At 42.0% G+C, this 57,671-nt stretch carries 42 protein-coding genes and 2 pseudogenes (1 of these 44 running past the window's edge); 15 read left to right on the plus strand and 29 right to left on the minus strand.

Annotated features, from left to right (window positions below; genetic code table 11):
- Positions 1 to 255 precede the first annotated feature (255 nt).
- Positions 256 to 1,452 (minus strand): NAD-dependent formate dehydrogenase, encoded by a 1,197-nt coding sequence (locus tag GM612_RS03085; protein WP_155430933.1) that lies wholly within the window; start codon positions 1,450 to 1,452, stop codon positions 256 to 258.
- Between the two features lie 601 nt (positions 1,453 to 2,053).
- Here GM612_RS03085 and serC point away from each other — a divergent pair.
- The 4 genes from serC (at position 2,054) to GM612_RS03105 (ending at position 8,724) form a co-directional block, all read left to right on the plus strand.
- Entirely contained in the window at positions 2,054 to 3,130 is a 1,077-nt protein-coding gene (gene serC, locus GM612_RS03090) for a 3-phosphoserine/phosphohydroxythreonine transaminase (RefSeq protein ID WP_155430934.1), read from the plus strand.
- Positions 3,131 to 3,157: 27 nt separating this feature from the next.
- Positions 3,158 to 4,321: a phosphoglycerate dehydrogenase gene (locus GM612_RS03095; RefSeq protein ID WP_155430935.1), complete on the plus strand. Its 1,164-nt coding sequence runs from the start codon at positions 3,158 to 3,160 to the stop codon at positions 4,319 to 4,321.
- An 856-nt stretch (positions 4,322 to 5,177) separates the two neighbouring features.
- Complete coding sequence (locus GM612_RS03100) at positions 5,178 to 6,698, plus strand: BglG family transcription antiterminator (RefSeq protein WP_155430936.1); 1,521 nt, start codon at positions 5,178 to 5,180, stop codon at positions 6,696 to 6,698.
- A complete protein-coding gene (locus tag GM612_RS03105) occupies positions 6,670 to 8,724 on the plus strand; it encodes a mucin-binding protein (protein WP_155430937.1) in 2,055 nt (684 codons plus the stop codon). Before GM612_RS03100 ends, GM612_RS03105 begins: the two co-directional genes overlap by 29 nt.
- A 175-nt stretch (positions 8,725 to 8,899) precedes the next feature.
- On the opposite strand, the gene GM612_RS03110 is transcribed toward GM612_RS03105, so the two are convergent.
- From GM612_RS03110 to GM612_RS03140, 7 genes are all read right to left on the minus strand, one after another.
- Positions 8,900 to 9,400 (minus strand): alcohol dehydrogenase, encoded by a 501-nt coding sequence (locus GM612_RS03110; RefSeq protein ID WP_246147523.1) that lies wholly within the window; start codon positions 9,398 to 9,400, stop codon positions 8,900 to 8,902.
- An 18-nt stretch (positions 9,401 to 9,418) separates the two neighbouring features.
- The gene (locus GM612_RS03115; RefSeq protein ID WP_155430938.1) at positions 9,419 to 9,709 is read right to left on the minus strand and encodes a hypothetical protein; all 291 of its coding nucleotides are present in this window, start codon (positions 9,707 to 9,709) and stop codon (positions 9,419 to 9,421) included.
- A gap of 233 nt (positions 9,710 to 9,942) precedes the next feature.
- Positions 9,943 to 10,698, minus strand: coding sequence for a matrixin family metalloprotease (locus GM612_RS03120; RefSeq protein WP_155430939.1), 756 nt, complete (start codon positions 10,696 to 10,698; stop codon positions 9,943 to 9,945).
- Between the two features lie 25 nt (positions 10,699 to 10,723).
- Positions 10,724 to 11,479 carry an alpha/beta hydrolase gene (locus GM612_RS03125; RefSeq protein WP_173021205.1) on the minus strand — a complete coding sequence of 252 codons (756 nt, stop codon included), beginning with the start codon at positions 11,477 to 11,479 and terminating at the stop codon, positions 10,724 to 10,726.
- 113 nt (positions 11,480 to 11,592) lie between these two features.
- Entirely contained in the window at positions 11,593 to 12,594 is a 1,002-nt protein-coding gene (locus GM612_RS03130; RefSeq protein ID WP_425500327.1) for a D-2-hydroxyacid dehydrogenase, read from the minus strand.
- A 13-nt stretch (positions 12,595 to 12,607) separates the two neighbouring features.
- A complete protein-coding gene (locus GM612_RS03135; RefSeq protein ID WP_155430942.1) occupies positions 12,608 to 13,777 on the minus strand; it encodes an aminotransferase class I/II-fold pyridoxal phosphate-dependent enzyme in 1,170 nt (389 codons plus the stop codon).
- 982 nt (positions 13,778 to 14,759) lie between these two features.
- Positions 14,760 to 15,665, minus strand: coding sequence for a GH25 family lysozyme (locus GM612_RS03140; RefSeq protein ID WP_155430943.1), 906 nt, complete (start codon positions 15,663 to 15,665; stop codon positions 14,760 to 14,762).
- Between the two features lie 314 nt (positions 15,666 to 15,979).
- On the opposite strand from GM612_RS03140, the gene GM612_RS03145 reads away from it, so the two are divergent.
- Both GM612_RS03145 and GM612_RS03150 read left to right on the plus strand, forming a co-directional pair.
- The gene (locus GM612_RS03145) at positions 15,980 to 16,954 is read left to right on the plus strand and encodes a ring-cleaving dioxygenase (RefSeq protein WP_155430944.1); all 975 of its coding nucleotides are present in this window, start codon (positions 15,980 to 15,982) and stop codon (positions 16,952 to 16,954) included.
- Entirely contained in the window at positions 16,947 to 17,555 is a 609-nt protein-coding gene (locus tag GM612_RS03150) for an alpha/beta hydrolase (RefSeq protein WP_155430945.1), read from the plus strand. Before GM612_RS03145 ends, GM612_RS03150 begins: the two co-directional genes overlap by 8 nt.
- A gap of 159 nt (positions 17,556 to 17,714) precedes the next feature.
- Here the strand turns inward: GM612_RS03150 and GM612_RS03155 are convergent, their stop codons facing one another.
- The 5 genes from GM612_RS03155 to GM612_RS03175 form a co-directional block, all read right to left on the minus strand.
- Positions 17,715 to 18,911, minus strand: a complete 1,197-nt coding sequence (locus tag GM612_RS03155; protein ID WP_155430946.1) for an acetate/propionate family kinase — start codon at positions 18,909 to 18,911, stop codon at positions 17,715 to 17,717.
- A gap of 562 nt (positions 18,912 to 19,473) precedes the next feature.
- On the minus strand, positions 19,474 to 20,487 hold the full coding sequence (locus GM612_RS03160; RefSeq protein ID WP_155430947.1) for an acyltransferase family protein: 1,014 nt from the start codon (positions 20,485 to 20,487) through the stop codon (positions 19,474 to 19,476).
- 364 nt (positions 20,488 to 20,851) lie between these two features.
- Positions 20,852 to 22,684: a glycoside hydrolase family protein gene (locus GM612_RS03165; RefSeq protein ID WP_155430948.1), complete on the minus strand. Its 1,833-nt coding sequence runs from the start codon at positions 22,682 to 22,684 to the stop codon at positions 20,852 to 20,854.
- A gap of 232 nt (positions 22,685 to 22,916) precedes the next feature.
- Positions 22,917 to 23,390 carry a nucleoside 2-deoxyribosyltransferase gene (locus tag GM612_RS03170; RefSeq protein WP_155430949.1) on the minus strand — a complete coding sequence of 158 codons (474 nt, stop codon included), beginning with the start codon at positions 23,388 to 23,390 and terminating at the stop codon, positions 22,917 to 22,919.
- Positions 23,391 to 23,453: 63 nt separating this feature from the next.
- On the minus strand, positions 23,454 to 24,242 hold the full coding sequence (locus tag GM612_RS03175; RefSeq protein WP_155430950.1) for a hypothetical protein: 789 nt from the start codon (positions 24,240 to 24,242) through the stop codon (positions 23,454 to 23,456).
- 452 nt (positions 24,243 to 24,694) lie between these two features.
- Between GM612_RS03175 and GM612_RS03180 the strand changes: the two genes are divergently transcribed.
- A complete protein-coding gene (locus GM612_RS03180) occupies positions 24,695 to 25,789 on the plus strand; it encodes a PTS sugar transporter subunit IIC (RefSeq protein ID WP_155430951.1) in 1,095 nt (364 codons plus the stop codon).
- A 231-nt stretch (positions 25,790 to 26,020) separates the two neighbouring features.
- Here GM612_RS03180 and GM612_RS03185 read toward each other — a convergent pair whose 3' ends face one another.
- From GM612_RS03185 to GM612_RS03195, 3 genes are all read right to left on the minus strand, one after another.
- Positions 26,021 to 26,806 (minus strand): (S)-acetoin forming diacetyl reductase, encoded by a 786-nt coding sequence (locus GM612_RS03185; protein WP_155430952.1) that lies wholly within the window; start codon positions 26,804 to 26,806, stop codon positions 26,021 to 26,023.
- 220 nt (positions 26,807 to 27,026) lie between these two features.
- Entirely contained in the window at positions 27,027 to 28,328 is a 1,302-nt protein-coding gene (locus tag GM612_RS03190) for a nucleobase:cation symporter-2 family protein (protein ID WP_281349186.1), read from the minus strand.
- Between the two features lie 130 nt (positions 28,329 to 28,458).
- Entirely contained in the window at positions 28,459 to 28,797 is a 339-nt protein-coding gene (locus GM612_RS03195; RefSeq protein ID WP_155430953.1) for a PTS sugar transporter subunit IIA, read from the minus strand.
- 381 nt (positions 28,798 to 29,178) lie between these two features.
- On the opposite strand from GM612_RS03195, the gene GM612_RS03200 reads away from it, so the two are divergent.
- Positions 29,179 to 29,796 (plus strand): DedA family protein, encoded by a 618-nt coding sequence (locus GM612_RS03200; RefSeq protein WP_155430954.1) that lies wholly within the window; start codon positions 29,179 to 29,181, stop codon positions 29,794 to 29,796.
- A gap of 89 nt (positions 29,797 to 29,885) precedes the next feature.
- Here the strand turns inward: GM612_RS03200 and GM612_RS03205 are convergent, their stop codons facing one another.
- The 5 genes from GM612_RS03205 to GM612_RS03225 all read right to left on the minus strand — a co-directional run bounded on the left by GM612_RS03205 (position 29,886) and on the right by GM612_RS03225 (position 36,294).
- Positions 29,886 to 30,977, minus strand: coding sequence for an Ldh family oxidoreductase (locus GM612_RS03205; RefSeq protein ID WP_155430955.1), 1,092 nt, complete (start codon positions 30,975 to 30,977; stop codon positions 29,886 to 29,888).
- 169 nt (positions 30,978 to 31,146) lie between these two features.
- The gene (gene araA, locus GM612_RS03210; RefSeq protein ID WP_155430956.1) at positions 31,147 to 32,571 is read right to left on the minus strand and encodes an L-arabinose isomerase; all 1,425 of its coding nucleotides are present in this window, start codon (positions 32,569 to 32,571) and stop codon (positions 31,147 to 31,149) included.
- A gap of 60 nt (positions 32,572 to 32,631) precedes the next feature.
- Positions 32,632 to 33,360, minus strand: a complete 729-nt coding sequence (locus GM612_RS03215; RefSeq protein ID WP_155430957.1) for an L-ribulose-5-phosphate 4-epimerase — start codon at positions 33,358 to 33,360, stop codon at positions 32,632 to 32,634.
- A 16-nt stretch (positions 33,361 to 33,376) separates the two neighbouring features.
- Entirely contained in the window at positions 33,377 to 34,978 is a 1,602-nt protein-coding gene (locus tag GM612_RS03220) for a xylulokinase (protein ID WP_155430958.1), read from the minus strand.
- A 236-nt stretch (positions 34,979 to 35,214) separates the two neighbouring features.
- The gene (locus tag GM612_RS03225; protein WP_155430959.1) at positions 35,215 to 36,294 is read right to left on the minus strand and encodes a GntR family transcriptional regulator; all 1,080 of its coding nucleotides are present in this window, start codon (positions 36,292 to 36,294) and stop codon (positions 35,215 to 35,217) included.
- 174 nt (positions 36,295 to 36,468) lie between these two features.
- Here GM612_RS03225 and GM612_RS03230 point away from each other — a divergent pair, with 174 nt between their 5' ends.
- On the plus strand, positions 36,469 to 37,500 hold the full coding sequence (locus tag GM612_RS03230; protein ID WP_155430960.1) for an aldose epimerase family protein: 1,032 nt from the start codon (positions 36,469 to 36,471) through the stop codon (positions 37,498 to 37,500).
- A gap of 246 nt (positions 37,501 to 37,746) precedes the next feature.
- Here GM612_RS03230 and GM612_RS03235 read toward each other — a convergent pair.
- Together GM612_RS03235 and GM612_RS03240 are read right to left on the minus strand one after the other, a co-directional pair.
- Positions 37,747 to 38,776 (minus strand): annotated as a pseudogene (locus tag GM612_RS03235) (IS30 family transposase).
- A 405-nt stretch (positions 38,777 to 39,181) separates the two neighbouring features.
- Positions 39,182 to 40,072 carry an ArsR/SmtB family transcription factor gene (locus tag GM612_RS03240; protein WP_155430961.1) on the minus strand — a complete coding sequence of 297 codons (891 nt, stop codon included), beginning with the start codon at positions 40,070 to 40,072 and terminating at the stop codon, positions 39,182 to 39,184.
- Positions 40,073 to 40,317: 245 nt separating this feature from the next.
- On the opposite strand from GM612_RS03240, the gene GM612_RS03245 reads away from it, so the two are divergent.
- The 3 genes and pseudogenes from GM612_RS03245 to GM612_RS12650 all read left to right on the plus strand — a co-directional run bounded on the left by GM612_RS03245 (position 40,318) and on the right by GM612_RS12650 (position 44,495).
- Positions 40,318 to 41,871, plus strand: coding sequence for an alpha-N-arabinofuranosidase (locus tag GM612_RS03245; protein WP_155430962.1), 1,554 nt, complete (start codon positions 40,318 to 40,320; stop codon positions 41,869 to 41,871).
- A 13-nt stretch (positions 41,872 to 41,884) separates the two neighbouring features.
- Positions 41,885 to 43,243 (plus strand): MFS transporter, encoded by a 1,359-nt coding sequence (locus GM612_RS03250; RefSeq protein ID WP_155430963.1) that lies wholly within the window; start codon positions 41,885 to 41,887, stop codon positions 43,241 to 43,243.
- Between the two features lie 249 nt (positions 43,244 to 43,492).
- Positions 43,493 to 44,495, plus strand: a pseudogene (locus tag GM612_RS12650) (IS30 family transposase).
- Between the two features lie 55 nt (positions 44,496 to 44,550).
- On the opposite strand, the gene GM612_RS03260 reads toward GM612_RS12650, so the two are convergent.
- Together GM612_RS03260 and GM612_RS03265 are read right to left on the minus strand one after the other, a co-directional pair.
- On the minus strand, positions 44,551 to 46,926 hold the full coding sequence (locus tag GM612_RS03260) for a hypothetical protein (RefSeq protein ID WP_216644505.1): 2,376 nt from the start codon (positions 46,924 to 46,926) through the stop codon (positions 44,551 to 44,553).
- Positions 46,927 to 47,025: 99 nt separating this feature from the next.
- Positions 47,026 to 47,892 carry a helix-turn-helix domain-containing protein gene (locus GM612_RS03265; protein ID WP_155430964.1) on the minus strand — a complete coding sequence of 289 codons (867 nt, stop codon included), beginning with the start codon at positions 47,890 to 47,892 and terminating at the stop codon, positions 47,026 to 47,028.
- A 278-nt stretch (positions 47,893 to 48,170) separates the two neighbouring features.
- On the opposite strand from GM612_RS03265, the gene GM612_RS03270 reads away from it, so the two are divergent.
- Together GM612_RS03270 and arfA are read left to right on the plus strand one after the other, a co-directional pair.
- Positions 48,171 to 49,535, plus strand: a complete 1,365-nt coding sequence (locus tag GM612_RS03270) for a glycoside-pentoside-hexuronide (GPH):cation symporter (protein WP_155431095.1) — start codon at positions 48,171 to 48,173, stop codon at positions 49,533 to 49,535.
- A gap of 81 nt (positions 49,536 to 49,616) precedes the next feature.
- On the plus strand, positions 49,617 to 51,125 hold the full coding sequence (arfA, locus tag GM612_RS03275) for an arabinosylfuranosidase ArfA (RefSeq protein ID WP_343031781.1): 1,509 nt from the start codon (positions 49,617 to 49,619) through the stop codon (positions 51,123 to 51,125).
- Positions 51,126 to 51,279: 154 nt separating this feature from the next.
- Here arfA and GM612_RS03280 read toward each other — a convergent pair whose 3' ends face one another.
- Together GM612_RS03280 and GM612_RS03285 are read right to left on the minus strand one after the other, a co-directional pair.
- Positions 51,280 to 52,536 (minus strand): oligosaccharide MFS transporter, encoded by a 1,257-nt coding sequence (locus GM612_RS03280; RefSeq protein ID WP_155430965.1) that lies wholly within the window; start codon positions 52,534 to 52,536, stop codon positions 51,280 to 51,282.
- A 55-nt stretch (positions 52,537 to 52,591) separates the two neighbouring features.
- On the minus strand, positions 52,592 to 53,566 hold the full coding sequence (locus GM612_RS03285; protein WP_155430966.1) for a glycoside hydrolase family 43 protein: 975 nt from the start codon (positions 53,564 to 53,566) through the stop codon (positions 52,592 to 52,594).
- 549 nt (positions 53,567 to 54,115) lie between these two features.
- Between GM612_RS03285 and GM612_RS03290 the strand changes: the two genes are divergently transcribed.
- A complete protein-coding gene (locus GM612_RS03290) occupies positions 54,116 to 55,006 on the plus strand; it encodes an ArsR/SmtB family transcription factor (protein WP_155430967.1) in 891 nt (296 codons plus the stop codon).
- A gap of 166 nt (positions 55,007 to 55,172) precedes the next feature.
- On the opposite strand, the gene GM612_RS03295 is transcribed toward GM612_RS03290, so the two are convergent.
- Both GM612_RS03295 and GM612_RS03300 read right to left on the minus strand, forming a co-directional pair.
- The gene (locus GM612_RS03295; protein WP_155430968.1) at positions 55,173 to 55,382 is read right to left on the minus strand and encodes a hypothetical protein; all 210 of its coding nucleotides are present in this window, start codon (positions 55,380 to 55,382) and stop codon (positions 55,173 to 55,175) included.
- 633 nt (positions 55,383 to 56,015) lie between these two features.
- Positions 56,016 to 57,671: the 3' portion of a mucin-binding protein gene (locus tag GM612_RS03300; RefSeq protein WP_155430969.1), read on the minus strand. Its footprint extends 552 nt past the window's final position; 1,656 of the gene's 2,208 nt are visible here — the last part of the coding sequence; the start codon falls outside the window, past its right edge; the stop codon is at positions 56,016 to 56,018.

Raw genomic sequence — 57,671 nt, forward strand, 5'->3', positions numbered from 1 at the left:
AAAAAATTTGTGTATCCACTCAGCAGTACTTTTAAACAGCTACTTTTACGTTGAGTTAAAGCTAAGTTAACGTATTCCACAGGCTGTCAAAATTCGAAACCTACCTCCACCAAATCCCACTCGTATTAAAAAACCGGCTGATAAAAAGCACAAAGGCCTCTACCAACCGGTTGTTCACTTTTAGAAATTAACATCAGAAATGCTTTGACAGCATAATATCAACAATTAAAAAATACCAGTCATTTAACTTCGAAACTAGTTATCCTCGTTCCCACTACCAGGTGATTTCTGACCCTTTTTAACTTCGTAGGATTTAGCGCCGGTTCCGGCTAAGCTACCACCTTCGGCAATCAGATATTCTGGACGGATCGGCTTATTCTCCAAGAAGTCTTCCAGAATTTCTCGAGCACCGGCAGCATAACGTGCTTGAGCAGATAACGTAGTCCCTGACATATGTGGAGTCATCGCTTCGTGTGGCATCGTTCGCCATGGGTGATCCTCTGGTGCCGGCTGTGGATACCAAACATCACCTGAGTACCCACCTAACTGGCCAGAGTTAAGTGCCCGGACAATTGCATCCCGATCGACTTCTTCACCACGACCGTTATTAACGATATAAGCACCACGCTTCATCGTTGCAATCAGGTCATCGTCAAACATGTGGTAAGTGTTGGCGTACAGTGGCGCATTAAGTACCACTGCGTCAACAACTTTAACCATTTCGTGGACATCTGGATAGTAGGTCAAACCAAATTTCTTCTCAACGTCCGCAGGCAATTGATGGCGTTGGTTATAAACCAACTTAACGTCAAATGGCTTTAAGCGTTCGATAACGGCCCGACCAATTCGACCAGCACCGATGATTCCCACTGTCATGCCCTCGATGTCATAGGCTTGAGCAACGGCGTCAGCAATGTTCCAACCGCCGTTTCTGATGATATCATGCGCCGGAATGAAATTCCGAACCAGAGCTAATAATTGCATAACTTCAGCTTCGGCCACACTAACACTATTTGAATACGTCACTTCAGCAACGGTAATATTATGTTCATTAGCAGCATTTAAATCGACGTGATCAGAACCAATTCCAGCGGTAATAGCTAACTTAAGATTCTTAGCTTTTTCGATTCGCTCAGCAGTCAAATAAGCTGGCCAGAATGGCTGGGAAATCACTACGTCAGCAGTGGGAAGCTCCTTTTCAAAAACCGAATCGGGACCTTCCTTGTCAGAAGTTACGACATACTCCACACCTTTAGATTCCAAATACTTCTTCAGCCCAAGGGCACCAGAAACACTTCCAAGGAGCTCTCCGGGCTTGAAATCAATACTCTCAGGGGTTGGGACGGTTGAACCATCAGGGTATTTGGTGATCTTCGGGACATCATCACGAACGTACTTTGGCGGGAACCCATCAACAGGGTCCGGATACAAGACAGCTAAAACTTTTGTCATTATAAACACGCCTTTCTTAAACTTGACTCCACAACCCCCGACGTTATAAGTGTAGCACAATATTGCAATCGCTTTCATTAAATTCCCGTGGCAATCACCTTGACTAAGTTTGAAAGGTTAGCCTGTAAAGCTAAAAAAATTATATATTTTAAATGAGATAACTTTGGCTGAATTGCCTATTTTTTCAGGAAGAATAGCTCTGGTTTTAGCAGCGGAAATGCTTAAAAAAATATCGATCTATTTTTAATGATATCCTAATGAATTAATAGAGGATAATGCTTGGTAATCTCAACTTTTTAGTTCAATAACCGTTTTTATTCCAGCAACAATAGAAAAATAACGTTGACAAGTTTATCCGCTTCTGTTAGATTTTAATTAAAGAAAGGGAGGAATGCTAACGTGATTAAAATCAACAACATGCAAACAGTATCATCCTCCTGGTCTACAGCCATATCTGTGTAGACCCGTTTTTGCTTACATAAAAGGTCTTGCAGACTTGAATTAATTTCAACTGTGAGGCCGTCAATATTTCGGACTAAGCGCCCTCACAGTGTCTGCTGTGAGGGCTTTTAATTTCTATTTATTTTTGGAGGCTAGTGCCATGACTGTTTATAATTTTGCTGCTGGACCGGCAACGTTACCCAATGAAGTAATCACCCAGATTCAAGACGAACTTCCTTCACTGCAGGGAAGTGGCATGAGTATTTTGGAAATTTCCCACCGTTCATCGATGTTTGATGACATCATCAACGCTGTACAAGCAGATCTGCGTGATCTGATGAAGATCCCAGACGATTATGAGGTACTGTTCTTTCAGGGTGGCGGCACTGGTCAATTTGCCGCTGTCCCTATGAATCTGGCGACTGATCACCACCGAATCGCACTATTAGACAGCGGGCACTGGGCGGCAAAAGCTGGTGAAGAGGCAAAACAGTTGGGCTACAAAGTTGATACGCTAGCCACCACAAAGGCAACGCACTATGACCGGCTACCCGCACTGACCATGACTATGCCAGACGACACCTACGATTATCTGCACATCTGCACCAACAACACGATTGAGGGTACCGCCTATCATGAGCTACCAAAAACTAACCACGTGCCGCTGGTAGCAGACATGTCATCAAACATTATGGCACAAAAATACGACGTGGCGGATTTCGATTTAATCTTTGCTGGCGTCCAAAAGAACCTTGGCCCCGCCGGTGTGACAATCGTGATCGTTAAGAAATCACTGATCAAAGAAGTGGACGGAATCCCCAGTGTATTTAACTATCAATTATTTGCCAAGAAGAATTCGATGCCAAACACGCCGCCCGTCTTCAACATTTACGCCACTGGCTTGACCCTTAAATGGTTGAAGAAAGTCGGTGGAATCGATGAGATGCAGGCCCGCAATCAAAAAAAGGCCAGCCTGCTTTATGACTTTTTAGACCAGTCCACACTGTTCAATAATCCGGTCAAGCACCAAGACCGTTCCTTGACGAACATCCCATTCATGACTGGGGACGCCAAGTTAGACTTAGCAGTGGTTGATGATTTGGCCGCTCACGGTTTAATGAATTTAAAGGGTCACAGAAGCGTTGGTGGCTTACGAGCTAGCCTATATAACGCCATGCCGTTTGAAGGTGTTCAGGCACTCGTCAATGAACTTTACCGCTTTGAAAAAGAAATGTAATTTTAATTCATTTAGGGGGCAAAAATAATGTATCAAGTGAAAACTTATAATGCAATTGTACAAGCCGGCTTTGACCGCTTTACAGACCAGTATCAAATCAACCAAACCGATGATGCCGATGCTTATTTGATCCGGTCCGTTGATCTCCACCAGCAGGTCTTTCCCAAGAACTTAAAGGTCATTGTGCGGGCTGGTGCGGGCTTTAACAACGTCCCGTTGGATAAAGCAACCGCCAATGGAACTGCGGTGTTCACGACACCCGGCAGTAACGCCAACGCGGTCAAGGAACTGATGATGGCAATGCTGGTCGCGGCATCACGAAATTTATTTGCTGCAGCAGACTATGCCGCCCATAATAGCGGTGCCGATATTTCCAAGCGGACTGAGCGGGACAAGACAAAGTTCAATGGCACTGAACTACTGGGCAAACAGTTGGCAGTGATCGGTGTCGGCCACGTCGGATCGTTAGTCGCCAATGCTGCTAGCCAATTAGGTATGCAAGTGATCGGTTACGACCCCTATTTGTCATCAGATGCTGCATGGCGCATTTCAACCAAAATCAAGCGGGCCAAAACGTTAAACGCAGCCCTGAAAAATGCCGATTACGTCACGGTTCACGTACCCAAGAATGAAGAAACCACTGGTATGATTGGTGCCAAAGCCTTGAGTGCCATGAAGGATGGCGTCACCGTCTTTAACTTTGCCCGTGGCGGAATCGTCAATAACACTGAGATGTTAAAAGCTTTGGACAGCGGACACGCAAAGGGCTATTTCACTGATTTTGGCAGTGACGAAATTTTAAACCGTCAAGACGTCGTGATCACTCCCCATATCGGCGGTTCAACTGGTGAAGCCGAAACTAATGGTGCGGTTCAAGGGGCTGAAACAATCATGGACTTTCTGGAAACCGGCAACGTCCTCAACAGTGTCAACCTGCCGAATCTTTCTGCACCGTTTAATACCCCTTACCGAATCACTGTCATGCACCAAAACATTCCCAACATGGTTGGCCAAATTGCCACCGCACTGGCTGACGCCAACATCAACATTGAAAACATGAGCAACGCTGCCAAAGACAAAGTAGCCTATACGATCATCGACGTTCAACACCTTCAAAAACACGATGGTGAGATTATCGATTGTCTTAGCCATATCGACGCGGTGTATCGGGCAAGGTTGTTACGAAAGTAGGCAGTTCAGCCGTATCGGCATTAATTCAAGTTTGTTTTTTTGCAGATCTAAATGAAATTACGCGATAGTCCGTCAAGACTCGGTTAAGTTCCAGAATGAAAACCAATAGCGTCGCGGATATCCAGCTTGGAATCCGCAACGCTATTGGCTTTTATGGTCAAGAAAGGTATTTTGACACACTTCTTGCATAACAGATCAAGAAAAAAACCGGTTTGCGCTGTCCCTACCCAGTGCAAACCGATTTGCCTAATATGACAACTTTGCAAATTGTTGGGGAACGCAGTGCAAAGTTTATGTTGGTGTGAAGGCGATTTTGGAAAGGTGCAAAGGTTGGAGACCCATTGCAATAAAATAGCAGTAACGTTCGCCTTCACGACGCTGCAATGATTCGTCATCACCGGAGCGTTGTATATATGTGTTGCAGCTTGCCACATTGCCCCCGCAATATGGCAAGTACAGCTAAGTAAAATTTGAAATGCGACTAACCCCTACCGTTCAGGTGTGACCAACAGTGTCTCGATGCTCTCTCCAGCATCCTGTGTCCGCCAATTAATTGTTACTTAAACAAATCAAAGCTTAGACGCATTTCAGATTTTAAAGTGGGACCCCCGTATTAAAACTCTAGCCAGAAAGTTGCTGCATAGAATATTTAAGCAAGAGCACCTTTAATACGATTTAATTATCGCCCGTGGTTGCAGTAAATACAATGGGTTTCATATTCCACTTTTTTTGAATTTTTTTAAAAAAATGGAGTAACACATCTTCGTGAACTTGTGTACTTCGCTAGAAAAAAATCTATAATAAGGTATAATTTATTGTGGAAGGGTAAAAAGGAAAATGATTGGAATGGGAGCCCATGGACTACACGTTTTTACTGTCGAAAAATGACAACATTTGTTACAACATTTTGACCCGTTTTACCCAGCAGCCTGACCAAACGTTGAATAAAGAAGAGCTTACGCAATCATTGTCTCTAACGACGTATCAAATCAATAAATATTTTGAGAGCATGAACGCAGACCTTGCACTTATTTCAAAGGGGGAGCCATGTTATTTAGACGAACCAAACAGGGGTCAATGGCAAGCATTCGGGTTAAATTCTTTTAAATTACAAAAAGTTGCACTCCTATATTTAAATCGTTCACCATTATTTACCGCACTTGAATACCAATTTTTCTACGCCAACCTATATACCAAAAAAGAGTATGTGGCTGCTAATTTCATGAGCAGTTCGGTGTTCTACCGTTCACTGGATGCGCTGGAAGATATCTTGAAAGACCATCATTTCTATCAAGCTAGTAGCCTTTATGCAAGCCGCGAATTTACTATCCGCTTGCACTTGTTTCAACTGTACTACACCATGTATAACAGCGTGTCAGATCCCTTTGAACCACTAAACCCCTTGGTTGCTGATATGATCAGTGCTATTCAATCCCAGTTGCCTGATCATTTAAACCCTACTCAAGAAACCAAGCTGTCAACGTTCCTACGTGTCTGGCTGTTACGAATGCTTAACAAACATCCAGTGGAAAAGGGCCAACTGCAGATCAAACCAACGGCGGCCAGTCAATCAATGATGGCTCAGCTTCAAGACCTTTTAGCAGACCAGCTCAAACTGGATCAAACGGAATTCGATTATTTGTACAGTTTTTTAGTTGCGCAAGGCTTTTTGGGATTTGACAAGATGCGCGAGATGGCGAGAAATATCCCAGCCGTTAATGAACTGACTGAACAGTTTATGGCTGAGATCAAGAATAGTAATGTGCTACTGACAACTCACTTCATTAATGACAGTTCACTTAAAGAAAGTTTACTTAGCATTCATTTTCAGTTCACGACGTTTTATATTGAACCGACGACCTTTATCGATCCAGGTCAAGTTGACTTTTTTGCCGACTTGTACCCTGCTTTCGACGTTGCTGTATCGCATAATATCACTAAGATTCAGCAGCGAAAAGATGTGCGTCTAACTCAGAAAATGGCGATTAACCTCTATTTTAGCTACATGTTTGCACTGATCAATTCTATTCCGCCTGCACTGATGCGTGACCAAGTACACATTTGCGTGGACTTTTCTCAGGGCGTGTTATATACCAACTACGTGATTGGTTCGCTTGACGCATTCAATCACGCCCACCTCATCATTGACAGGCATTTAACCCCTGATACAGATATTTACATTTCAGATTTTCATTCACCAAAAGTTAAACAGACTCAAGTGATCTGGCAAGACCCGCCAACTCCGGTAGATTGGTCAAACCTAGCTGATTTAATTCTTGACACCAAGCGCAGCAAACTGCCGCAATTATTTCCAGATCAAGACGTTAGTACGAAAGGAAGTGACACGAATGAGCCTCAGCAAAACCGCCAAAAGTAAATGGTTAGCAGCTTGCCTATTCTCGGCCACTGTGCTAGCTGGTTTTCAACTGCAACAACAGCAGGTTCACGCCCAAGATGGTACTCCTACCACAGTTGTTGTTACACCAAACAATCAGCAGGGTACAACTTCGGTAACAACGGCCACTAGTCCCAATAATGGCTCACTGTCTGGTGTTGTGAATGGTTCCTTTGGTAACGATCCTCACACGACCACTTCGAATAACTCGTCATCGTCTACAAGTTCAACAAACTCTGGCAATGGTTCGAACCCGCTTGGTAGAGGTTCATCGAGCGCCACAAGTGATTCAACCTCAGCTGGCAATCCTAAATCAACGGATCCAGCTAGTTCGAGTGATGCTTCTCATTCATCATCTAGTACTTCAAGTTCAACTAATACCAGTAGTTCAACAGCTAACGCCAGCTCGAACAGTTCCTCAACTTCAACAAACTCTGGTTCAAACACATCAAGTTCAGCAACGCAACCAAACGCCACTCAAAATAATGGTCAGAACAGTTCATCAACAACTCAAACGAACGGTAATACCCAAACTGCCTCAACTTTTGGCAAGCTCACGATCAATACCTTCGATGGTCTCACTCATTCACTGCTAAACACCAGCGAATATCCATATGCAATTGGGACATCGATTACTGACAAGAACCTCTACATTCCAGAGGTGCCTGGTTACGGATATGTCGGCAACGTTAATACTGATGTACCGGCTAGTTTCACGACTAACGATGCCACACTGAATTTGAATTACATGCCACTGTCTCCGATTGACGTGAACTACATTGATATGTCAAACAACAAAAGGCTTTGGGGGTATTCAATGGACACCTCAAAGGCAAACGTTGGCCAATCATATCAGACTAATTCGTTTGTCATCCCGTTTGCCGGGTATAAATTTAACCATGTCAGCGATAACTCGATTGGTACGATTGAGCAAACGGTTAAATCAGGTACGGACTTGAACCCCATCGTGGTTAACTATTACTATCAGCCAGAAGCTGGCACAACTGCGGTAGATATTGATACGTCAAACTGGACGACCACAGCGCAAACCACGCCGATTCAAAATACCAACGATGTGGTTTATAGCTACTACCTCACTAGGGATGAATTGCCTGCTCAGCTAATTGCTCAATATGCTGGTTCAACAAGTCAGAATCATTTGATTACTACGACAGTTGATCAGCACAATAGTGCAACAACTACCGACACCAGCACGGATACAGTTAACGGGCACGCACCAAGTACTTCCAGTACGCCTAATCGCAATAATACCAATCAAACTGGTGGAGCATCGACTACTGTGCCAACAGAAGGTAACTCTACTCTCGGACCGACTGAAAGCTCAACGATAGTGACACCTAACTTCAGAGAACAGCCAAGTAACCCAACCGCTACCCCAACTGCAACGGTGACAGTCATCAATAACAGCGGTCAACCTGTCAGCCAAACCACTTATACTGGTCAAACTGGCGAGTTGGTTCGGTCTGAAATGCAGTCTGACTTGAACCATTTACGTGATTCTGGCTATGTTATTTTGAGTAATGGTGTCAAAGGGAATACCCGTTTTGATGGGACTAATATGGCCTTCACCGTTAAAGTTACGCAAATAAGTCAGGCAACTAATCCTTTTAAGCACAATACAATGCCAATCGTGGCTCAACTAGGTGCCGCTTCTCAAACGGCTAATCAAGACAATGGTTCAAACACTAACGCTGCCAACTCTTCAAGTGCTCGGCAAAATGAAAACCAAAATAACGCCAATCGTGCTAACAGTCAAAACCGAAACGCTCAACACCAGACGATCGCGTCAAACAGTGCCATTATGACAACCAACGTGAACGATGCTCAACGAAGTTCTCAGACTCATCGACAAAACGTTGTCAATAATGGTCAAACCTTTGGCAGCCATGCCGCTGCAAATGGTGGTGGCGGAGGTTCAAACAACTCTGGTTTAGCGGCTTATTTCATTAGCATTTCTGGTAAGATCAACCTTGGCGCTCGAGCATAGCACAATTACAAAAGGTCAAAATAAGCTGATAAAATAAGATTATTAAAAACACTTGATATTCGTCAAGTGTTTTTGTGGTGAATTAAAATTTAGAAGTATGTATAAGAGGCGACGCTAAATTCAAAATTAGCGTCGCCTTTTTTAAAGCTCATTATTCATTTTTAACTCTTAATTATTATCCTTCATAGGCTGCCAAATCATCTCGTTCAGCTAAAATGTCACCTAAGTTGACCTTGACTGCTGTTTCGCGAGCCTTGACCGCATCCGCAAAAGTCAGATAACTATGATTCAAAACGTACTGCCCACGAATCATTAAACGGGCCACCCAACGTTTTGAACGGGTATCATAGGAAACACCTGTGACTCCCGATTTATTTGTCCGTCGCCGTTTCATAATTGACACGACACTTGTCCCATCCACCTGCAGTAAGTTCGCCACTTTAGCCCGGTTTTTAATTAGCCGGTCGTTAGTCTGCATCACCTCACGACCACGTTCGCGTCGCAGACAGCCACACGACTTCGTATAACCCTTCCTCAGCAGGTAACTATCAACCACCACTTCTTTTCCGCAGTCACAGCGGCATTTCCATTGTGCATTACCGTTTTTACCACTCCCGGCAAATGCAGTCACGGTTAACCGGCCAAAGCGATGGTTCGTCAAATCGATTCGTTTCATAGTCATCAATCCCCCAATTTAATGCTGTGTAGACGCTGACGGTGTCAGGTCAGAATCAGAAACTTCGGTGTGCTTAATTTGACGAGGGTGCCGAGCACGATAGAGATCCATTTCAAATAAGCCAAATAGGCATAACAGCAAACCGATGCCAACAAAAACGGCTTCGGTCACTGCATCTCGATGTTGCTGAGTCATATGTGCCGTGGCGGCATTGGCCACTACTGGCAAATAGCTTAGACCAAAGGAAAACGCTATTAGAAAAGCACTCCCGAGATAACCAAACTTGGATGTATGCTGTAAACGATTCATAGTGCTCGACCCCCTCTAAATAAAGTTGTATTTCACTTCTCATACTACGCTGAAAGCCCTTAATTTCAACGGGTTTGGGGATACCTTGTCTCCCACTTTTTTAGAAAAAATTGAAAAAAATGGTGACGACCCGCTAGCATCATTAATATCAGTGGAATCCAGAGAGAATGTTACTTAAAGATAAAAAACAGGCCAATTATTCCAAATGGAAAAATTGGTCTGTTGATTCATTTTTAAGTAATCAGTTTTAGCGCTAATTTACCACGATTGATATCCATCTTGCTCAGCGGATTCTGCCAGATTTGAGGCTGAACAACTTTTGCATACTGATAAATATCTGTGAAACTTAAGCCGGCATACATCAGGTCCGTCGCTTTTTTAGAATGCAGTAATCCAAGAACGTGGCCAAATTCATGAGTGATGATCCTCGCGTACTCAACCTGACGGGCCGTATTCGCCACCGATGCATCAATCAAGCTGTCGACTGCTGTTGTATCATCTGCGCCGGAACGTGCAACATTAGCCTTCATGTATTTACTAATCGTTTGTTTCTCACCCAGATAAGCATTTTGATCGATCAAAACCGTCTGACTCAGAGGTTGCCACCACGCGACTTCTGCAGACTGTTGATTTTGATGATTGGTTGTTAGCTTGACAACCAAAGTGTGATGCCGTTTGGAACCCTTGACGAAAACTTTCTTCCCCAAAGCGTGGTTCCAGTTGTTTTCAGCCACCCGAATTGACTTAGCAAGTGGCGGTTGCCGCGTCTGATCATACACCCAAACCTTGTTGTGGCTGTCAAATGCCGTTTGAAAGCCCTGATCGATGTCGTACAGGTTTAGAAGCGCATCTTCATGGGCAAGATAGTAATGTCTGGAACGCGATAATACGCTTGCTGAGGGCTGAACGGTTGTTTGCGCCGCATCAATCGTACTAAAACCAATGACACCGATAATCGTTGTCAGCATTAAAATCATCCAGTGACGCATGACGATTCCTCCGTTTCCAAAAAAATCATGCCTTAATAGGCATAATTTGCGTTAAAAAAGCGCCAATATCTTTTGCCAGTTGCCGTCCCTGTTCACTGTACGTCATCACATGAGGTGCCCCAGGATAACGTTTCAGGGTTACCGGAGCGGTGGGCGCCAAGTAATCCGCCAATTGCTGTCCAATACTTCGGTCAAGTAATTCATCGGCTTCAGCCTGAGCAATAAACACCGGCTTGGTCAATCCTGCTAAGGAATCGTGGACGGGTACCGTATATTCTGAAATGGCCGCTAGCATCTCATTTATGTGGTGCGATAAGAACCGCATCTTATCATTAATCTCAGCTTCCGGCAACTGCAACTTAGTATACCAATTTTGACATTCTTTGAGGAACCGCTGAGAAACCCGGGATTTATCCACCTCAAACAGTGGCGTGTCAATCGTGCCGCCAGTGATAACCTCATCAAATTCCGCGAGTGCTTTCATGGCAAACAAGCCGCCAAGTGATTCACCGAAAATTGCAATTTGCTGGTGCCCATCGACTTCTAATTGATGAAGCGCTTTGATAGTGTCCTGCCACCAAATCTCTGGTTTCCCCTGCATGAAAATCTGTTTAGGATCCGCTGTACCGTGACCCGTAAACATGGGTCCAAGTACTGTGTAACCTAGTTTCTGCAGGCTACGTCCTAAAACACGAACGTCATTTGGCGTGCCAGAAAAAGTGTGCAGCAAGATAACCGCCTGGGGGCCACCCTGAAAGTAAAATGCCTTTGGAAGATCCATTTTTTCACCGCCTAAAAATACTTGTGAATTGCTCGTTAGACTCATTTTACACTATTCCACGCAAAAAATCGCACTTCCACTTTAGAAGTAGGAGTACGATTTTTTGTCAATCTTTATTCAGTGACCTGATGGCGACTAACGCCACCATTAACGATCGTCAGCACATCATTTAAGGCGATCGAAACCATGTTAGAAACCGCGTCATCCGTGTAAAAGCCAATGTGTGGGCTGACACTGACGTTTGGCATCTTCAGCAGTTCATCCAACTGGGGATTATTGAAGTCATCTCGGCTAGACCAATCTTGACTGACCAACTGGTTATCACCTTCAATAGTATCAATTCCAGCACCTGCAATTTCGTGATTCTTTAGGGCGTCCACAAGGTCCTGAGCCACGACCACCGGACCCCGGGAAGCATTGATCAGGAATGCCGTGGGCTTCATCATTTTAAACACTTTAGCATCGATCATGTGGTTCGTTTCATCCGTGAGCGGTGTGTGCATCGTGACAATATCGGCCGTCCGATAGACCGTTTCGTGATCGGTATAGGTGAGTGTGTCACCAAGTTCCGGACGGTGGATCGGATCAGCAGCAATGACCGTTGACCCCAGCGCTTTAAAAATCCGGGCCACGGCACTACCAATTTTACCAGCGCCGATAATGCCGACCGTTAGATTATGAATCTCGTTAGCTTCCAACCCATTCCAGGTAAAATCATGCCGATTTTCACGTTCGTGGGTAATTCCCAGATGACGGATCAGATACATCACGTCAGCTAATACCAATTCACTGACCGAACGTGGTGAATACGCAGGAACATTGGTCACCACCAACTGATTTTCAGCGGCTAGTTTGAAATCAATGATCTCGTAGCCGGTAATCCGCAATGTGATTTGCTTGATGCCAAATTCATGTAGTCGCTGATAAATTTTGGGTGACGAAATCGCCCCGTGCTGCTGAATCACGATCCCATCATAACCCTTAGCCAACTCAACCGTCTCTTCATTTAACGGCACCTCATTGGTATCGACTTGAACGTCTGAATGCTGGGTCATCCATTCTTTAACGGCAACTAATTCGTCCTGACGTGCGTGGTAAAATAAAAATTTCAAAATCGTTTCCTTCTTCCTACTTAACTTTGGCAAATTCTTGAATCCGTTCAATGGCCTTCTTCAGGTCTTCCGTGCTGGCAGCGTAACTGATACGAACATAGCCTTCACCGCCGGGGCCAAATGAAGCCCCTGGGATCACGGCAACCTTGGCTTCCTTAGCCAACTCGTAGCAAAATGCCACGCTATCCTGATTCAAATTAGCCGGAATCTTAGCAAATAAGTAGAAAGCACCCTTTGGACTTGCACACTCGAAACCAGCTTCTTGAAGGCCTTTCAATAATAAGTCACGGCGCTTCTGGTAAATCTGACGCATGGCAATCCCATCATCCGGACCATTCTTAAAGGCTTCTTCTGCCGCAGCCTGAGCGTTAGCAGTCGCTGAAGTAATCGCAAACTGGTGAACTTTGCCGATCTCGTTGATAACGTCAACTGGACCACAGACCAGTCCAATCCTCCAGCCGGTCATGGCGTGGGACTTAGAAACCCCATTTAGCAGTACAGTCTGTTCAGGTAAAATTTCACCCATGGAAACGTGTTTCTCACCATAAGTTAATTCCGAGTAAATTTCATCACTGAGCACAAAAATGTTGTACTGTTTCAAAACGTCAGCAATCTTTTGCAGATCTTCTCGACTGTAAGTCACGCCAGTTGGGTTAGATGGGAAGTTTAAGACAACTGCTTTAACGGTATCCTTGTTAGCCTCAATAGTGGCCTTCAATTTTTCGGGTGACAGAATAAAGCCATTATCAGAGGTGTCCAAAAAGATTGGTTTAGCACCATTTAGAATGGCGACGGGGATGTAGGCTGGAAAGATTGGCGTTGGAATGATGACCGAATCACCGGCGTTTAACATAGCTGTCAGCGATGAAAAAATTCCTTCAGTGGCTCCTGTAGTCACTAACATTTGAGTGTCGGGATCATAGTTCACATTGTATTTATCATGCAAAAATTTTGAGGCTGCTTGACGAAGACCTTCCGTCCCGCGGGAATTGGTGTAGTGGCTTTCATTGTTTTCGATGCTGCGAATAGCGGCTTGTTTAACGTGTTCAGGCGTATTAAAGTCGGGTTCACCAAGGGTGAGCTTAACCATGTCGGGAATCGCGGAGATCTCCTGGTTAAACTTCAAAATGGATGAGGGTTGAATCTGTTTCAGCTCGTGTTTCATGCTATCTGATAATCGACTCATTGTAATTCCTCCTAAAAGATAAAAGGCCCGTACAGTCTATGACTGCACGGGTCCAAGGGTTTTAACCCACGCAGTCAATGGCTGATCTGCGTGGTCTTTAGCATTTAATCACAAAATGCTTCTGGCTTCTCACAGATCAATTCTGGAAAAACCAAAAGTAATAAGAACTATTCGGTTGAGAGAGTGCGATTTTCAACATAATGGACTACCTCTTTGAATAGATTAGTTTTATCATAGCATTTTAATGTGGGGGAAGCAAGACCAGAGTGCGAAGCAAGGCGGTTAAGGACTGGAGTGTAAGGCTACTTTGGCAGAATTGGCGGCGGTCTTGGCCGTAAATTATGCCGAAGTAGCCTTACATGTAAGTCCTTGCCTTGTGTAGCACGTTTCGACGCCAGAGTGCGAGGAAAGGCGGTTAAAGACCGGAGTGTAACGGAGTCTGGGCAGAAAGCCAGGTGGTTTTCCTGGGTTTATGACCAGAATTCGTTACATGCAGGTCTTTGCCTTTCCGAACGCGTTTCGGCTATAGAACAGGAAAGCGCAAAATCAACCAGTGTAACGGAGTCTGGGCAGAAAGCCAGGTGGTTCCCCTGGGTTTATGACCAGAATTCGTTACATGCAGGTCTTTGCCTTTCCGAACACGTTTCGACGCCAGAGTGCGAGGAAAGGCGGTTAAGGACCGGAGTGTAACGGAGTCTGGGCAGAAAGCCAGGTGGTCTCCCTGGGTTTATGACCAGAATTCGTTACATGCAGGTCTTTGCCTTTCCGAACACGTTTCGGCTATAGAACAGGAAAGCGCAAAATCAACCAGTGTAACGGAGTCTGGGCAGAAAGCCAGGTGGTTTTCCTGGGTTTATGACCAGAATTCGTTACATGCAGGTCTTTGCCTTTCCGAACACGTTTCAGCTAAGTTGCCTATCCAACCCCAAACAAAAAAGCGGCCACCAAAGCAGCCACTTCCACATTCAAATTCAAAGGCTAATTATTTAACCTGAACATAAGCCTTGTTTGCTGTGATATAAGAACCATCACTCAACTGAATCCGTGCAGTGCCACCACTGGACTTAACGATTGCTTTTGCCGTGACAGTTGCATTGTATTTTAAGCTACCCTTTTTACCCTTCAGGTTTGCAGTCGAGTACCGGTTGATATTCCGAGTTGCTCGCAGTTTTTGCCCATTTTTGACGCTAGTAAAGTAGGTTGCCTTAGTAGTCTTGTACCACTTCGAAACGGTCGAACTATCGACGAGCCTGCTCAGGTCCACGTGGCCACTGATACCTGATAGTGAACCAGTACTTGTATATTGCCAGAGATCAGTGGGTACGCTCGGCTTCTTTGAATAGTTGGCGATCCATGAACCATCAAACTTAGATGAACTGGTCTTATTCACGTTCACGAAGTTCTGGTATGAATAGTAGATCACCGGCTTATTTGTCAGCGTTCGCATCGTGCTCAACCACGTGTTCACATAGGTCTGTTCCTTCCCCTTCACGCCGGACTTACGCTTTTCATTATCCAAAGCGTAAAAGCGCGCATTCTTGTTGGAAAGGGCATAAAATTGGCGCGCGTCATTAACCGCGTCAGTCTTACTGTCAAATTCGGCGTAGTCGTACTGACCAAACGGCACACCATATTTATGCGCACCATTGGCATTGGTATCGCGCTTCGTGTCGATCCGATAATCTGAGTCTCCTGGGTTACCGTGCTTAACACGAATAATGGCAAACTTTAGGCTTTTGGATGCCTTAGACCAGTTAATGTTGCCCTGATACTGAGAAACATCAGCAATCTTAGTTTTAGCTGCAAATGCAGTTGTGCCCACTGTCAGCGCGCTAACTAAGGCCAATGAACCCGCAAAAATCATCCGAAACAACTTATTTCTTTTCATGTAATTCCCCTTAATCTAAATTGTTTAATGCAATTAGTTTAACGCATGAATGAAACAGCGGGACAACATGGGAGTTACGGTTTATTTACCGTTAAGTTACAAGCATAGACATTAACTGGAGATAACCTCGTGGCATGGGCCTGATTGTCTGGCTGTCCATCAACTTTAATAGCCTATTTGTCATTATTTAATTAATCAGCCATTTTTTCCTAAACGCCCGATGTAACAATGACCAGGTCATATTCGTTGTGCACAATAAAAATATCTGTCATAATACTGACAAAATTCAAGTAACATCAGTGGAGGACAACATCATGGAAAAAACTGACTTAATTGGTTTACACCACATTACCGCCATTACATCAAGTTCACCAAAAATGTTTCACTTTATGACCGAGATCCTCGGCCTGCATTTGATCAAAAAGACGGTCAATCAAGATGACGTCTCGACTTACCACCTATACTTTACGGACGATATGGGAACGGCTGGAACGGATCTGACCTTCTTTGATTTTCCTGGCATTGGTAATGGCACATTTGGTAAAAACAGTATCTCACGGATAGGTTTTCGGGTCCCAAGTGACGCAGCTTTAGGCTATTGGTCCCACCGCTTCGACCAAGCTGGTGTACAATCTGACGATATTCAGACGCACTTTGGCGCTAAGGTTCTGCCGTTTTATGACTTTGACCACCAGCGTTATCAACTGGTCTCTGATGAACATAATCAGGGCTTGCCTGGTGGAACACCCTATCGTCACAGCCCTGTACCAAGCGAAATGGCGATCTCTGGTCTTGGCCCGACGATCATCACCGTTGCCCAGGCTGATAGGTTAGGCGGCCTGCTAACCGATGTGATGGGCTTTACGGAAAAGAGCCACGAAAATTCACAAACGCTGTATGAACTGCATGATGGCGGTCACGGTGCACAAGTGATCGTGGAACGAAGCTTGATTTTACCCGATGGGATCCAAGGCTATGGTACGGTTCATCACATGGCCTTTCGAACACCTGACACCGACACTCTAAATTACTGGATCGAACGGATTCAAAAAGCTGGTCTGCACGATTCCGGTTTTGTGGAACGGTTTTACTTCCAATCCGAGTATTTCCGGGCAGCCCCCGGCGTCCTATTTGAAATTGCGACTGATGGGCCAGGCTTCCTACAGGATGAAACCTATGAAGAAGCTGGGGTGCACCTTGAACTACCGCCATTTTTAGAAGATCAGCGAGCAGCTATTGAAGCTAACCTAGTGGCGTTTAACTCTGGAGAGGAGATTGCCGATGACTGAGATCCATTCAGCATATTACCCTGGCAAGATAAATTTGCCACCCGTTTTGATGCTCCACGGCACGGGTGGCGATGAAAGCGACTTGTTGCCAATTGCGCAGTTTTTGTTTCCGGAGAATCCCAAGTTAGGGATTCGTGGCCGGATCAGTGAAAATGGTAGTAATCGCTACTTCATCCGTCACAGTGATGGGACTTTTGACCTTGATAATCTGAGCCAGGAAACCGATTGGCTGCTGAAAGCTATTCAGACTGAAGCCAATACCCATGGTCTAGATGTGAATCAGTTGATCGTCGTTGGCTTCTCAAATGGCGCTAACGTGGCAGCCTATGCTTGGTTGCACAAACAAGCACCCTTTAAAACAGCAGTACTGCTTCACCCAATGATGATCACACCACCAACCAAACCGGTCGATCTGACTGGGGTTCAAGCATTCGCAACCTATGGCACGCTTGATACGATCGTGTCTGAGTCTAACTTTGATTCGTTAACTCAGCATCTGCAAACAGCCAATGCTCAGGTTGAGATTTTTAAAAACCAACAGTCTCATCGGCTGACACAAACGGAACTGTTAGCCGCTCAAACTTGGGTGAAAAAGCTCTAACTAATGTTGGCCAACCTAAAAAGCGTGCTAAGATTCGTTTTGGCCTCAGAATTAAAGCAAATAGCGTCGTGGATTTCTGGTTTGGAATCCACGACTCTATTTGTTTATTTGGCTGCGATCTGAATTTTGACACAACCTTTATATTAAGTTTAGCTTCTACTAGTTTTGAGCAACTGCCATCAAATGCTGGACATCTCGTGCCATTGCTAACTCTTCGTTAGTCGGGATCAGTAGCACCTGGCACGCACTATCCTTTGTCTGCAGTGCCCCGGGTTGACCAGCTTTGTTAAGCTGTGGATCGATCTGAATGCCTAACACGCCCAGCCGTGCGATAACTGCCTGCCGGATTTCCGGGTCCTTCTCACCAATTCCGCCGGCAAATACCAACGCATCTGCTCCCCCAATTTCGGTGTAATAAGCACCAACCAGCTTAACAACTTGGTTCACAAACATGTCCAGTGCCAGCTGTGCCCTTGGGTTCTCCTTCGCCGCTTCGTGAAGGTCGCGCATATCGGAGGAGACGCCAGAAACGCCCAGCAAACCTGAAGAAGCATTTAACTCGTGTAAGACCACGTCCGGTGTTTCGAGCTCCAGCCGTTTCATCAAATAAGGAACTAAACTGGGATCCACGTCGCCACTTCGGGTACCCATGATGAGGCCGGTCACCGGTGTGAGCCCCATTGAAGTATCAAACGGCTTGCCGTCCTTAACAGCAGTAATCGAAGCCCCGCTGCCGAGGTGTAACGTAATCAGATTCAGTTCACCTAACGGACGTCCTAATTGATGCGCAGCTTGTTGCGCAAGGTAAGCGTGAGAAATTCCATGTTCACCATAGCGTCGAATCTGATAATTGGTCGTCCACTCGTACGGGATCCCGTAGATTGCCGTCTTTTCAGGAAGTGCATGAAAATAAGAGCTGTCAAACACCGCGTACTGCGGTACCCCAGCTAATCTCTGAGCCAGCAGTTCAATGCATTTGACCTCTAACGGATTATGCAGCGGCGCAAGTTCACTAAGTTCTTTAAGTTGGGAAATTCCACTTGGAGTGAGCTTGATAGGTTGTTTAAATACCGTTCCACCCGCGACGACTCGGTGGCCCACAGCTTCAATTTCGTCCAGCGATTTCACGGCACCAACTGTCACCATCCTTTTCAAGACGCGGTTAACAGCTGTCACTTCATCCAACGTCTCAACGGTTTCCTTAGTCTTCTTGTCACCAACCTCAACTTTCACGATGGTACCGGGTAAGTTCAAACGCTCCACTTGGCCACCAGCAATCACACGTTCCGCTGGCATCTCAACTAGCTGCCATTTCAGCGAGGAACTGCCAGCGTTGATCAACAGAATTTTAGTCATGGGACGCACCTCCGTTTACCCCTATTTTACAGGATTCGACTAGGCCTTGGAAGCAATTTCACACAAACTTCAAGCACTCTTCAATGATTGCGCAAAACTATTGGGTAGGTATGATGCGGTCACTGTGGGTAATTAAAAGAATCCTGAGTAAAAAGCAGTCATTTACACTCAAATGAAGTAATAAATCCTGTTTAGGCGGGGAAATGCAGTTAGCCTTACAGAACAATTGTGAGCTTAATAGTCAGTCATGCCGATTATGACCAGTAAAAGTGCTTCAGAGTGATTATTTCAATTTCGTTACAAACGCTAAGTGGGCTATGTTTGAGTTGAAATGATTTGAGAGCACATGGTATTATAAATATGACAAATCAAACGTACATATCACCACTTTTTACCTATTCACTTTGGTGAATGCACATAGAGCCATTATTCAATGCCACCTGCATCTTGCAGGTGGCTTTTTTAATTTGCTGCTCGCTAATTGATACCCAAAACGGCAACTGATTTCTTAATTCGAAACCAGCCGCCGTTTATTTATTGTCTCATTCAAATGTTAGTCCACTTAGCTACGTCGAACAACGTTAACAATGCCACGATAGCACGCCGCAATTACAATTGGAACCACCACGCCCAGCAACCAAAGGATAAGTGTATGGTTCAAGAAACTTACACGACTGAAAATATCAATCGTGATTTGAGCCATACAGATGATTGGCACGGTGAAGCGATTGACCGGCAGCAGCCAGTTCAGCCACTTCGTGTTTGCCAGCTGCTGACAGATAATCAACAAAGCTACTGCAACAAATAACGGCACCCAAGCTGCCATAAATGGCGTTTTGATCAGATGGTTTTTAAGAACCAGCTCGAAGTTCAGGTTCCATTGGTAACGACAATAAACCAAAATAAAGTAGATCAAAATACCAGCGGTGGCATAAAAACGTCCGTATGTCAGTCGCAACCAGTATTTCTTAGCATAGTAACCACTCAACATCCAAAGAGTCGTCATTAATACAAGGTCGACCCCCCACGGTGTATGTTGAAAGTTTAAAAAACCAATGTTGTTGTAGCTAATGCCAAGTGCAAACATCGAAATAGCGATCAAGAATTGGATTGCTGGTGAATTTATCCAGCTGAGTAACCCAGCAACAACAACCATGGTCAACAAGTAAACCGTGAACAGCCAAAACAGACTGAGTGGGCCATCTAAAGTTTGGCCACCATAGATCAATCTGAGCAAAAACGTACCCGTATAGCGCCAACTATCTTGGTAAACAAAGTGTCCAATAATAATCAACAAGACCCCTGCACCAAAATAAGTGCCCAGAATCGGAACTAACCGCTTCCCGATAAATTGTTTCGTTGCTTGCCAACTGCGTTCCACCGGTTCAATCGCAAAACCACCGAGTATAAACAGCAGTGGAATATCCCACCAGTTAGTCACCGTGTAAAGCGTTGACGCAAGCTGATGCGCATTAGTACTGGGGTAAATAGCGTGATCGAACACAATAGCCAAAATGGCTAGTGCCCGCACCAATTGCACCCATTTAGGATTACTTTGTACTTCACTTCGTGTCATTGCGATTTCTGGTTTCCTTTCGGTGGAATTTTTTGGGGAGCGTGGATCATGTTTGCACCTTTTTTGATCTTTAGCGCTTTTCCATGGAGTTAGCGCTTTTAGTCTTTATAGCCGAACTGGGCTACCCAAAGCATAGACCTATGTAGAAGCCAACTCTGGCTCAAATCCAAGCCCGGGATTTCCGCCAGAGCCGACTTCTACGCCGGTCTATAACCGCTTTGGTCCGCACCTTGTTTAACTGGGCTACCCAAGACAAGGACTTGCATGTAAGGCAACTCCGGCCTAATTCACGGCATAACCCGCCGCAAATTTTGCCGAAATTACCGTACACTCCAGTCCTTAACCGTCTTGGTCCGCACCTTGTTTAATAAAACGCCACCGCCCTTGTCCAGTACTTACCATTTAACAAATAATACGTTGACGTCTTACCATTCAGCACTGATACCCGCCGTGCCCTTTGCGTTATCTGCACCGGCTTTGAGCCCAAATCAGCCGTTGTTCCAGCCAATTTTGCCAGCTGCGGATCATCAAACACCTTGGTATACATTGTATACTTCTTCAGCGGCGTTAGCGTTCTTTCATACGATTCATACGTAATCTTATCAAATTTTAAAGCACTGGCTCTAATCCAATACTTCCGCGCATTCGCACTAGAACTGAACCGAATTCGATACCACTTGCCACTATCCGCCGTTGCACGCATATCTACATAAACCATTCTGGACTTCTTCATGTTGGCAAAGCCGTCTTTCTTGTTGTAAATGTACCAGCCCGCATGCCCCTTAATATGACTGTACAGGCCGTACTTTTTAGCCACGTTTGCCGCTAATTTCGCGTACTGCGAAGCATATCCGCTGACGTATGATTCCTTCTTGTTAGTGGCTTTATTACCCTTGTATTTACCAGTCAACTTCTTTAGCTTCGCCGTATTGTTAATGTCTGTGGCCTTAATTTTAGCCTGCTTGTTATTAGTGTTCTTACTGATCTGCATATCACTAGAACTCATCCCATTGCTCAACACGAACGGAATGTTGCTCTTGGCGCTCGTGATCTTGTTACCAGTAACCACAACACCAGTAATGCCGCCGCCCTTTGAGTTATCAAAGTAGATATAGCGGTTATTAGGATCCAAATTAACGAAGTTGTTATTGGTAATTTGAATGTTGGACATTTTAACAATTGGTGAGGTGTTGAAAATTCGAATGTAATTCCCTGAGCCTAACGCGTTCTTGTTTTCAAACGTGTTATTACTGATGTACAGATTGGAGACACAGACGAAATGAATGTTGGCACCATCATCACTTAACAGTGGTTTAGCATCCTGAACGTAGTTATTGGTGAAATGGATGTCATGAATAATCCCACCGGCACCCTTACCATAAACCACGTGCTCACCAATTGGATTCGGCGCAAATGATTTCACAGAACCCGATGTGTTCGATAGTGGGATAAAGTTATTGTGATCAACAGTCACATCGTACGAAGGCAGGTTATCATATTTATCGCCAGACTCGTGGTACGACATTGCCTTAGTGTTTGAATAATCGACTTGGATAGCTTCTTTATAATCAAAATTGGAACTGGCATTAAAGCCGGTAAACGTTGATCCCTTCACGTTAACATCGTGGCTACCATCGATATCGATATAGTGACCCGTCGGCGATTCAGCGTTATCAAACGTACAGTCATTAAAGTTCACGTTGCTTGCGTGGTTGATCGACTGAACGAAGACACTTTGACCATCGGCTTTATTATAGTCGCCGCGAAACGTTGCATTATTCCATGTGACGTTACTAATTCCGCCGTCATAACCGGCTTCGGGACTCGGATAGACAAACGGGATCCGGTCGCCATTTTGAATTTGAAATACAGCGTCCTTGTCAAAGTTAAACGTGATGTTGGAATGCAAAACGATGGCTTTTAATTCCGCGTTCGTAAATAAATAATTTCCCTTCGGTACGTGAATCGTCACGTTGTCGTCAGCGCTATAAGCATTAATGATTCGTTGAAGCAACGGTGCATTATCAGTCTTGCCATCGCCGACCATTCCTTGATTCTTTGCGTTTACAGTCGTTGCGGCGTGGGCCACAACAGTCTGATTAACTTGACTTGTGCCGGTTCCAAACTGCGTCAATCCCACACCAACGACAGTCCCCAAAACCAGCAAGCCAAGCATCAATTTGCTTGGTTTACCCATATAACATTCCATCCTCTCCAAATAAACAAAATGACATCTGGTACTATTGTACCAAATGTCTTGTAAATCGGTTTCAAATCACTAAAACTGTTGTGAAATTGTTATATTATTTGATTTTTAGTGGCTAGCAGGTTCTAATTTCACCTTATAAATGCTATTGCACAGCGGTTCTGAGACTTTGCAGACAACCCTACCTGTATTTCAAAAAAGTTTCAAAAACCCCACCAATCAGCTAAAAAACTTCTTTATCCGTATAGTGCTGAGGCAGCGAATCAAAATCATACGACTTCAACGCTTGAATCGCGTCCTCACCATTGAAGAAAGCGGTGTAGGATTGCGCCAGCATTAAGTTCAGCTTCTTACTCTCATCAAACTGAACGATCACCACTGGAATCCCCGCTTGCCATGCAGCACCAATTTCAAAAATCGTGCCCGAATCGGGTTCATTTTCCTTAGTCTCTTCATATTGAAAATCTAAAATGGCAACCACCGCATCCGCCTTTCTAACCTGGCGAATATCACTGTTAAACGTTGCCACTTGCCACTTGAAGCTACCGAATTCAAGGTCCTCATGCTGATGTTCAGATGGAATAAAAATGCCGTTATCGGCAACCGTTTCGTTGGCTCGCAACAGGTCGGCAACTTCATTGACCCGTTTATTTTGACCGTCACTAAAAAATGGGGCCGCTAAATAAATATTGTTCATGGCAGGAAACTCCTTTATTTGATTACCAACTAGCATACCATACAATTCGGTGCTTTAAGCGACTTATTTTACCTGGTGACGGTGCTGAAAGATCCAGTTGGAAAAGTCGTTTTGGTTTTCTTCGTTACGCATCAGCCATTCCCGAACAACCTGACTGTCGTCATCATCTTGACTGTTGAGATAGTTCAACAGCCCAATCTGATCATTATCAGCGAGGTCCTTGATGGCTGACAAATGATTTGGTAGCCAATCCAGCAGCGCTACAGGAATATCCGCAGGTTCGCCATCACTGTCCTCAATTGCGATCAGCAAATGGGCTGGTAAGATGTAGTCGGTCTCTTCCGGCAGATGGTCCAACGTGATCATTTTTGGTGCCAACCGGCTCAGTAAGCGAGCGCTCATTTCGATCAATGTCTCAACAATCGAATCTGAATTCGGCGACAGCATGGCTGCAAACACGCCAATCACGTCATAATTGGCCAGGGACAACACGTTCATGAGGGGTAAGAATAAATCATTTTGCTGACTCTGCTGCAACAAAAAGCTGCCCAGATACTGTTCAGCCACGGGTTGAGGTTCTGGAGTCTGAAAAACAGCTTGCACGTCATCTGCAGTAACCGGGTGATTCAAGAACCGATTCAAGTCATGGTGATTAATCGTGGCGTTATCAATGAAGCGGTAAAGAGCCGCTTCGTCAGTACCAACTGGGGATATCAAACTGGTAAACGGGCGTTCGTTCTTAACCTCCACCCAAGCGTAACTGTGATTCAGTCGGTCAGCCAATTGGGAATTGATTTTAATACCCGCCAATTCGTCGGGTAAAGGCCGTTTTTGATAGTCTTCTGCTAGCATGATGTTCACCTCATTTTGTGGCTGCCCACATATTTTTCACCAATATAGGGAATCTGTGTGGTAAATGCAATGATAACGCCTCGCTTCACAAGCTCGATGAAAACTAGCTGATTAAATAGCAAGAAGGCGTTGATCATGTTCTCACGGTCAACGCCTTCTATTTCGCACACGACCGGCAAAGTCGTATGCCAACAAGTCTTTAGCAACTTCATCTTAGCGGAAATTTATCAGCCGTGCATTAGAATTCCATTAGAATTACTTACCCCGCGTTATAGCGGTGGCTTCCCAACAAACTGGATTTCACAAGAAAACCCTTACATCAATACTTAAGGCATTTCATTTGTGAAAATCTATTGACAACCCCGAAATGGAATGGTTAAATGAAAACATACTCATTTTCTAATTATTTTCTAATTTTAATCACATAATTCACACAAAGCGAGGTTATACATATGGGAAATGCAGCAGCAAAGACTGACACTTCAACAAAAATGTCAGTCATGGACTATGTTTACAAAGTTTCAGCCGGTGTTTCTAACGCCGTTTTGGTCATGCTTGGGATCGGGCTATTAACCCAATCACTTGCTAACTTCGTTCATTGGACAGCCTTATATCAGGTCGGCTCCATTGCACAATGGTTACTAGCACCAGCATTTGGTGCCGCAGTTGCTTCGCAGTTAAAGACGAATACGTTGGTATTATTCAGTGCCATGATTGCTTCAACAGTTGGCGCTAACGCGGTTTACTTCACAAGTGCAACGATGCACGCTGCAACGGCCACCGGTAATCAAATGGTTGAAGCTGCTCAATCAGGTATCTTCACAACTGGTCAACCAATTAGTGCCGTTGCTGCCGGACTAGTAGCCGCATTAGTTGGTAAGTATTTAACCGGCAAAACGCCCCTCGACATGATGCTGGTGCCGTTAGCTGCGACTCTGGTGGGTTCGATTGCTGGACTCGGGCTTGCTAGCGTCACCACACCAGCATTGAACTGGCTAAGTGCCTTCATTGCACAGTCGATGCAGGTCAACCCACTGATTGGTTCGATGGCCGTTTCCTTCGCCTGGGCACTGTTCTTGATGACGCCTGCTTCATCAGCCGCGTTAGCCGTGGCGGTCATGCTATCGCCCTTGGCTTCTGGCGCCGCTTTGATTGGCACTACTGCACAATTCGTTGGCTTCACAGCTATCTCATGGCGACAAAATGAACTCGGCGCTAATATCGCTCAAGGGATCATTACGCCGAAGGTTCAATTCCCGAACCTGTTGAAGAACCCGAGATTAGCAATTCCATCCATGGTTTCTGCCGTAGTTTGTGCACCGATTGCAACCCTATTTTTCAACTTCAAGGTGCCATATACCCTGGGCGGCCTTGGTTTGAATTCGCTGATTGCACCAATTAACTTGGCTTCAAGTAACATGCACCTATTCGTCGCCTATCTGGTAATGGGCATCTTGGCACCAGCCGTTATTTCACTGGTTCTCCACCGCGTTTTGCTTGCCTTCCACTGGGTTAAGAGCGAACAACTGCATTTGGAAATCGTTTAATAACGTAACCGACAACGAAGTTTCGTTAAAGTACAAATTTATTCTGTTTGATCCTTTGGGAGAGCCACCAACTCGGTTGGGGAGTGGCTCTCCTTTTTTGGTTGCTGAGAATAGATACCAAATACCACCAGTACAGATCGTGCTGGTGGTTTTTGGTGTTAATTTGTGTTGGGGTTAGTGCTTAATGTGATTTGATTTTATTAGAATATCCGTTTGAGTGCTGGGCTGTTTTTAATGGAACTGCATCCCACCATCAACTTCAATGGTTTGACCGGTAATATAATCCGAATCAGGACCCGCCAAGAAGGAAACTGCTGCAGCCACGTCTTCTGGTTCAGATAGGCGCTTCAACGCAATGTCTTTGGCAAACGTCTGCATGCCCCAGTCGTCATCCTTACCCGCATTCTGACCAACCTGATGGGCAATATCAAACATCATTGGGGTCTTGACGATCCCTGGTGCATAGGCATTAACAGTAATATTTTCTTCAGCTAAATCACGGGCTGCTACTTGAGTGATCCCACGAACGGCGAATTTAGTCCCGCTGTATAAGGCTAAGTTGGCATTACCAACAACACCGGCCTGTGAGGTCGCATTGATGATCTTGCCACCCTTTGGACCGTTCTTTTTGAACTGCTCATGGGCTGCTTGAATGCCCCAAATATCACCCGCAACGTTAACGTGATAAACTTTATCAAATTGTTCCGGCGTAATCGTATCGATCGGCGTAGTCGGGCCGAGTCCAGCGTTGTTCACTAATACGTCAAAGCCACCTAACGTTTCTGCTGCTTCACCAACCGCCTTAAAGAAACTGTCACGGTCAGAAACATCAACTTGGATGCCAATGGCTTTTCCGCCAGCATCATTGATGCCCTTAGCGACTTCATCGGCTGTATCAATGTTGAGGTCTGCTACGGCAACCATAAAGCCATCGTCAGCCAAGCGTTCTGAAATTGCCTTGCCGATACCTTGTCCGCCACCTGTAACGAATGCAACCTTACCATTTTCTTCTGCCATAAAATATGCGCCTCCAATTATTAAGATCTTCGCAACGTCATTATCATAGCATGATTTGAGGCCTCCTGGAAGCGTTTACATCTTTTATTTCACTCACCCTTTCAGAAGTTATCAGGGAACAAAATACAGGGGTGTCACAAAGTCAAATGGTCTAGGGCAACTTTCCACGCTCACTCCCACCGGCAAAAAAAGCAGCCCTAAATTGGACTGCTAACTACTATTACTCTTCTTCAACTTTATTTTTCAAAGAGGTGTTATTCAGCAAAGCGTTTAAAATGACAGCTACAAAACTACCAACAACCATACCATTACTTAAAATCGTTTGAACTTCTGCCGGCAGGAACTGGAATAGGGCCGGTTGCGTTGTGACGCCAAGACCTAGTCCAACTGAAACGGCAATGATCAACAGGTTCTTGTTGTTCAAATCAACTTTCAGCAGCATTTTAATCCCTTGCGCACCCACCATACCAAACATGACTAGCATTGCACCACCCAGAACTGATGATGGAATTAGCGTCGCAATGGCACCAAACTTTGGAATCAATCCCAAAATAATCAGTAAGAATGCTGAATAGTAAACCGGACGTAATTTTTTAATCCCTGATAACTGCACGATCCCCACGTTTTGGGAGAAAGTCGAGTATGGAAAAGTATTAAACAAGCCACCCAAAATAGCAGCTAAGCCTTCCGAACGGTAACCGTGTTTCAAATCCTTGGTTTCCAGTTTACGTCCCGTGATGTCAGCTAGCGCAAAGTATACGCCAGTCGATTCGATCATACAGGTAATGGCAGCTAAAATCATCGTGGCAATGGAAGACCATTCAAATCTTGGAACACCAAAGTAGAATGGTCGGGGAAGCTGTAGCCAGTGAGCGGCGGTGACTGGCGCAAAGCCGACTTTACCCAAGGCAATTGCTAAAAGCGTCCCGACTAAGATCCCAATCAGAATCGCAATTTGCTTGAAGAATCCGCGACCCCAGATGTTAATGACAATAATGACGAATGCGGTGGTAAAGCCCAAGATCAAGTTGATCGGTGTACCGAAGCTCTTGGCGGTTGCATCACCGCCACCGAGATTTTGAAAGGCCACCGGAATCAGGGTAAAACCAATTAACGTGATGAGTGATCCAGTCACAACTGGTGGAAAGAAGCGTCTCAGATTAGCGAAAACACCGGCAATCAAGATGATGAAGATCCCAGCTGAAATAATACCACCATACATATAAGTCCAGCCAAAGTGATTACCAATATTTTGCAGTGGCGCCACGTACTCAACGGCACATCCCAAAACGACGGGTAAGCCAATCCCAGTCAGCGGCGTGCGCTTTAATTGGAGCAGCGTCGCCACCCCACACATTAAAATATCCATTGAAACTAAGTAAGTCATTTGCGCCGTGTTAAAATGCAGTGCACCACCAATGAGCAATGGCACTAAGATGTCTCCAGAATACATGGCTAATAAATGCTGAAAGCCTAAAATCAAATTTCTTACTACTGAACGCTCATTTTTTGCAGTTTCCAAGTTCCACGACCCCTTATTCGGTTTTGTAAAAGCATACTTCCTATAATATCATTAAATTTTAGCCGATTCAAATTAAATCAGAACATTAATATCTTTTTCCAAATGATAGTTCGTATTTTATGAAAACGTTTTAATGCTTAGCCTTCAACAACTGGTTCAATTGTAACTGTTCATACAGTGCCACGATTTCCTGCCCTAATTCAATGGTGGTCATCGCCATACTGAGGTGATCTTGAGCGTGGACCATCAGTAATGACGGGCCGGCGCTATCCGCCGCATGGTCACTGAGATATTGAGCCTGCTGCTGATGTCCCTCCCCAAGCCGCTTGGCAGCAGCCTTAAAGCTTTGCTGAGCAGCCTTTATTTGACCTTTTTTTGCCAAATGAATGCCATTAAAAGCAATTTTCTTAACGTCACCAGCCGTCAGAATCAGTTGCATTGCTACTTGTTGCTCATCGCCCTCGCTCATGATTAGTCCCCCTTCGCAAACATTTTTTAATTACTAGCGTATGCCCTAAAACCGTTGGTTGCAATGTTAAATTACATTTTTAGCAACAAAATTAGGTCGATAGATTCATTTTCCACCGCCAATGTTCGTCCTTGGAGACTGGGTAATTAAATTAAACCCTCATATATTCAAAGATGCGGCTGGTACACCTCGCTTTAGCTACATACGATTTCAAATGTTATGACTGGAAACTAATTCACCTAGCCGACACAAAAGTGAACAGAGACCTTAAAAATAAGGTAAATTCACCACCCCAAAGAGACTATTTCTTGACCGACCATCACCATCTCAGATAAAATCTTCTTAACGGTATTTGCCATCAATTTCACTGCAGGAGGCCTAATGAGCACACAGACCATCACGACACTTATTGACCAGTATGGTTATCTGGCAATTATTTTGCTGATTGCCGTCGAAAATGTATTTCCACCTATTCCGTCCGAGGTGATCCTGACCTTCACGGGATTTTTAACGCTAACCACTCACCTCACCATCTGGGGCGCTACTCTTGCAGCCACATTTGGCTCGATCATTGGAGCAATCCTGCTTTATGGTGTGGGACAATTGGCCTCTCTCAACCGGTTACGACGCTTTTTAAACACCCGTTTAGGACGGCTTTTGCGCCTAAAACCAACTGATATTGACCGAGCCGCAAAGTTTTTCAACCAGCATGGTGGGGTGGCCATTTTTTCCGGCCGCTTTATTCCAGTCGTTCGCAGTCTGATCTCGATTCCAGCTGGGATGGCAAAATTCCCTTTTTGGCCGTTTATCGGTCTCTCAACGCTCGGCACATTGATTTGGAACACCGTGCTTATTAATGCCGGCTGCTTAGCTGGCACTCACTGGCAAACAGTGACGATCTGGTTCGAAGAATGGACTTGGATTATTCTGCTCACTATGCTGCTATTGGCTGCAGTCGGCGGTCTACTTTACTATTTACGCAAACGCCGTTCAATTTAAATCCTGCATCACACAAAAGATCCACCGACAGAAAATACTGTTAGTGGATCTTTTTCATACCTTGTAAAATTAAATCTTAAAGGACTAATTTAGGCCATATCAAGTGCACCATAGCTAACGCCCAGGCGATCTGCAATCGCTTTGACTTCAGCCAACGTTTTATCATCAATTTCCAGACCATTTTGCTTCCGATCCTCATAGGCAATTGCCTCTTTATCCCCGGCAACGTAGATCTTCTTGCCAGGAATCGCCGGCAAATCACGAATCTGCTGCAGATATTCGGAGAAGCGCTTGATAATTTGGTCAACATCACCGAAAATAGCCGGATCAATGGCGATAAAGCTTTGGCAAGGTCCCACTTGCAAATCTTCTGGCGTGATCTCCGTGGAGGTATTTCCCAACGACAGAATCGACGTGAAGACTTCAACGATAACGGCTAAGCCAAAACCTTTGTGGCTACCAGTTTCTTCACGCACACCGCCAAGAGGCGTAAGACCGACATTTGACAAAGGATCCCGCAAAGCGTCCAAATCTTCGGTGTCGTTGTGGTCGTTGATCTCCTGGTCACCATCCTTGGCCACCCAAAAAGCCGGTAGATCCTTTTCAAGCTTGCGGTAAACCTCAATCTTCCCCTGTGGGACGGTCGAAGTTGCGGCGTCATAGATAAAGTTATGCGGCTCAGCAGGCATGGCAAATGCAATTGGGTTAGTTCCTACGAAGGCTTGCGTGGCATGAGTTGGCAGCATTGCTGGGCGAGAGTTAGTTGATGACATCCCAATCAAGCCTTGGTCCGCTGCCATATTAGCATAATAACCAGCGATGCCGTAGTGGCCGGAACGCTTGGTGGTCACGATGCCCACACCGTGTGCCTTGGCCTTCTTGATGGCCAAATTCATACTATAGATGCCATTAAGCTGACCAAGGCCAAAGTTAGCGTCAACCACAGCACTTACATCGGTTTCCTTAACGATCTCAGGCCGGCTGTTCACCCGTATCTTACCGTTTTGAATGAAGTGGTCGTACATCACCATCCGCTGCACACCATGAGAAGCAATGCCATGCAAGTCCGTATAGACTAATGTTTTAGCAACTTCAGCGCTTTGCTCCTCCGTAAACCCGTAAGCTCGATAAATCCTATGTACCAAATCTCTAACTTTGTCACTATCATAACGCTTTGACATAATAAAACCTCCATATTCGATAAATGAGAATTCGAAAAAAATATGTACCATTTCATTATGATATTCTCATGTGAGACATGCAAGAGAATTTGTGGATTTAGTAACAATAGCAACAAAAAATCCTTGGCAAACAAATGTCAGGGATTCTTTCACTAAAAACTATCTATCGTTATTTAATGTTGATCAGGTGCAAACCAAACATATCACTCATAGTCTCAATTTGGTCAGCAGTTAAAGCAAATGACAGGATCGTGTGGTGACCACCACCATTACGGATCCATTGAGTGGCACCGGCTTTTAAGCCAGCCTTAGGCGTCCATAACTGCTTAGCAACGGGCAATTTAGGCGTTTCGGCTTCTGGCTTGTGGGCGTTAACTTCATACATAATCATCCGGAATTCATCACCAAAATCAGCTAAGGTAACGTCAATTGCATCGCCTTCTGAACCGGTAAATACTAGTCGTGCAGGGTCGTCCTTGCCACCGATATCCAATGGGTGAACTTCCACACGAGGCTTGTCAGAAGCAATCGATGGATCAACTTCAAGCATGTGAGAACCCAAGATAGCTTCATGGCCCTTACGAAGATCAAGGGTGTAGTCTTCCATGAAGACGGTCATCTTGTTGTGTGACATGACCTTCAGCAAGCGGCCAAGGGCAGCAGACTTCCAGTCACCTTCAGCACCGAAGCCATAGCCATCAGCAATTAATAATTGAGTAGCTAAACCAGGTAACTGCTTCATACCATAAAGGTCTTCGAAGTTATCGGTAAAGGCTGTGTAACCACGGTCGTCCAAGAACCGCTTGATACCAAAGTACTCACGTAACTGATACTTAGTAGCTTCTTCAAACTTTTCATCGCTGTTGTCGCCAGTTACAAAGGTGTAATCCTTTTGGAGATCCTTGTATTTAGCATCAATATCAGCATCTGAAACCTTGTCCATTTCGGCAACTAAATCACCAACGGCAAAGTAGTCAACCGTCCAGCCAAACTTGATCTGAGCTTCGATCTTGTCACCGTCAGTAACGGCAACATTACGCATCTTACCGCCAAATGCAGCGACTTTAATCTTGAAACTTTCGTTGTAGGCAACGGCGACGTCTTGCCAGTCAGCAATTTCCTTTTGGGTCTCAGCATCGCCCCACCAGCCGTAAACAACCTTGTTGTGTTCACGCAGACGAGCGTTAATGAAACCATATTCACGGTCACCATGCGCACTCTGGTTCAGGTTCATGTAGTCGAAGTCAATGTCAGCATACGGAATCTTATTGAGGTATTGAGTGGCTAAGTGCAGCAGTGGCTTTTGCAGTAATTGGGTACCACGGATCCAGTTCTTTGCAGGACTGAAGGTATGCATCCAGGTGATCACACCAGCCACGCTATCATCGTAGTTAGCGTCCTTCATTAACTTAGTGATGTTTTCAGCAGTGGTTGCAACCAACTTGAATTCAATTGGGTATGGCAGCTTTCCAGAAGCGTTCAACTTGTCGACGATGTCACGAGCGTCCTTTTCAACGGACTTCAGTTGTTCATCACCATATAGAAATTGTGAACCAGTAACAAACCAGAATTTATAATCAGGAATCTTAATCATTAGTAGTACTCTCCTTCAAATTAAATTTTAAAAATTGATACTCAACTTAAATAACGATAACTATTCGTGCTTGGCATGCGTCTTAGACTTCGCATTATTTTGCCCGTAGTAGGCATTGGCACCATGTTTGCGGTAATAATGTTTGTCCAACAGGTACTGCGGCAGCCGTGAATTGCTCATGGTCATTTGCATGGTGTGGTAATCTTCTTCGGCCACAACTTCGAGCACCTTAGCATTGTAAACGGCCTTGGCAGGTGTTTCGCCCCATGCAAATGGTCCGTGCTGACTGACCAGTGCAGCGGGAATGGCTTCGTAGTCAATGCCCCGCTCGTTAAAGGTCTTAACGATGGTTTTACCAGTGTTACCCTCGTAATCTTCTTCGATTTCTTCCTTTGTCAGCGCATCCGCTGCCGGCACATCACCGTAAAAAGTATCCGCGTGGGTGGTGTTCATAGCAGGAATATCTAGCTTAGCTGCAGCAAACGAGACGGCCCAAGGTGAATGGGTATGCACGATACCGCCGATCTTGGGGAAGTGATTGTACAGGTACGTATGAGTTGGCGTATCACTGGAGGGGTTCAAGTCGCCTTCAACAACTTCACCCTTCAAATTAACCACAACCATGTCAGAAGGCTTCATCTTGTCATAATCAACACCGGATGGTTTGATGACAAACAGCCCCTTTTCACGATCGATACCTGAGACGTTGCCCCAGGTAAAGGTCACTAGGCCAAGTTTCGGCAACGACATATTGGCGTCGTAGACTTCTTGTTTTAATGATTCAAGCATAATGTTTAATTGCTCCTTACTGTTTGATTTTATTTACAGCTTCGTGTTCGATACTCAAGCCTTGCTTATAGGTTTCGATAAATGCATTGCAGCCGGCCACACCTTCTGCATCGGGTTCAATCGTCGTACTTTCTGACTCTTTAAAGACCTCATTGTCCAGAAAGTCTGCTAGATTCTCATTGCCATTCTGTTTGGTATAAAGAGCTAGAATTGCCATTCCCCAAGGCCCACCTTCACTGGCATTACTCATCACAGTGATTGGCGTGTCCAAAGCATCGGCAAGAATCTGCTGACCGACAACTGGCGTTCGGAAGATCCCACCCTGAGCAACAAAACTGTCTGCTTTGATGTGTTCTTCGTTTGTTAAAATATCGTTACCAATTTTAAGCGGAGCAAAAGCTGAGTAAAGGTTAGCCTTAATAAAGTTTGGCAGATTGAATTTACTGTTTGGAGTCCGCACTACCATTGGGCGACCCTCAGGCATCTTAGTGATATTTTCACCGGATAGATAAGCGTAACTGAGTACGCCACCCGCATCCGCATCACCCTGTTGTGAACTCTTAAATAAGCTCCCGTAAAGTTCGTCGGGTTTAAGATTCACGCCAAGTTCTTTCGCAAAATCACCGAATAACTTGACCCAGGCATTAATGTCTGATGAGCAGTTATTGGTATGCACCATGGCAACTGGTTCACCGCTTGGCGTAGTGACCAAATCAATATCACGGTGAACATCCTTTAACTTCTTATCAAGGACGACCATCGAAAACGCGGATGTACCAGCAGAAATGTTACCGGTTCGGGTACGAACTGCGTTAGTTGAAACCATTCCAGTACCCGCGTCACCTTCAGGCGGTGCCATGACAGCACCAGCTTGAAGTTGACCTGATGGATCAAGTAGTTTCGCACCAGCTGCATTTAACGTCCCAGCTGATTCACCGGCTAATTTAATGCCGGGCAGGACATCCTTTAAACTCCAAATATACTGGCGAACACCCCGTAGCTGGTTAAATTGATCGATCATATGCTGGTTATATTGCTTAGTTGAACTATCAATTGGAAAAACGCCTGAAGCGTCCCCAATCCCTAGCAGTTTCTCACCGGATAACTGCCAGTGAACGTAGCCCGCAAGTGTTGTGATGAAATCAATATCTTTAACGTGGTCTTCTTGATTGAGAATTGCTTGGTAAAGATGGGCAACACTCCAACGTTGCGGAATATTAAAGTGAAACAGCTCCGTCAGGTCATCGGCGGCCTGTTCAGTAATGTTATTGCGCCAAGTCCTGAAAGGAACCAGTAAATTTCCTTCCTTATCAAATGGCATATAGCCATGCATCATTGCACTAACACCGATTGACCCAATTTTAGTCAATCTGACGCCATAGTTAGCCTTAATTTGTTGTGCCATGTTGGCATAACTCGTTTGGATTCCGTTCCAAATTTTTTCAATCGGGTAGGTCCAAATATTATTCACTAATTCGTTTTCCCAAGTGAAATCACCAGAGGCGATCGTTTGGAAATCGTCAGTAATCAGAACTGCTTTAATCCGGGTAGATCCAAGTTCGATTCCCAGAGCAGTTTGCTCAGTCGAGATTTTATCTTTGACTTGCTTTGCATCCATTTTCAAGCCCTCCAGAATATTAAAAACACAATTTTTCTGTTTTATGAATCGCTTACAAAAACAATTGTAAGCCATTGGTTCGTATAAATCAATGTGAATTGCATTTATACGTATAATTAATTAACGAACTTTTAGTCGAGGCCACTAAACTACGTAAATTATATATTTTCACAATGGAAAATCTCTAGAAATAAAAAGGACGCCCATGAAAATGGACGTCACACCTTGATACAAATCTATTTTAATTGACGGACTGAATTTCTCACAATCAAGTCTGGGTTATAAATAATCGATTCAACTGGCTTCTTCTCGATCATATTCATTAGTAGTCCAGCTGCATCATGACCCATCTTTTCTTTTTCATGCACCATCGTGGTTAATGAAGGTTCCATGTAGCGACCTAGACTGTAATCATCAAAACCGGTAATTGAGATATCTTCAGGAACGTTGAGATCCATTGACTTTACAAGGTCAATAATTTGAATCGCCAACTGGTCGTTGTAGCACATAATTGCGGTTGGCCGCCGTTCAGCTTTCAATGCCTGTTCAACTTGATCTAGAGCCTTCTTTATCGGGTCAGAGGAACGGTACATGATGACATTACTCTGTAACATCACATCGGAATGACTTTGATAAGCCTTGATGAACCCATTCATCCGATTTATACCTTGAAGATCATCAATTTGGAAAACACCAAGAATCCGTTCATGACCCTGATCCATTAGATATTCAGTCATCCGCTTCATTGCGTCTTCATCGTTAGTGGTGACTGAAGTTCCCTCAATGCCTTCGTACTTAGCATTAATGAATACCGTTGGCAACTTCAATTCCTTAATTTTATCGTACAAATCCATATTGGGAGACTTTAAAGTACTTTGAGTTGGTTCAATAATGAGTCCAGCAACGTTACTCTCTAGCATAGTAATCAGAGATTTTCGTTCGCGTTGTGGGTCATTATGTGTGTTTGCAAGCAGCATGGCAAACCCGTTGTCTGAAATGATTTGATCTGCGCCATTGATAATACTCGGAAAGATATAGTCTGCAATATGGGTCGCAATTAGGCCAATCATGCGGTTACTCGAAGCGTTGTTCACCTTTGCCGATTGCCAATCATTCACATACATGCCGCCGCCTTGAATCCGGTAAATTAGATGCTCATTTTCCAGATCCCCTACAGATCTGCGAACTGTGTACCGGCTGACGCCAAAGCGGTTCATTAACTCGGTTTCTGTTGGCAATTTTTCGCCAATTTTATATTCCCCTGAAAGGATGCTATTCTTTAACTCTTCTTCTACTTTTTCATATTTGGCTTGCATAGTGAACCTCGTCTATTTTTAATAGTTTAACATTTTGATATAAATTCATCCGAACTACTATACAAATAGTAATATTTATCTGTATAATTATGGTTGTTTAAACCATATATATTTTATATTAACACACCAATAGCGGTTCTTGTGGAAATAAATAAATTTATTAGGAGTGATATGATGAACGCATCACAAACAGCATTTGACCATTACGAAGAACATGAAGTCACAGCTTATCACCTTGAAAATGATAATGGTGTAAAAGTGACAGTTCTTAGCCAGGGCGGAATTATTAAAGCGATTAGTGTTCCGACAAAAAACGGCGGGCAGAAGAACTTATTGCTAGAATATCCTCACACAGCTGACTATTATGCTAATCCATTTTACGTGAATATGATGATCGGTTCAGCAGCTGGTCGATTGAAAAATGGCCAATTTACTGTTGATGGCAAAACTTTAAAAGTACCCGCAAACGAAGGAAACAATACACTGCACGGTGGCCCTCATGGCTTTAACTCGGTCAATTGGAATGGTGAACTTTCAAGCACAAATGATGAAGCTGTTTTAAAATTCACGCATCATTTTCAAACACGTCCAAATGATTTCCCAGGGATTAAAGTAACCACAACATACACACTGAAAAACGATAATACGTTGACTGTTAGATTTACTGGTGAGGCAGATGAACCAACGATTTTTAATCCAACTTATCACGTATACTTTAACCTCAGTGACAGCAAGAACATTGAGGGACAAACTTTAATGCTTAACAGTTCCCGCCATATGGATGTTGATAGTGAAAAGATTCCAACCGGTAAATTGCTGGACAATTTACACACGCCGTTTGACTTTACGAATGGCGTTAAACTGGGTGAAGCAATTGATAAGATGCAAAACACAACTGAAAAGGGCTTCGATGATATCTTCCAAGTTGAGCCAAGTGCCAAAGATGACACGATAGCAAAGTTACAGGATGGTGCGTCAAAACGATCTGTAACCATTCATTCAAAACGAAATGGTTTGGTAGTTTTCACAGCAAACTCATTTACGCCTGATATGAATCTGACACTGGGCGCCGGCGCACCATATATGGGCATTGCACTAGAAGCACAAAATCTGTCCGATGCTACTCGTTTTGAGGGTTTGGGTGATACAACTCTGATGCCAGGTGTTTCTAAGAGCTATGAGATTAGGTATGAATTGAAATTTTAATGATGCATTTTCGATAAATATTATTTCACTATTTGACCATTAAATTTTGAACTTTTGAAGTCTCAGATTCATTTATTGCACAAAATAAAATAGCCAACCATCCCACTTTTAAAACATTTGAGATGGCTGACTATTTTATATTACGTAAATTGCAATAACAAGTTAGCCACTTCCAAAAATTAAAACCTATACAGCCTGATCATATATTGAGGAACTATTTTAAATAGTGGTTGTTTGGCGTGATAGTTAGCGAAGAACTCGTTTCAACCCGGAATGAAATCCTTCTTCAGGAGTTTTGTAGTCCAAAATACGCCGAGGCAGATGATTAAGACGTTCCTCAACCCGATTAATATCGGCTGGAGATAGTTCATCAAGGGACTTTCCTTTCGGAACATCACGTCGAATCATTCGGTTTTGCGCTTCATTAGTTGTTCGATCGCATGATTGATATGGATGGACATAATAGACATTTGCAAGTACATTTTCTAAGCTGCTGAAATCGATGCCGTTATCTGCTGTGACTGTTTTGATAATGTCACCATATTCAGCTGTGATTTCTTAGAGAACATGGTTAACTGAATCGGAATCCTTGCCGTCGATTAAACGCATGAATTACACCGAGATTTACGCTCATTCATCGTTAGAATGACACTTTCACGGCCATTACGTTTACTTACAACCGTGTCGATTTCAAAGTGACCAAACTTGCGACGCGAATCGGCTCGCTTCGGCCGATCTTAGATACTTCTACCAATCAGGCGTTTTTGCTTGGCGAGATGTCTATGGCCTGTCCGTCGTTTCGTCTTTTCCAGCAGATTAATATTTCGAATCTCCAGTAGCTGCGCATCAATATAGATGAACAAGGTGGCCATACAAACCTTCTCATTAGGTTGGTAAAAATGTTCGCGTCTGGCACGCCCAACAACGGCATCAGGAGACCAATGATCGCACTTAAACCGCTCGACAAAGTTAGCAAAAAATCTGCTGCCTGAGTGATTTTACCCTGTCGATGACAGTTGATTCGATTGTGCTGATAACGTGCACTCGATGCGTAAGGATCGTACATACGATAGTATTGACGGTGACCATTAACCTTTTTTACCTGATCAATTTCGCCACGATGTTGTTCATTTTTGACAGTTTGCGGACAAACACCAATTCGAGCGGCAATCTGACGATTGGAGAAAGCCTGTCGATGAAGCTGAGCAATTGAACCGCGTTCAATATCAGATAAATGGTAACCTTTGACATGTGACATGGTAAGCTGTTCTTGAATCAAGGCGAAACCTCTTTCATTGTTTGTGTAGGAACTTCAATGATAACAGGACTTTACGTTTTGGTGTTTTTTAATTTTAAAAAGTGGCTAACTTGATTCTAAAACTCGCGTATTTATTCCTTTATCTTAATTTTCACTATGTTTTACACTTCTATTTTCAATTTAAACGGAAGATAGAACACGCTCTGGTTCTGTAAAGAAGATGACGACAACGTCATCGTAGCCAGCTGACTTAATTATGGAACGAATTGCAAAATAATTCTAATCTAAGATGTGCTTATCTAAATGCTTACTTTCTTAAAACATTCCAAAATGAACTAAAATTTTTAGAACACCTCAGCGGATCCTTGATTTTTTATGTTGATCCTGAATCTTATGCTAACAATCTTAGTAAATGATTTTACTTCAAATATAATAATACGTTAAAGCCATTTCCCTATCTACATTTCCAAAATGTTTTCCAAAAATCGTACAACCACCGACATGTTCGGCATTTTCTTCCACAGAGATTCTTAACTTCATACGTCTTGGTAAAGGTAATAATTCATTGATCGTTAGATTGCTTACCCTATTGCCCCCAATCCATGTACCCTCATTAGAAACTAAAATCGTTAATTGTGTCCCATATTGATTAAACTCCGCTGGGGTCCAATTAGGAGTATATTTTCCTCGAGTATCAGCAAAATCACCTGGGCTTGTCCATGTTACAAGTCTATGTCCATTTAAAGAAAATGTAATGTCAGAAGGATAATCATTATTCGATAACGGAACTTCAGATCCAAACTCCCCACTTAAAGTTAACATTTTAACTTTATCTTTTGGCTTAAGAAAATTACCAACGTCATACTCAACAAATCCTTTGGAGAACCAAAGAATTTTTGCACTCATGCGCGCAGGATCCAAAAAATACTGTGGATCGTCTGTTTTACCAATAAATCCCATTGAAGTAGCAAGACCACACGTAGGCTCAACTGAGTAATCAACGAAGGATCCCACGGGAATATCTGTCTGTTTTGACAACATTGAATTGTTTTCAGCATCGGGTAATTTAAGAACAACTTCTGTGATACAAAGATATGAAATCTTATTTTTACCTACCCGTTTAAATCTGATGACACCTGCTTTTTGTAAAAGATTAACGTGTTTTAATGTGATTGGTTGACTAAGATTTAACAGATCTGCCAATTCTTTTACGCTGTATGATTGACGACCGAGTAATTCAATTATTCTAAGTCTAACTGGACTAGCTAACGCCTTATAAACTATCAGAGATTTTTTACTTAAATCTACGAACATATTATCACTCTCTCAATTATCCTTTTTGTTCTTTGACACTGATTTAAATATTACTTGAGTTAATAAATACATGATAATCAATTTTGTAAACCCTTTCAAGTAATGAAAAAGCTATGTATACACCTATTTTATTATACTAAATATCTAAAAAGTATTGTGATAATAATTATCAGTCCGTAACATATAGTCGTATACAAGAAAACACTTGCTATTCGAATAGTAAATTTTTTTAAGGAGCATGTTTTATGAATTCCACATATACGTATGATAAAAACTTTCAATTAGGCAATATTGACAATAAAGTTTGGAGCTCATTCACTGAACATTTGGGTCGTTCGATCTATGGTGGTATTTATGATCCCAATAAGTCTTTTTCCGACAATAATGGTTTCCGAAAAGATGTCAAAAAAGCTGTCAAGGATTTAAATTTGGGAGTCATTCGTTATCCAGGAGGTAATTTTGTATCTAATTACAACTGGAAGGACGGCATCGGACCAAAAGAAAACAGAAAGAAGACAATGGAGTTTGCATGGTCAAGCATTGAAACCAATCAATTTGGCATTGACGACTTTTGCCGTTGGGCCGAAGAGGTTGGCGTTGAACCAATGATAGCTGTAAATTTAGGAACTGGCAGCATTCGTTCTGCAGCAGAATTAGTTGAATACTGTAATCATGATCATGGTACCTACTGGAGTGATCTACGAATCAAAAATGGTCATCGGCAACCATATAATGTTAAATACTGGTGCCTCGGTAATGAGATGGAAGGCGATTGGCAAGCCGGGCACATGTCTGCACAACAGTATGCTGATAAAGCACGTGAAGCTGCAAAGATGATGAAGTGGGTTGATAAAAGTATCAAACTAGTTGCTTGTGGAAGTAGCTATGAAATGTTGCCCACTTACTTAGAGTGGGATAAGACAATTATGAAAGAACTTTATCCATATGTTGACTATATTTCTACTCATAATTACAATATGAATTCTGGCCAAGGGACACTTAACTTTCTTTCTTCATGGAAACAGTTGGATAATCACTTAAAGAATACAGAAAACGCACTAGATTTTGTCAAATCTTTACGCCTTGGTAAAAAAGACGATAAAAAAGACATAAAAATCTGTCTTGATGAGTGGAACGTCTGGAATTTTCAAGATATTAAACTAGATAATTTAAACGACTTAGCAGGAATGACGACATTTGAATTGACAAGTGCTAAAAAATGGGAAGAACATCCTGCTATTCTCCAAGAAAAATACTCATTGCTTGATGCCCTAACTGTTGGGGGACTAGGCATTACCATTTTAAACAACGCTAATTACATTGAAATTGCATGCCTAGCTCAATTATTAAATGTTATCGCCCCAATCACGACCGATGAGTCTGGCCATCTACTTAAACAAACAATTTATTATCCTTTTGAATTACTTTCAAAATATGGACGCGGTACAGTACTTGAGCCGCGTGTATCAGGAGATACTTTATCAACTGATTATGGTGATTTACCGGTTATAGCCGCTGCAACAGTCTATGATAAAGAGAAATCTCAATTAAAAATTTTCGCATTAAACATGGATACTAGTAACACCGCAAATCTTAGATTAAACTTTAACGCATTTGATGGAGTTACGCCTAAAAAACAAATTATTCTCACAGATGATAATTTAAAAGCTAGAAATACTTTCAAAGAACCTAATAAAGTTGTACCAACAGAAATCAATCTGAATACAACCATTGATAAATTATCTTTACCTAAGAATTCATGGAGCGTAATTATCTGTGATGTTAATTCAATTAAATAGGATGGGGAAAATTATGGAAATAAATACAAATTCAACTTCCTTCAAAGAAAAACTCGGATTCACCGATTATGTTGGCTTTGGATTTGGAGATATGGCTGTTAATTTTACATTCGCATCTCTAGGAATGTTTGTCGTATTTTTCTATACTGATGTCGTCGGAATATCAGCTGGTATTATTGGTACTTTAATGCTTTTTTCAAGATCCTTCGATGGCATTATCGATCTTGTTATTGGTGGACTAGTGGATAAAACACATAGCCGTTGGGGGAAAACTCGTCCATGGCTTCTGTTTGGTGCTATACCATTTGCGCTTTTGACAATTTCTATTTTTGCGGTACCAGCGAATTGGTCCGAAACTGCCAAAGTTATCTATATATTTTTATCGTATAATATTTTAATGATTGCATTCTCATCCATTGCTATTCCTTACGGGACTTTAAACTCACTTGTCACCCGAGATCAACATCAACGTGAAACATTCAATTTATTTAGAATGTTTATGGCTCAAATTGGTGTCCTAATTGTTACCAATGCCACAATGCCAATGGTAAATTTCTTCGGTAATAAACAGGTAAGCTGGGTAATAACGTATACAATACTTTCCGCTATTTCAGTAGTATTGCTTATGATTGTTTTTAAATCTCAAAAAGAACGTGTACAAGTTTCAGCCACTGCAAAGATTCCTTTAAAAACAAGTTTAAAGGCAATCGGAAAAAATAAGTATTGGTGGATTGCAACAATCTTTTTTATCATTTACAGCATCGGCTATGCGCTTAACCAAGGGTCTACTATTTATTATGCAAAATATATACTTCATAACGATGGGTTAGTTGGAATTCTAACAATGGGTTATCTTATTCCAGTCCTGATCGGTTTCGTAGTTATTTCAAAACTATTTTCTAAATATGGTAAAACTAGAATTATGCTATATGGATCATTAGTCAGCATTGCGGGTTATTTAATTACCCTTATTGCACCAAGCAATTTTGAGATTGTCATGATAGCACAAATTATTAAAGGCTTTGGACAAGGCCCATTGCTTGGTGGTGTGTGGGCAATGTTTCCTGACACAATCGAATACGGCGAGTGGAAAACCCATGTTAGAATAGAAGGACTTTTATATAGTGGTGGTAGTTTAGGCCAAAAAATTGGAGTGGGTTTGGGAACAGCCCTAACAGGTTGGGTACTGGCTTGGGGCCATTATAATGGTGCTCTTGCAAATCAATCTGTAAGTGCCATTAATTCAATCTATCAGTTATTTATTTACATCCCTATAATCATCTATATCCTACAAATTATTATGTTACGCATGTACGACTTGGATAAAAAATATCCAAAAATAATGCGAGACTTAGCTATGCGCCGACAATAACTAAATGAACATTTTAAAAATTCAAGATCACCATTAAATCATATAGATGAACCTGAGGGAGGCGGTGACTTATAAGTCTTAAATCATAGTCTTAAAAAAGGCTTATCGAAGAAATCAAAATTTGATTTCTCGATAAGTCTTTTTTCTGCCCGAGTTTAAACTCTAAGTGCAACACTTTCAGGTAGACCAAAAGGCCATGATGACCTATTCTTATAAGCGTCCAAGCAAGGAAGAAAGTCGGAATTCTTCATGACCCCAAGTCGGATTACCATGTCGCAACACTATACTCAACTCACAATGGTCGAACGCGGTCAAATAGAAGCGCTCAGATCATTAAAAAGCCACTATCAATCAGTGTGCCCGCCTTTTACAGCGTAATAAGTCCACTATTAGCCGCGAAATTAAGCGGGGAACGACGACCCAAATTAAAGCCAATCATAAACATGTCAGCCTGTATCTAGCCGATACTGGTCAGGCCATTTTTGAGTGTCACCGGCAGAACTGTCGCCCTAACTTTAAGTGGGTACGGTGTGCTCACTTCTGCGGTCAATTAGCTATTAAACTGCGACGACGCCCACGGATTCACAGTGTAGATACTTTCGTACACTTCTACCAGTAGGCTTACCAAATGCGCCCTTGTCCATCAACCACGACAGTCTATCGAGACATTAATGCCAACGTTTTAGCACTGCGTAACAGCGACTGACCAATGAAGTTACGCCTTCGAGTTAAAGGCAGTGGTAAACCTCATATTCGCATGAATCAGCGGGTATTAGGAAACTTCCATTGAATAACGTCCAATGGTGGTCGATCAACGGATTGAGATTGGTTACTAGGAGGCGACCTCGTGAAAGGTAAACGGACCGAAGATGAGCCCGCCCTAATGACGCTCACTGAACGGGTTACCCAGTTTCAGATCATCTTCAAGTTACCTGCCTATCACGCGACAACCTGCCGTATAGGACTGCAGACTGTGCTCAGCGACTCTGGTGCTGAATACTTTAAATCCGTCACGTTTGACAATGGTAGTGAGTTTGCAGGGTTATCTAAAATTCAAGGGACTCAGGTCTACTTTGCGCATCCTTATTCGCCTTGGGAACGTGGAACCAATGAGAACCACAATGGGCTTATCCGGGAGTTCATTTCCAAAGGCCATTCGCTGCATAACTATGACATCACAGAGATTCAAACTGTTCAGGACGCACTTAACGATCGACCAATTATGAGAATAGGTCAAAAACGTTGCACTTGATTTGACAATTCGAAGATAAAATAAACAAGTAAATCTTTAAACATTAAATATTCTATCAATCTTTAATATGTTCTGTAAGCCCTGAACCTGTCTTATAATCAACAATAACACTCACACTACTTAGACTATTCTTATGCGTTAAGTCTATATAACAATTTGGATAGGGGGCAGAACTAATAATTTTAAATCTACCTTCAGATGTCGCTTCGAGTCGACCATTAATAACATGAACCCCGAGTTGATCTTCATACACATATGTTTCTTGTCCAAATCCATTAAGGTAAGCAACTAACTCTTCTCCCATATCCCAGTCATCTTCACCAGTATAACCATCAGGAAATAATTTAGTAAAAATACCTCCATTTGATGCAAATATAGACTGGCCAAATCTGTTTCTAGATAAATCAGGACGATTTAAATTCGGACCTGCAATACTGTATGTGGATGCAGCTTCACCCACTTTTAAAGTCCTATCAGTTGCGGTTGCGTTAGAATCATAAAGATATAACATCGCCACAGTACTACGGTATGCCGCCTGAATTAGTTCTGGATCCTGTAATTTTTTGCCTGTTAGTAACGCAGAAGCTGCTGTAACCCCACCCCAAAGTGAATGCATCATATATGATAGTGCTTCCCACCAACGATCAGGACTTTGTGATCTAAAGTCATTACTAAATCCAATGTTTGCTTTCAATAATTCACCATATCTCTTTGCCTCTTCTTTGTAGCCAGAGAGCGCTAATGCTCCGGCAGCTGGTCCAAAGCCCGCATTATCAAAGAAGTGCTCAGTCATAGCAGCCTTAAGGGATCGACTTCCTTGAGCAATTCTTTCCGTAACTTTGGACCATGATGCGGAGATTTCCTTATATTCTTGAACTAAGCCATTATCTTTAAGAGCCTTTAAAAGATCCTCAATATAAAGAAAGTACTGACCCATCATTTGAGACTCTTCCTTACCACGTTCATTGTCATGTAGATCAGGATTAACCCTGACATCAAAAATTTGTGCTGCCCATTTTAAATAAGTCTGCGCTCTGTTTATCTTTAAATCTTCATCTTTACATTTTGATAGTAAGAAAAATAGATGTGCAATATATTCTAAATCCATTACCCTATAAAAATCCCCATAAAGTTTTGAAGGCTGTGTAAAATCACCATTCGTGAACCATTTTGGAATAACATATTTCACAGCACTCTCCTCAACACGTTGAATTTTTTGTTGACGGTTTGAAATGTTCCTATCTAATAAGCATTCTTGTACAACAAAGTTCATTTTACCAATTGACTCTCCTTGGTTAGAAACAGGGCTAAAACTGAAAGGCACTTTACCGTTTGGCCCAGAATATGAATGATTTGAAATATAAGTAGCACGATCACGCAAAAGTCGTTTCACGGCTGTCATCACATTAAAAATCAACATATCCTGCTTTCCATCGGCAAATGTGAAAAGAACCTTATGCTCTCCCACCCCACGAACATTATAGATGAGTGAACCCTTCTCATAAAAATGAGTTATATCAATTGCCTGCAATCTATCATTTGATTCGAAAATGTCTTCAACTTTATCGATCACAACAAAATCTTCCAATCCTCCCACAGTAATCCTCTGCTTTTGTCCATCATTAACCAAAGGATAAAATTGAATAGTTGGATGACCAAACCTCTGGCCAACATGATAAAAGTCTAATTGATTCTTAAAAGGAGCCAGAACAAATTCCCATTTTTTTGAGTCACCACCATCCAACGTTATTCCTTCTTGGGAGTAAATCCAGTCTTTTTGGGGAGCTTGGTCATCAGAGTACCCACCAGCTAAAATTAATTGATGAAATAACATTCCATCTAAAGATGGTGAAACATTATCAAAAAAACGGTTGCTATATTCTGCATAGGTGCCAATAGAACGCATATCCCCATCAGTTTGATATAAGCCTAAATTTGGTGCAGTATTATCACGTCTAACCAGTGCAAGTTTCGTGAAGTTTTTGGAAATTGACGGGAAGGCAGCTGCTGACTTATTCGCATTACGATGAACATTCTTATCCCGAAACATTATATAAGAAAAACTAGTCCAAACTCCTAAATTAGAAATTTCAACTGTTGAATTTTGCTTATTAGAAATATTAATTTGCCATTTAATATGATTATCCATTAACTGATAAATAAATTTAAAAGCAATATTAGCTACGTGATATGTAACTATGCTTTTAAAAATTCCAAAGGTCACAGTCGGCTCGAAGTCAATACTTTGGAATACCTTACCATCCACTGTGATAGTGAATTCACCAAATAGCTTATCGTTATCCTCATAACCTACTTGTTTCAAATAGTCTGGATCAATCACCCAGTTCATCTGGCTATTATCTTGCATCATTTTAAGACTGACAACGTTGCCACGATTATTTTGCTTCAAATCAAACGATTGAGATTTCATTGAATTGACCCTCCTGAAAATTAATATAATCTCAATTATAATCGCTTCCATTTTTGATAAAATGCAATACCTCACCATTAATTTATAAAAGTTCACATATCATTCAATGAATTTTTTTGCTTTCCTATATGCTTGTGGAGATAACCCACTGAATTTTTTAAAAGATGTTGAAAAATAGTACACATTTTGAAAGCCCACATTTTCAGCTATCGCTGACACACTCAAGTCAGAATCTAACAGTCTTTTCTCTGCTTCTTCCATGCGATACTTACTTAAAAATTCGGCTGGTGTCAGTCCTATTGTCTGTTTCAAAGCTCGTACAACATAATTTGGATGAAAGTGCAGTTCATGTGCCAGGGTTTCGTTTGTAATTTTTTCTGTAAAATTATCCCTCAGATATCTCTGAATTAGTGCGGAAAGTGTTTCAAGTTTACTTTCTTCTTTGGGATGTAATTGAATTTCCTGCAAAATGTCGATAAAAAGTTGCTGTGAACGCCAAAATCCAAATCCTTGTGAACTAGTACTTTCCCTGAATAACTGTTTTACAATCTGAATAAGTCGCTTTGATTCAGGTAACTTGGTATGCTTCAGAAGGTGTAGAGTCTGGATTGGCGTGTAATAATGCAAGGTTGGTACTTGAACTGCTGGTTTCAATGAAATCGGGGAAGATCCTTGTCCCCATTGCCCTGAAACGTAAAAGTGTAACCAATAATAGCTCGTTATCTGCTGAACTGGTTGCCAAGAATAATGGTGGTGTCTAGGCCTCAGAATAAACATTTCGCCTGCTTTAACTGTATAGTTTTCCCCATCCTCAGCGATAAATAATTCACCTTGCGTCATCAACATCAAAACAAAATATGGTAAATCATCTCGATTGGGATGGCGATCGCCAGGTTTGAAAGTCACAAAATTACCTTCGATAAATGTTGGTGCCGGAAGACATGATATTGATATATATGACTTCATTAGTAAAGCCCCCTAGAAAAAATCTCTTCTATGTAAGCGTATACTTTTTGGTGCTATTTCTCCAATGTCTGTGTGTGTTTTTATAAACTTTCTGTTAATCAATGGATTCAAAATAAGTTTGTAATGTTTTAAATTAAACCCAATGAAAGCGTATTATTACTGATGCACTTTCAAGAAATAAAATCGAAATCGAATGTTAAAGTCTAGTTTGAGCGCGCTTTTTAATATTCTATAGTTCGATTACTAGTAAGAATGGAGGGTTTATCGTGAAAAGTCAGATGGGCGAAGCGATCAAATCAAAAAAAGCTGTCCCCTTTCATCGTATGTTAGCATATGCCAGCACCGATACTGCGGGAAATTTACTTTATACCACAGTCACTACATTTATTCTTTACTATTATACAGATGTATTTGGTTTAACCGTTGCTGCAGCAGGCACCATATTGCTCGCTGCACGGGTTCTTGATGCTTTTGATGCACCTGTATGGGGATTTATCATCGATCATACTCATACTAAGTGGGGACAAAGTCGGCCTTATTTTCTCTGGATGGCATTCCCATTTGCTATCTTTTTTATACTAATGTTCTGGTCACCAAATTTAAGTCATACTGCTAAATTCTGGTGGGCTATGATTACTTATTTGTTATTTGGTATTTCCTACACCGGAGTTGGTACACCGATTAGCTCAATTCTGCCAAATTTATCTAATAACTCTGAAGAACGAATCAAATTAAACAGTACCCGGATGATTGGTGGAAATATTGGATTCTTCATTACAGCTACTTTTACGTTAAGTTTCGTATCTTTTTTCGGGCATGGAAACGATATTGGTGGTTGGAGAACCACAGCAATCGTATTAGCTATAATCGGCTTTGCCCTCTTAATGTTTGCTTTTTCTGATACTCGAGAAATTAATACCCAATCTCAAAAACCTTTACCAATCATTTCATCTATTAAAGCTGCCAAAAGTAACTGGCCATGGTTCATCTTAGTAATAGTTTTTATTTTCTATTGGCTAGGAAACTCTTCACGAACCTCAGTTTTAGTTTACTATACCCAATATAATCTAGGTCATAAAGAATTTGCGTCTATTCTAAATGCATTGGTCATGTTCCAAATTATTGGTATGTTACTAATTCCATTCTTGGTTAAAAAGTTCCGGAAGACACATGTTTTAATCTTTGGTATGTGCTTAGCAGCATTTGGTCAACTACTGATTTCATTTACTGGATCATCTTTAATTGCTCTTAGTACAGCCTGGAGTTTAGCATCTGTAGGAACAGGTATCTCTGTTTCAATGCCCTTTGCAATGTTATCTGACACCGTAGATTATGGCGAATGGAAGAATGGTATCCGTGCAAGTGGTTTCTTAACAGCTATTGGTAGTTCATTTGCCATCAAAATAGGTTCCGGTCTTGGCGGTTGGGCACCTTCTATGGTTCTAAACCATGCTGGTTATAAAGCTGGAGTATCTCAAACTACTGCTTCACTTTCAGCAATTAAATTTAGCTTTAGCTATTTACCAGCTATTTTCTTCGTAATTGGAGCTATTATTATGGTTCTATACTTGAAATACGAGAAAAAAGAAGACATTATTAAAGCCGACTTAATCACTAGGCGTGGCGAAGTGAGTGATGAATAGTACGATTTACGCATAATGTCAGTATATAGCTATCTAAACTATATGCTGATATTTTGTCAAAAGATTAAAGAGGTAAGAATTGTGAAAAGTTCACTAAAAATTGATTTAAATGACCAAATTTCTACTATTGACAACCGAATCTATGGTTCATTCATTGAACAGCTTGGACGTGCTGTATACACTGGCATCTATCAGCCAAATCACTTTAGTGCTGATAAAGATGGATTTCGAACCGATGTTATCGATGCTATTAACAAACTGAACGTTCCAATAATCCGCTATCCGGGAGGAAATTTTCTCTCGCAGTATCGTTGGGAAGATGGCATTGGACCGAAAAATCAAAGGCCTACCCGCTTAGATATTGCATGGCGAGAACTTGAAACCAACCAATTTGGCCTTCATGAATTTATGGCGTGGTCAAAAAAGGTTCATGCAGTACCAAATTTGGCAGTTAATTTAGGAACTCGGGGTATTCAGGAGGCGGCAGACTTAGTAGAATACTGTAATTTCCCAAAAGGTACCTATCTAAGCGATCTTCGCCGAACATATGGCGCAGAGGCCCCTTTCAATATTAAGACCTGGTGTCTGGGCAATGAAATGGATGGTCCATGGGAAATTGGGACAAAAAATGCTAATGAATATGCGCACCTAGCTAATGAAACAGCAAAAGCAATGAAGAGAGTCGATGATTCAATTGAACTTGTTGCTTGTGGAAGTTCCTCAATGGATAATCCAACTTTTGGAAATTGGGAAGAAACAGTTTTAGAAGAATGTTATGACAATATTGATTACCTTTCACTTCATCGCTATTATGGTTACTACAATGATGACAGCCCAAAAGAATTAGATAATTTCTTAGGAAAAAATGTGGACTTAGATCAATTCATTAATGGTGTTGTAGCAATGTGTGATGCAGTCAAAGCACGTAAACGATCCTCAAAGAGTATTAATTTATCATTTGATGAATGGAATGTTTGGTATCATTCAAATGACGCTGACGCAAAAATAACACCCTGGCAGGTTGGATCACACCTACTCGAAGATATATATAATTTTGAAGATGCTTTATTAATTGGTAGTCTTCTAATTACATTACTAAAAAACAGCAACCGAGTTAAGATTGCTTGTCTAGCACAATTAGTGAATGTCATCGCTCCAATTATGACTAAAGAAAATGGAGATGTATGGTTACAATCCATTTTCTATCCATTTATGCAAGTTTCAAATTATGGCCAAGGAATTGCTTTAACCCCACACGTAAAAGTTGAATCTTACAAGTCCAGAGAATTTGACTCAGTACCCTACTTAGATACCATCGCTACTTTTGACAAAAATTCAAGAATAATCACTATTTTCGCTGAGAACAAAAATCAAAACGATATAATGGACTTCGACATTCAGGTGGATGATTTCAACTTTAAAAGAATAGTTCAAGCCACTCAATTTTTTGGTTACAACCCTAAACAGGACAATCGTAACGGAGAAATGAGATTAAAACAATTGACTGACATAAAGATCAATGCATCAGAAATTTCTGTTACTTTACAGCCCCTCTCTTGGAATATGATTCAGATTCAAATCATTTCTTGAGAGAAAACGATCCTATGACAATTAAAGGCACATAAATATAAGTTAGAAAATTTATTTAGTTTCATAAAATATGAGCAAAAACGATCCAGACCCAACAGTCAAAACTGTTGAATATGGATCGTTTTTATTCATTCATTCTATTCAATTGATGTGTCTAGTTACCTGAACTCGTACCTTTAACTTCACCAGCTTGAACACGATTTTCCTTGGTCAGGAACAATGCAGCGATAATAGTAGCTACCGCAACAATTGCACCTAAAACGAAGTATGTGTGTTGGAAACCAATTGAATCGTATAAGTTACCAGCAACAGTTGAGAAGATGAAGACCGATATTTGCTTAGCAAAGTTCGACGCTAACGCGTAAACAGTCGCATAAACACGGACATCGAAGGCACCGGCAATATACTTCATAATAGAAGTCAATACCAAAGGCATTTCGAAACCGGCCAGCAAACGAAGGATAATAACCCAAACAACACTAGGAGAAAGGGCACTACCAACGATACGGATGCAAAGGATGACACCATAAGCAATCAAACCATTACGTGAACCAATCTTGTTGATCAACCATGGCATTGGGAACATCAGTAAGAATTCCAAAGCAATTTGAGCAGTGGTCATGTAGCTGTAGGCACTTGTACCAGCTGCGGCGCTGTGGAAATAGCTCTTGAAGAAGATAATAAATTGTTGGTCAAAAACATCATACAGAGCTGAAGTACCAATGTAGAAAATTGAAAGAATCCAGAAGTTACGGATCTTGAAGATTTGACCAATCAAGCTCCAATCAAGTGAATCAGAATCGCCACCGGCTGCAGCAGCATTTTCCATATGAATCTTATCACTGAACAATACAGTACATACCAAGATAACACCCATTACAGAACATGCCCAGAAAATTGAGTTTGGAGTCCATAGGAACAACTTCCCACCTGCAAAGGAGGCACAGGCACCGGCTAATGAACCACCCATTCGTGAGTGGGCATATTCAAAACCGTTAGCTAAACTTGCACGTTGAACATATTGTTCAATGACGGAAACACCACCATTGAAGACAAAGCTCAAGAATACACCTGTAATGACAGCAACTAATGCCGAGTTAACATGTACCAACGGCATAAACAGCCACTGGAAGTACGGCCCAATTAAAATTGAAGCAATTGAAATTGTTGCCAAAAGGTTCTTTCTAAAGACCAGTTTATCCGAAATAATACCAAAAATTGGTTGGAAAATTAATGACATGAAAGCCATCATTGAAAAGACAAAACCAGCAGTGGTTCCGTTAAGATGTCCTACTTGTTCCAGCCAGAGGGTTAAATACCCGTTAATAATTTGCCACTGGAAGAAGTAAGTAAAGTGGGTAACCGGGAAACCCCAGAAATCCTTCTTTTTACTCGTTTGAGCAGTATCCAAAATTATTCACTCCATTTCTATACCTGTCACACAGTATACATAAATTGTTTAATACTTAGTCGTAGTTGTAGGGAACCGGCTTGCCAAAGTTAGGTGTGCCATCATCGTTCCACGTAAATGCCTGAACCTTCGTATGACGGTTTGGATCATACAACGGATCACCCTTTATTTCAGTGTAGTCACGGCAGTGGTATACCATAATATCAGTTTTGCCATCTTCAGCGACCGTAAACGAATTATGACCCGGACCATATTGGTGAGTTGATAAATCACTTTGAAAAACGGGTTTCTTTGACTTTGACCAATTACTTGCATCAAGTAAATCGACATCATCATTGACAGTTAACATACCCATAGCGTAATTTTCGTCGGTTGCACTAGCAGAATATGTTAAGAAATAACGGCCGTTGCGGTGAATAATAGCTGGTCCTTCATTTACCCAGAATCCTTTGGTTTCCCAGTTGAATTCTGGCTTTGACAACATGACAGGCTTCGTCTTAAGTGTCCAAGGATTTTCCATTTCAGCAATGTATAAGTTGGAATTACCGCGAATAGCTTTATCTTTTTGTGCCCAAACATAATAAAGTTTGCCGTTAGCTTCAAAGCAAGTAGCGTCCAAAGAAAACGTATCTTTATCGGTGACAACTTGACCGCGTTCTTGCCAAACATCTTCTCCTTCCATCGGATCTTCAGCATCACATTCAATGCAGAACATCCGGTGTTGGAACATCCCGTTTTCATCTAGAGCTGTGGTTTCAGCAGCTGCAAAATAGATGAACCATTTACCATCAATATAGTGAATCTCCGGCGCCCAAACCAACTGGCTCATGGGACCGCTTTCATGCTTACGCCAAATTGTTCTTGGTGCAGCATGTGCTAAACCCTCTAAAGTTCTAGCACGACGTATTTCAATTAAATTATATGCCGGTACTGAAGCTGTGAAGTAGTAGTATCCATCAGTGTGCCTATAGATATAGGGGTCTGCCCGCTGAATAATGAGAGGACTCGTATACTGATTTGTGTTCGCCATGTTTACGATCTCCTTAATTTTTTATCACTACGTAGTTTGTTCCCTTGTGCACGTGATTATCATAAAATTGTCCGAAAACGATTACAATAGGGCTTTCAATGTTTTTGTGCTTTTTTTGAATTATGAGCAACCTTTATATTGCCAGTAAACGTTATTTTATCTATTTTCTTACAAATAAAAAGTAATTTTACTTTTTATACTGATAAATACCGTATTTCAAAAAAATATTTATTGAATAAATTAAGAATTCCAATGCTTTATCAAGAGACCTCTCTATTTACAACTCTATTTATTTTTGAATCGTATTATTCCAGTTATAATGCTGTTTAGTTAATGCTCCGATCGTTCTCCTTTTCATTAAAGTACATATTTTACTTGCAGCTCAATATATCATATGAATTTTTACCGATTTTTTCAGCGATTAACGCATTACTATTTAAAAGCAATGAAATCATTGGTAAAATACATATATATCAACAAATAAATGAAATTAGCTAACTAAATCATTGTTACTCTATGAACAATCAATGATTTTATTGGAGGCAAGTTATGGAAGCAGATATTTCTGAAAGTTCTCTCCCCGTTTATAAAGCACTGGCCAGTCCAGTGCGACTGAAAATTATTCAAAAGCTTTCATCTCACAAGATGAGTGTTTACGCGCTATCTATCGCTCTTGAATTGAGCAGTACCATTATCTTGCAGCATCTTAACAAATTAGAAGCAGCTGGTATTGTTAAATTTGAACGTAGTGGACATAACAAAGTAGCCCGTTTAACTGTCGATCAGATCAACGTGCAATTTCCACAACAGATTTATCCAGAGTTTGAGTCCTACACGACTGACGTGCCAGTTGGCCACTTCACCAATTTTTCAGTTAAGCCTTCCTGTGGACTAGCAGGTAAAACTGATTATATTGGCAAGGTCGATAATCCTGCCTATTTTATGGATCCTGATCGCATCTCTGCGGGTATGATCTGGTGGTGCAATGGTTTTGTTGAGTATCAATTTCCAAATTATTTAACAAAGAAAAACAATATTGAAATGCTTGACCTGACAATGGAACTTGGCTCCGAATTCCCCTTTTCGAATAATGTTTGGCCTTCAGACATCACTTTTTATATTAATGGAACTGAGATTGGTACCTGGACAGCACCTGGTGATTTTTCAGACACCCGTGGTAAGTACACACCTGAATGGGTGCCAGATAATGTTAACCAATATGGCATTTTAAAAACTCTGCGTCTAACACATGAAGGCAGTTTCTTAGATGGTCAACCATTTACGGATGTTACGTTAAGCGATATTACTACGGATAAAGAAACTTTCTCAGTTCGTTATGGCATTAAAAAAACCGCCAAGAACAATGGCGGTTGCACAATATTTGGAAAGGGATTTGGAAATTACAATCAAGATATAGAGATGAAGTTATTTTATAGTTAAGTTGTGTAATAATATTTTTATGAGTCCGATCTACGTAAAATAAAAGGGTGTCCTTAAATTCGGCTAGTAACCTATGTTTAGAAAAACTAATAAAGATTTTTCTAAGCATATCACTAACGGAATCTATCGATACCTCTTTTTTGTCTATCCACATATACTTTTCAACTTAATTATTTGCCGGTCGACGATGCAAAATTAAGTCATCAATAACCGTTACAAGACCAAGGATCCCCATTAGAATATTCATCCAAAAATAGATATTTGTGATTTGCTCACCAATAAGACTATAAAAGCCCATCACAAGGACAGCTAGTCCAATCCAAAATTGAATATCCTTGAAAAAGTTGCGATTAAATTTTAGTTGTTTATTTGCCATAGTCGATACCTTCCCTAAAGCTCTGAATGTGTATTAAATTAGTTTGAATCCGGTGATTGTTCCGGATAATTTATTCCATTATGCATCATTCCCCGTGAAATGCAAGCGGTTACCTACTAATATTTAAAACTATTAGAGACTTAAATGCTGATATTACAGTCTTTTAAATAAGCTAAAAATTTATTCTATAAATTTTCCTATGATACTTAGAATGTCTTTTCTAAGCTAACTTGAACAAATAATTACGTATAATACAATCCGCCTTCTTTGAACTTTATCATTTTATTTTACACATAGAAAATTCTTCACGCTTATATAGTTGAACTATAATATTATCTGTCAGCCATAAAAAGACTGCACCTTCTCTTCTTCACGTGTACCTCTTTATCTTTTTTAGACATAAAAGACTGTACTCGTTTTGGTCCTATTTTATTTAATTAGTGTTCCACTAAGATTGTCACTTCACGTCATAATAATTATATAAAAGAAATAAAATAACTTTGTTGTCTCAATAATAAAGTTGCACCAAAAAAGCACTGCCATATTCTAACCATTGGTCTGGAATACAGTGGTGCTTATTATTTTGATCATTATCAGAAAATACCTTAACAAGCAGACAATCAATGGTGACTATTATTCGCGCCGTTTTCTCTTCGCACTAAACAAGCTAAGTAGGCTAGCGAGAAGGCTTAATCCAACAACAGCCACAAATGAAGAATTAGATTCGTTCGTTTGCGGTAGGCTAGAGGCTCTAAGCTGTCGCTCGGAATTTACGACTCGATTATTGTCAATAGAGCTTAAATTCTTCGACTGTTCGTCAATCGAGGCGCCATTTGAATTATTAACGGAGCCTTGGATAGGACTTGAAACCACGCTTCCTTTAGACGTATGAGTCGTTTGTCCGTTAATATTTCCGGCATTAGAAATATTAGAACCTTTACCAACTGTCGTCCCACCATTGGTAACGCCACCAGGGTTATTAATAGTTAAACCACCATTGGTCGTTGTCGACGTACCACCTCCCGATGAATTCGTGTTATTACCATCAACCGTGGTTCCCTCCACATTATTATTCGTACTCGTTCCATCTGTAGTATTTCCAGTCGGTGAATTACCAGTATTAGATCTAACATTATTTGCGGGTGTATTCTTCTCATAGCGAACAATAAATGTTTCGCTCATCGGTGCAGTGGTACTCAAGCCAAAGGTTTCAGATGGTACAGAAGTTGGGGAAGCTGAATATCCCGCTAATGTTGGAGTGGTATATGCATTGTAAAGATTGGTTCCAGCTGCAGGAACATAAATAGACTGTCCAGTAACAGCATTCGTAAATACATTATACTTAACAACTTGAACCACAGTTGCTGGCAGTGGAGCGGTCGAATCATCACTCACAAAGGTTATTGTTCGAGTTGTTGCCGATTGCGACCGCGTCATAGTCGGTTTGAGATAGACCGTGTAAACTTGATCGACACTTGGGTCCATATCTAGAACAACCGTTTGAGCTGGATAATTGTTGCTGACTAATTGATAGCCGGCGTTTTCAAGTTGCTGAATCTCTTGTTCTGGTGTGAACCAGGTCACAGCAGTACCGCCCTTATCAGTGATTGTATCAGAATGAATCATCTGCCCAGTTGTTCGATCAATATAATTAACAATTAAATTTTCTTGGCTAGGTACGTATTCAAACGTGTCCTCAAACAAATCATTATTTTGAGTATATTGGTCACCAAGTTCGTCTACTGTACTCGGTTGAATCGATGCACCAGTAACATCATATGGATATGGAATTGTATTACTGGCCGTGAGTGTATAACCAGGGACATCAGGAAAACTCGTGACATCTGGATAGACATAATCGGAAGCCTTTATCCCACCACTCGTTTCCCAATCTGACAAAATCAGCTGACCATTTTGTATCGTAGCAGTACGATAAAAAGTCTCTGAAGCATCTGGAGTGGTCAAATAATAAGTCGGCAGGCCATTAGTCATCGACATATTTGGCACGCTTGAATCCGATACCACCTGACCCTCAGAATTCATCAGATAGAAGGAATACCGAACAGAAATAGTGCCTTTCAACCACGTATCTGCGGTAACTGCAACACCATCTACAGTGCTGCCTGCTGGAATTAAGCCATCAGTCTGTTCGACATCATTCGAAGTGATCGTTGATCCAGTTAATGTGAGCGGTTGAGCTATGGGCGACACAGCCGTCAACTTTTGTGCTTGTTTCGTCGTCTGATATTGCTTTGCTAACGCCTCTTGAGTCGCGTTAATCTTCGAAGC

The sequence above is a fragment of the Secundilactobacillus folii genome (genome assembly GCF_009720675.1).
In the GTDB taxonomy this organism is placed as follows: domain Bacteria; phylum Bacillota; class Bacilli; order Lactobacillales; family Lactobacillaceae; genus Secundilactobacillus; species Secundilactobacillus folii.

What these genes read in the sequence shown, in the direction of transcription:
- GM612_RS03215 (WP_155430957.1), bottom strand. Translation starts at nt 33,360, where the DNA reads ATGCTTGAATCATTAAAACAAGAAGTCTACGACGCCAATATGTCGTTG.
- GM612_RS03105 (WP_155430937.1), top strand. Translation starts at nt 6,670, where the DNA reads ATGAGCCTCAGCAAAACCGCCAAAAGTAAATGGTTAGCAGCTTGCCTA.
- GM612_RS03175 (WP_155430950.1), bottom strand. Translation starts at nt 24,242, where the DNA reads ATGCTAGCAGAAGACTATCAAAAACGGCCTTTACCCGACGAATTGGCG.
- GM612_RS03125 (WP_173021205.1), bottom strand. Translation starts at nt 11,479, where the DNA reads ATGGATCTTCCAAAGGCATTTTACTTTCAGGGTGGCCCCCAGGCGGTT.
- GM612_RS03285 (WP_155430966.1), bottom strand. Translation starts at nt 53,566, where the DNA reads ATGGCGAACACAAATCAGTATACGAGTCCTCTCATTATTCAGCGGGCA.
- GM612_RS03115 (WP_155430938.1), bottom strand. Translation starts at nt 9,709, where the DNA reads ATGAATCGTTTACAGCATACATCCAAGTTTGGTTATCTCGGGAGTGCT.
- GM612_RS03295 (WP_155430968.1), bottom strand. Translation starts at nt 55,382, where the DNA reads ATGGCAAATAAACAACTAAAATTTAATCGCAACTTTTTCAAGGATATT.
- GM612_RS03290 (WP_155430967.1), top strand. Translation starts at nt 54,116, where the DNA reads ATGGAAGCAGATATTTCTGAAAGTTCTCTCCCCGTTTATAAAGCACTG.
- GM612_RS03120 (WP_155430939.1), bottom strand. Translation starts at nt 10,698, where the DNA reads ATGCGTCACTGGATGATTTTAATGCTGACAACGATTATCGGTGTCATT.
- GM612_RS03220 (WP_155430958.1), bottom strand. Translation starts at nt 34,978, where the DNA reads ATGGATGCAAAGCAAGTCAAAGATAAAATCTCGACTGAGCAAACTGCT.
- GM612_RS03270 (WP_155431095.1), top strand. Translation starts at nt 48,171, where the DNA reads ATGGGCGAAGCGATCAAATCAAAAAAAGCTGTCCCCTTTCATCGTATG.
- GM612_RS03150 (WP_155430945.1), top strand. Translation starts at nt 16,947, where the DNA reads ATGACTGAGATCCATTCAGCATATTACCCTGGCAAGATAAATTTGCCA.
- GM612_RS03145 (WP_155430944.1), top strand. Translation starts at nt 15,980, where the DNA reads ATGGAAAAAACTGACTTAATTGGTTTACACCACATTACCGCCATTACA.
- GM612_RS03250 (WP_155430963.1), top strand. Translation starts at nt 41,885, where the DNA reads ATGGAAATAAATACAAATTCAACTTCCTTCAAAGAAAAACTCGGATTC.
- GM612_RS03225 (WP_155430959.1), bottom strand. Translation starts at nt 36,294, where the DNA reads ATGCAAGCCAAATATGAAAAAGTAGAAGAAGAGTTAAAGAATAGCATC.
- GM612_RS03140 (WP_155430943.1), bottom strand. Translation starts at nt 15,665, where the DNA reads ATGAAAAGAAATAAGTTGTTTCGGATGATTTTTGCGGGTTCATTGGCC.
- GM612_RS03205 (WP_155430955.1), bottom strand. Translation starts at nt 30,977, where the DNA reads ATGTCAAAGCGTTATGATAGTGACAAAGTTAGAGATTTGGTACATAGG.
- GM612_RS03260 (WP_216644505.1), bottom strand. Translation starts at nt 46,926, where the DNA reads ATGAAATCTCAATCGTTTGATTTGAAGCAAAATAATCGTGGCAACGTT.
- GM612_RS03240 (WP_155430961.1), bottom strand. Translation starts at nt 40,072, where the DNA reads ATGTTCGTAGATTTAAGTAAAAAATCTCTGATAGTTTATAAGGCGTTA.
- GM612_RS03100 (WP_155430936.1), top strand. Translation starts at nt 5,178, where the DNA reads ATGGACTACACGTTTTTACTGTCGAAAAATGACAACATTTGTTACAAC.
- GM612_RS03180 (WP_155430951.1), top strand. Translation starts at nt 24,695, where the DNA reads ATGGGAAATGCAGCAGCAAAGACTGACACTTCAACAAAAATGTCAGTC.
- GM612_RS03265 (WP_155430964.1), bottom strand. Translation starts at nt 47,892, where the DNA reads ATGAAGTCATATATATCAATATCATGTCTTCCGGCACCAACATTTATC.
- GM612_RS03245 (WP_155430962.1), top strand. Translation starts at nt 40,318, where the DNA reads ATGAATTCCACATATACGTATGATAAAAACTTTCAATTAGGCAATATT.
- GM612_RS03200 (WP_155430954.1), top strand. Translation starts at nt 29,179, where the DNA reads ATGAGCACACAGACCATCACGACACTTATTGACCAGTATGGTTATCTG.
- GM612_RS03195 (WP_155430953.1), bottom strand. Translation starts at nt 28,797, where the DNA reads ATGAGCGAGGGCGATGAGCAACAAGTAGCAATGCAACTGATTCTGACG.
- GM612_RS03135 (WP_155430942.1), bottom strand. Translation starts at nt 13,777, where the DNA reads ATGAGTCGATTATCAGATAGCATGAAACACGAGCTGAAACAGATTCAA.
- GM612_RS03095 (WP_155430935.1), top strand. Translation starts at nt 3,158, where the DNA reads ATGTATCAAGTGAAAACTTATAATGCAATTGTACAAGCCGGCTTTGAC.
- serC (WP_155430934.1), top strand. Translation starts at nt 2,054, where the DNA reads ATGACTGTTTATAATTTTGCTGCTGGACCGGCAACGTTACCCAATGAA.
- GM612_RS03170 (WP_155430949.1), bottom strand. Translation starts at nt 23,390, where the DNA reads ATGAACAATATTTATTTAGCGGCCCCATTTTTTAGTGACGGTCAAAAT.
- araA (WP_155430956.1), bottom strand. Translation starts at nt 32,571, where the DNA reads ATGATTAAGATTCCTGATTATAAATTCTGGTTTGTTACTGGTTCACAA.
- GM612_RS03110 (WP_246147523.1), bottom strand. Translation starts at nt 9,400, where the DNA reads ATGAAACGAATCGATTTGACGAACCATCGCTTTGGCCGGTTAACCGTG.
- GM612_RS03155 (WP_155430946.1), bottom strand. Translation starts at nt 18,911, where the DNA reads ATGACTAAAATTCTGTTGATCAACGCTGGCAGTTCCTCGCTGAAATGG.
- GM612_RS03085 (WP_155430933.1), bottom strand. Translation starts at nt 1,452, where the DNA reads ATGACAAAAGTTTTAGCTGTCTTGTATCCGGACCCTGTTGATGGGTTC.
- GM612_RS03185 (WP_155430952.1), bottom strand. Translation starts at nt 26,806, where the DNA reads ATGGCAGAAGAAAATGGTAAGGTTGCATTCGTTACAGGTGGCGGACAA.
- GM612_RS03165 (WP_155430948.1), bottom strand. Translation starts at nt 22,684, where the DNA reads ATGGGTAAACCAAGCAAATTGATGCTTGGCTTGCTGGTTTTGGGGACT.
- GM612_RS03230 (WP_155430960.1), top strand. Translation starts at nt 36,469, where the DNA reads ATGAACGCATCACAAACAGCATTTGACCATTACGAAGAACATGAAGTC.
- GM612_RS03160 (WP_155430947.1), bottom strand. Translation starts at nt 20,487, where the DNA reads ATGACACGAAGTGAAGTACAAAGTAATCCTAAATGGGTGCAATTGGTG.